General features: G+C 63.9%; 55 protein-coding genes and 1 tRNA gene (1 of these 56 only partly in view). 37 read left to right on the forward strand and 19 right to left on the reverse strand.

From position 1 onward, the window contains the following. Window positions 1–144: the 3' end of a cytochrome P450 gene (locus tag BM222_RS19160; protein WP_092230312.1), read on the forward strand. Its footprint begins 1,173 nt before the window's first position; 144 of the gene's 1,317 nt are visible here — the last part of the coding sequence; its start codon lies beyond the left edge, outside the window; its stop codon occupies window positions 142–144. Here BM222_RS19160 and BM222_RS19165 read toward each other — a convergent pair. Next, the gene (locus BM222_RS19165; RefSeq protein WP_092230314.1) at window positions 45–1,295 is read right to left on the reverse strand and encodes a DUF763 domain-containing protein; all 1,251 of its coding nucleotides are present in this window, start codon (window positions 1,293–1,295) and stop codon (window positions 45–47) included. The genes BM222_RS19160 and BM222_RS19165 overlap by 100 nt on opposite strands. Window positions 1,296–1,419: 124 nt before the next feature. On the opposite strand from BM222_RS19165, the gene BM222_RS19170 reads away from it, so the two are divergent. From BM222_RS19170 to BM222_RS19200, 7 genes are all read left to right on the forward strand, one after another. Further along, complete coding sequence (locus BM222_RS19170; RefSeq protein WP_092230316.1) at window positions 1,420–2,565, forward strand: mechanosensitive ion channel family protein; 1,146 nt, start codon at window positions 1,420–1,422, stop codon at window positions 2,563–2,565. A gap of 155 nt (window positions 2,566–2,720) precedes the next feature. Further along, window positions 2,721–3,431: a TetR/AcrR family transcriptional regulator gene (locus tag BM222_RS19175; protein ID WP_092230318.1), complete on the forward strand. Its 711-nt coding sequence runs from the start codon at window positions 2,721–2,723 to the stop codon at window positions 3,429–3,431. Window positions 3,432–3,460: 29 nt separating this feature from the next. Next, window positions 3,461–4,345 carry an amidohydrolase family protein gene (locus BM222_RS19180; RefSeq protein WP_092230320.1) on the forward strand — a complete coding sequence of 295 codons (885 nt, stop codon included), beginning with the start codon at window positions 3,461–3,463 and terminating at the stop codon, window positions 4,343–4,345. A 50-nt stretch (window positions 4,346–4,395) separates the two neighbouring features. Beyond that, the gene (locus BM222_RS19185) at window positions 4,396–5,109 is read left to right on the forward strand and encodes a PIG-L deacetylase family protein (RefSeq protein WP_092230322.1); all 714 of its coding nucleotides are present in this window, start codon (window positions 4,396–4,398) and stop codon (window positions 5,107–5,109) included. Then, window positions 5,106–5,789 (forward strand): 4-carboxy-4-hydroxy-2-oxoadipate aldolase/oxaloacetate decarboxylase, encoded by a 684-nt coding sequence (locus tag BM222_RS19190; RefSeq protein WP_092230324.1) that lies wholly within the window; start codon window positions 5,106–5,108, stop codon window positions 5,787–5,789. The genes BM222_RS19185 and BM222_RS19190 overlap by 4 nt, the downstream gene beginning before the upstream one ends. Window positions 5,790–5,810: 21 nt before the next feature. Further along, entirely contained in the window at window positions 5,811–6,680 is an 870-nt protein-coding gene (locus BM222_RS19195) for a substrate-binding domain-containing protein (protein WP_092230326.1), read from the forward strand. Further along, window positions 6,680–7,594 (forward strand): DUF1932 domain-containing protein, encoded by a 915-nt coding sequence (locus BM222_RS19200; RefSeq protein WP_092230328.1) that lies wholly within the window; start codon window positions 6,680–6,682, stop codon window positions 7,592–7,594. The genes BM222_RS19195 and BM222_RS19200 overlap by 1 nt, the downstream gene beginning before the upstream one ends. A 10-nt stretch (window positions 7,595–7,604) precedes the next feature. On the opposite strand, the gene BM222_RS19205 is transcribed toward BM222_RS19200, so the two are convergent. From BM222_RS19205 to BM222_RS19215, 3 genes are all read right to left on the reverse strand, one after another. Next, complete coding sequence (locus BM222_RS19205; protein WP_092230525.1) at window positions 7,605–7,922, reverse strand: hypothetical protein; 318 nt, start codon at window positions 7,920–7,922, stop codon at window positions 7,605–7,607. 147 nt (window positions 7,923–8,069) lie between these two features. Continuing rightward, on the reverse strand, window positions 8,070–9,275 hold the full coding sequence (locus BM222_RS19210; RefSeq protein ID WP_092230330.1) for an amidohydrolase family protein: 1,206 nt from the start codon (window positions 9,273–9,275) through the stop codon (window positions 8,070–8,072). Between the two features lie 32 nt (window positions 9,276–9,307). Further along, window positions 9,308–10,564, reverse strand: coding sequence for an amidohydrolase family protein (locus BM222_RS19215; protein WP_092230332.1), 1,257 nt, complete (start codon window positions 10,562–10,564; stop codon window positions 9,308–9,310). A gap of 205 nt (window positions 10,565–10,769) precedes the next feature. On the opposite strand from BM222_RS19215, the gene BM222_RS19220 reads away from it, so the two are divergent. From BM222_RS19220 to BM222_RS19245, 6 genes are all read left to right on the forward strand, one after another. After that, entirely contained in the window at window positions 10,770–11,678 is a 909-nt protein-coding gene (locus BM222_RS19220) for an amino acid ABC transporter substrate-binding protein (RefSeq protein WP_092230528.1), read from the forward strand. A 112-nt stretch (window positions 11,679–11,790) separates the two neighbouring features. Then, window positions 11,791–12,264: a MarR family winged helix-turn-helix transcriptional regulator gene (locus BM222_RS19225; RefSeq protein WP_092230334.1), complete on the forward strand. Its 474-nt coding sequence runs from the start codon at window positions 11,791–11,793 to the stop codon at window positions 12,262–12,264. A gap of 2 nt (window positions 12,265–12,266) precedes the next feature. Then, window positions 12,267–14,318: an FUSC family protein gene (locus BM222_RS19230; RefSeq protein ID WP_092230336.1), complete on the forward strand. Its 2,052-nt coding sequence runs from the start codon at window positions 12,267–12,269 to the stop codon at window positions 14,316–14,318. Next, window positions 14,315–14,521: a DUF1656 domain-containing protein gene (locus BM222_RS19235; protein WP_092230338.1), complete on the forward strand. Its 207-nt coding sequence runs from the start codon at window positions 14,315–14,317 to the stop codon at window positions 14,519–14,521. Before BM222_RS19230 ends, BM222_RS19235 begins: the two co-directional genes overlap by 4 nt. After that, a complete protein-coding gene (locus tag BM222_RS19240; protein WP_092230341.1) occupies window positions 14,518–15,384 on the forward strand; it encodes an efflux RND transporter periplasmic adaptor subunit in 867 nt (288 codons plus the stop codon). Before BM222_RS19235 ends, BM222_RS19240 begins: the two co-directional genes overlap by 4 nt. 503 nt (window positions 15,385–15,887) lie before the next feature. Next, the gene (locus tag BM222_RS19245; RefSeq protein ID WP_092230343.1) at window positions 15,888–16,076 is read left to right on the forward strand and encodes a hypothetical protein; all 189 of its coding nucleotides are present in this window, start codon (window positions 15,888–15,890) and stop codon (window positions 16,074–16,076) included. 27 nt (window positions 16,077–16,103) lie between these two features. On the opposite strand, the gene BM222_RS19250 is transcribed toward BM222_RS19245, so the two are convergent. Next, window positions 16,104–17,729, reverse strand: coding sequence for a long-chain fatty acid--CoA ligase (locus BM222_RS19250; RefSeq protein ID WP_092230531.1), 1,626 nt, complete (start codon window positions 17,727–17,729; stop codon window positions 16,104–16,106). Between the two features lie 301 nt (window positions 17,730–18,030). On the opposite strand from BM222_RS19250, the gene BM222_RS19255 reads away from it, so the two are divergent. The 5 genes from BM222_RS19255 to BM222_RS19275 all read left to right on the forward strand — a co-directional run bounded on the left by BM222_RS19255 (window position 18,031) and on the right by BM222_RS19275 (window position 21,394). Further along, a complete protein-coding gene (locus BM222_RS19255) occupies window positions 18,031–18,837 on the forward strand; it encodes a shikimate dehydrogenase family protein (protein ID WP_092230536.1) in 807 nt (268 codons plus the stop codon). Between the two features lie 127 nt (window positions 18,838–18,964). Beyond that, entirely contained in the window at window positions 18,965–19,783 is an 819-nt protein-coding gene (locus tag BM222_RS19260; protein ID WP_092230345.1) for a lytic murein transglycosylase, read from the forward strand. A gap of 112 nt (window positions 19,784–19,895) precedes the next feature. Next, window positions 19,896–20,117 (forward strand): hypothetical protein, encoded by a 222-nt coding sequence (locus BM222_RS19265; RefSeq protein ID WP_092230347.1) that lies wholly within the window; start codon window positions 19,896–19,898, stop codon window positions 20,115–20,117. 12 nt (window positions 20,118–20,129) lie between these two features. Continuing rightward, window positions 20,130–20,552, forward strand: coding sequence for a hypothetical protein (locus BM222_RS19270; protein WP_092230348.1), 423 nt, complete (start codon window positions 20,130–20,132; stop codon window positions 20,550–20,552). A gap of 395 nt (window positions 20,553–20,947) precedes the next feature. Next, window positions 20,948–21,394: a MaoC family dehydratase gene (locus BM222_RS19275; protein WP_092230539.1), complete on the forward strand. Its 447-nt coding sequence runs from the start codon at window positions 20,948–20,950 to the stop codon at window positions 21,392–21,394. 110 nt (window positions 21,395–21,504) lie between these two features. Here BM222_RS19275 and BM222_RS19280 read toward each other — a convergent pair whose 3' ends face one another. Further along, a complete protein-coding gene (locus BM222_RS19280) occupies window positions 21,505–24,705 on the reverse strand; it encodes an efflux RND transporter permease subunit (protein ID WP_092230350.1) in 3,201 nt (1,066 codons plus the stop codon). 136 nt (window positions 24,706–24,841) lie between these two features. Next, entirely contained in the window at window positions 24,842–26,083 is a 1,242-nt protein-coding gene (locus tag BM222_RS19285; protein WP_092230351.1) for an efflux RND transporter periplasmic adaptor subunit, read from the reverse strand. Between the two features lie 200 nt (window positions 26,084–26,283). Between BM222_RS19285 and BM222_RS19290 the strand changes: the two genes are divergently transcribed. The 3 genes from BM222_RS19290 to BM222_RS19300 are packed head-to-tail and all read left to right on the forward strand — an operon-like array spanning window position 26,284 to window position 28,148. Continuing rightward, window positions 26,284–26,886: a TetR/AcrR family transcriptional regulator gene (locus BM222_RS19290; protein WP_092230353.1), complete on the forward strand. Its 603-nt coding sequence runs from the start codon at window positions 26,284–26,286 to the stop codon at window positions 26,884–26,886. Window positions 26,887–26,918: 32 nt separating this feature from the next. Beyond that, the gene (gene rnz, locus BM222_RS19295) at window positions 26,919–27,824 is read left to right on the forward strand and encodes a ribonuclease Z (protein WP_092230355.1); all 906 of its coding nucleotides are present in this window, start codon (window positions 26,919–26,921) and stop codon (window positions 27,822–27,824) included. A 48-nt stretch (window positions 27,825–27,872) separates the two neighbouring features. After that, window positions 27,873–28,148, forward strand: coding sequence for a hypothetical protein (locus tag BM222_RS19300; protein ID WP_244547185.1), 276 nt, complete (start codon window positions 27,873–27,875; stop codon window positions 28,146–28,148). 26 nt (window positions 28,149–28,174) lie between these two features. On the opposite strand, the gene BM222_RS19305 is transcribed toward BM222_RS19300, so the two are convergent. After that, complete coding sequence (locus BM222_RS19305; protein ID WP_092230359.1) at window positions 28,175–29,059, reverse strand: IclR family transcriptional regulator; 885 nt, start codon at window positions 29,057–29,059, stop codon at window positions 28,175–28,177. Between the two features lie 126 nt (window positions 29,060–29,185). On the opposite strand from BM222_RS19305, the gene BM222_RS19310 reads away from it, so the two are divergent. The 6 genes from BM222_RS19310 (at window position 29,186) to BM222_RS19335 (ending at window position 34,182) form a co-directional block, all read left to right on the forward strand. Continuing rightward, window positions 29,186–30,124, forward strand: a complete 939-nt coding sequence (locus BM222_RS19310; protein WP_177243320.1) for a dihydrodipicolinate synthase family protein — start codon at window positions 29,186–29,188, stop codon at window positions 30,122–30,124. Window positions 30,125–30,142: 18 nt separating this feature from the next. Then, window positions 30,143–31,249 (forward strand): four-carbon acid sugar kinase family protein, encoded by a 1,107-nt coding sequence (locus BM222_RS19315; RefSeq protein ID WP_092230542.1) that lies wholly within the window; start codon window positions 30,143–30,145, stop codon window positions 31,247–31,249. Then, a complete protein-coding gene (gene pdxA, locus BM222_RS19320) occupies window positions 31,246–32,289 on the forward strand; it encodes a 4-hydroxythreonine-4-phosphate dehydrogenase PdxA (RefSeq protein ID WP_092230363.1) in 1,044 nt (347 codons plus the stop codon). Before BM222_RS19315 ends, pdxA begins: the two co-directional genes overlap by 4 nt. A 1-nt stretch (window position 32,290) precedes the next feature. Next, on the forward strand, window positions 32,291–33,421 hold the full coding sequence (locus BM222_RS19325; RefSeq protein WP_244547186.1) for an iron-containing alcohol dehydrogenase: 1,131 nt from the start codon (window positions 32,291–32,293) through the stop codon (window positions 33,419–33,421). A gap of 176 nt (window positions 33,422–33,597) precedes the next feature. After that, window positions 33,598–33,671, forward strand: a tRNA-Gln gene (locus tag BM222_RS19330). A 151-nt stretch (window positions 33,672–33,822) separates the two neighbouring features. Next, the gene (locus tag BM222_RS19335; RefSeq protein ID WP_092230367.1) at window positions 33,823–34,182 is read left to right on the forward strand and encodes a DUF1428 domain-containing protein; all 360 of its coding nucleotides are present in this window, start codon (window positions 33,823–33,825) and stop codon (window positions 34,180–34,182) included. Here BM222_RS19335 and BM222_RS19340 read toward each other — a convergent pair. The 4 genes from BM222_RS19340 to BM222_RS19355 all read right to left on the reverse strand — a co-directional run bounded on the left by BM222_RS19340 (window position 34,148) and on the right by BM222_RS19355 (window position 39,543). Then, a complete protein-coding gene (locus tag BM222_RS19340) occupies window positions 34,148–34,501 on the reverse strand; it encodes a hypothetical protein (protein ID WP_092230369.1) in 354 nt (117 codons plus the stop codon). The two genes, BM222_RS19335 and BM222_RS19340, sit on opposite strands and share 35 nt — an antisense overlap. 95 nt (window positions 34,502–34,596) lie before the next feature. After that, window positions 34,597–35,166, reverse strand: coding sequence for an invasion associated locus B family protein (locus BM222_RS19345; protein WP_177243321.1), 570 nt, complete (start codon window positions 35,164–35,166; stop codon window positions 34,597–34,599). Between the two features lie 64 nt (window positions 35,167–35,230). Beyond that, window positions 35,231–38,371, reverse strand: coding sequence for a multidrug efflux RND transporter permease subunit (locus BM222_RS19350; protein WP_092230373.1), 3,141 nt, complete (start codon window positions 38,369–38,371; stop codon window positions 35,231–35,233). Then, window positions 38,368–39,543, reverse strand: coding sequence for an efflux RND transporter periplasmic adaptor subunit (locus tag BM222_RS19355; protein WP_092230375.1), 1,176 nt, complete (start codon window positions 39,541–39,543; stop codon window positions 38,368–38,370). Before BM222_RS19355 ends, BM222_RS19350 begins: the two co-directional genes overlap by 4 nt. A 387-nt stretch (window positions 39,544–39,930) precedes the next feature. On the opposite strand from BM222_RS19355, the gene BM222_RS19360 reads away from it, so the two are divergent. The 6 genes from BM222_RS19360 (at window position 39,931) to BM222_RS19385 (ending at window position 45,975) form a co-directional block, all read left to right on the forward strand. Then, the gene (locus BM222_RS19360) at window positions 39,931–40,170 is read left to right on the forward strand and encodes a hypothetical protein (protein ID WP_092230377.1); all 240 of its coding nucleotides are present in this window, start codon (window positions 39,931–39,933) and stop codon (window positions 40,168–40,170) included. Between the two features lie 236 nt (window positions 40,171–40,406). Further along, window positions 40,407–42,977, forward strand: coding sequence for a TonB-dependent receptor (locus BM222_RS19365; RefSeq protein ID WP_092230379.1), 2,571 nt, complete (start codon window positions 40,407–40,409; stop codon window positions 42,975–42,977). A 21-nt stretch (window positions 42,978–42,998) separates the two neighbouring features. Continuing rightward, complete coding sequence (locus BM222_RS19370) at window positions 42,999–43,688, forward strand: Fe2+-dependent dioxygenase (protein ID WP_092230381.1); 690 nt, start codon at window positions 42,999–43,001, stop codon at window positions 43,686–43,688. Then, entirely contained in the window at window positions 43,685–44,674 is a 990-nt protein-coding gene (gene exbB, locus BM222_RS19375) for a tonB-system energizer ExbB (protein WP_092230383.1), read from the forward strand. Before BM222_RS19370 ends, exbB begins: the two co-directional genes overlap by 4 nt. A gap of 3 nt (window positions 44,675–44,677) precedes the next feature. After that, the gene (exbD, locus tag BM222_RS19380; RefSeq protein WP_092230384.1) at window positions 44,678–45,142 is read left to right on the forward strand and encodes a TonB system transport protein ExbD; all 465 of its coding nucleotides are present in this window, start codon (window positions 44,678–44,680) and stop codon (window positions 45,140–45,142) included. Window positions 45,143–45,150: 8 nt separating this feature from the next. Then, window positions 45,151–45,975 carry a TonB family protein gene (locus tag BM222_RS19385; protein WP_092230386.1) on the forward strand — a complete coding sequence of 275 codons (825 nt, stop codon included), beginning with the start codon at window positions 45,151–45,153 and terminating at the stop codon, window positions 45,973–45,975. On the opposite strand, the gene BM222_RS19390 is transcribed toward BM222_RS19385, so the two are convergent. Both BM222_RS19390 and BM222_RS19395 read right to left on the reverse strand, forming a co-directional pair. After that, window positions 45,963–46,385: a hypothetical protein gene (locus tag BM222_RS19390; RefSeq protein ID WP_092230545.1), complete on the reverse strand. Its 423-nt coding sequence runs from the start codon at window positions 46,383–46,385 to the stop codon at window positions 45,963–45,965. The two genes, BM222_RS19385 and BM222_RS19390, sit on opposite strands and share 13 nt — an antisense overlap. Before the next feature lie 80 nt (window positions 46,386–46,465). Continuing rightward, a complete protein-coding gene (locus BM222_RS19395) occupies window positions 46,466–47,146 on the reverse strand; it encodes a site-2 protease family protein (protein ID WP_092230388.1) in 681 nt (226 codons plus the stop codon). Between the two features lie 603 nt (window positions 47,147–47,749). Here BM222_RS19395 and BM222_RS19405 point away from each other — a divergent pair. Beyond that, window positions 47,750–48,139: a hypothetical protein gene (locus tag BM222_RS19405; protein WP_244547187.1), complete on the forward strand. Its 390-nt coding sequence runs from the start codon at window positions 47,750–47,752 to the stop codon at window positions 48,137–48,139. Here BM222_RS19405 and BM222_RS19410 read toward each other — a convergent pair. From BM222_RS19410 to gntR, 5 genes are all read right to left on the reverse strand, one after another. Further along, window positions 48,118–48,510 (reverse strand): GFA family protein, encoded by a 393-nt coding sequence (locus BM222_RS19410; RefSeq protein WP_092230390.1) that lies wholly within the window; start codon window positions 48,508–48,510, stop codon window positions 48,118–48,120. The two genes, BM222_RS19405 and BM222_RS19410, sit on opposite strands and share 22 nt — an antisense overlap. 7 nt (window positions 48,511–48,517) lie before the next feature. Then, entirely contained in the window at window positions 48,518–49,264 is a 747-nt protein-coding gene (locus BM222_RS19415; RefSeq protein ID WP_092230392.1) for an SDR family NAD(P)-dependent oxidoreductase, read from the reverse strand. A gap of 21 nt (window positions 49,265–49,285) precedes the next feature. Next, a complete protein-coding gene (locus BM222_RS19420; RefSeq protein WP_177243322.1) occupies window positions 49,286–50,017 on the reverse strand; it encodes an SDR family oxidoreductase in 732 nt (243 codons plus the stop codon). Between the two features lie 134 nt (window positions 50,018–50,151). After that, window positions 50,152–51,981, reverse strand: a complete 1,830-nt coding sequence (locus tag BM222_RS19425; RefSeq protein WP_092230396.1) for an IlvD/Edd family dehydratase — start codon at window positions 51,979–51,981, stop codon at window positions 50,152–50,154. A gap of 126 nt (window positions 51,982–52,107) precedes the next feature. After that, window positions 52,108–53,205 carry an HTH-type transcriptional regulator GntR gene (gntR, locus tag BM222_RS19430; protein ID WP_143105997.1) on the reverse strand — a complete coding sequence of 366 codons (1,098 nt, stop codon included), beginning with the start codon at window positions 53,203–53,205 and terminating at the stop codon, window positions 52,108–52,110. A 205-nt stretch (window positions 53,206–53,410) separates the two neighbouring features. Here gntR and BM222_RS19435 point away from each other — a divergent pair, with 205 nt between their 5' ends. Beyond that, window positions 53,411–54,472, forward strand: coding sequence for an ABC transporter ATP-binding protein (locus BM222_RS19435; RefSeq protein WP_092230398.1), 1,062 nt, complete (start codon window positions 53,411–53,413; stop codon window positions 54,470–54,472). A 48-nt stretch (window positions 54,473–54,520) separates the two neighbouring features. Further along, window positions 54,521–55,834 (forward strand): ABC transporter substrate-binding protein, encoded by a 1,314-nt coding sequence (locus tag BM222_RS19440; protein ID WP_092230400.1) that lies wholly within the window; start codon window positions 54,521–54,523, stop codon window positions 55,832–55,834. The last annotated feature ends 20 nt before the right edge of the window (window positions 55,835–55,854 follow it).

The raw sequence follows: 55,854 nt of genomic DNA on the forward strand, positions 1-55,854 counted from the left end.
GCGATCGCGAAGTTGCCCGTTGTGGCCGATTCCGGCGAGCGGCGTCAGGCCGTCGATTTGCGCGACGCGACCAGATCTCGTTCCCAGCCGAACACGGAGCGGCCGTCGAGATCGGGCGAGGCTGCACGTTCGCCCTCGATGTAGGCCCCGACCGACGGGCCGTCTGCAGTGCGTTCAAGCCGCCGCGCCTGGTCGTCGAGGCGCTTGATCGCCTGCATCTCTTCCTCGCGTCCGAGCTTGGCGCTCTGGATCGCGCCCTTCAGCACGCGGATGGTCTCGTCATAGACCTTGATCGGGACGGGGTAGGGATGCCGGTCCTTGCCGCCATGAGCGAGCGAGAAGCGCGCTGGATCCCTGAAGCGATAGGGCGCGCCGTGCACGACCTCGGCGACCATCGCCAGCGAGCGCACGGTACGCGCGCCGACGCCGGGCGTCAGCAGCAGTTCGGGGAAGTCGACCGGGCCGCGCTCGGCAGCCGCCGCAAGCGTGCCGTGCAGGCGGCGCGCGAACACGTCCTTCGGCCTGACATCGTGATGCGCCGGCATGATCAGATGCGGCAGCATGGCCTGCGCGGGCTCGGGCGCCGTCCCGGAGAGTCGTTCGAATTCGGCGAGGATGCGATCGGGGCCGAACTCGGCGAGCAGCTCGAGTTGCGCGCTGCGCGAGACGTCGGCGCGATGGTCGGTCAGATTGACGATCTCGCCCTGCTGCGGGCCGTCGATCGCGCTGTGAGGCGCATCGACAAAACTCTTCAGTGCCTCGGAATGCCAATGATAGCGCCGGGCCTGGCGCTTGTCGCCATTCATACCCTGCTGCACGACCGTCCACTTGCCATCGGCGGTCACGAAGAAGCCGTGCAGATAAAGATCAAAACCGTCCTGCACGGCGGCGCTGTCGACTTTCGCCACGAGCCGCGAGGCCCGCGTGAGCTTCGCGCCATCGAAGCCGACGCGCTCACCGAGCTGCAACAGCTCGTCCGGCGTCCTGCGCGAATGCTGGCCGCGGCCGCCGCAGACATAGATCCCGAGCTCATCCTGGAGCGGGCCAAGCCCACGCTTCAGTGCACCGATCACCGATGTCGTGATGCCCGAGGAGTGCCAATCCATCCCCATCACGGCGCCGAACGACTGGAACCAGAACGGATGCGACAGCCGCTGCATGAACGCATCGCGGCCGTAATGATGCACGATCGCCTGCGTGACGATCGCACCCAGCGAGGCCATGCGATTCGCGAGCCACGGCGGAACCCGCCCGGTGTGGAGAGGAAGATCGGCGCTGCCGGTACGTCTGGTCATGGTTGCCTCAAACTAGCGCAGTTCGGCGACGGTTGCACCAGAGGGATGCTGCATTGCACGCAGCGGGCGGAGCGAAACAGGGCAGAATGCGTTGGCGAGGGCAAGTGCAATACCGGGGACATGAATGAACTGGCAGGCCCTCACGGCCGACATCGACAAGATGTTCGGGTGGATACCATCATGGTTTATCGGTCTCGGTCTGGTCGCCGGAGCGATGCTGCTTGCGCTGTCGTTCTATCGGCTCGCCGTCTGGCTGCTCAACCGCGCCTTCGGAACCCGGATTCCGCTCCTGAGCGTCTTCATCGAGCGCACCTCAGGGCCGGCGCAGCTCGCCGTGTGCCTTGCCGCCGTCGCGCTGGTTCTGCCGCTTGCGCCGCTCGACGACGCGTTCCGCACCCCTTTGACCCGTCTGTTCGTCGTTGCCGTCATCGCGCTGATCGGCTGGATATCGATTCGCGTCGTGGACATGAGCGCGGCGCGGTATCTGCAGAACTTTCGCGACGTCACCGAGAACTTCGTCGCGCGCAAGCACGTGACGCAAGTGCGCGTGTTCAAGCGCGTCACCGACATCATCATCGTCGTCATCACGGTCTCGACCGCGCTGATGACGTTCGATTCGGTCAGGCAATATGGCGTCAGCCTGTTCGCCTCCGCTGGTGCTGCCGGTCTCATCGTCGGTCTTGCCGCGCGACCATTGCTCAGCAATCTGATCGCGGGCCTGCAGATCGCGATCACCCAGCCGATCCGGATCGAGGATGCCGTCATCATCGAGAACGAGTGGGGCTGGGTCGAGGATATCGCCGCGACCTATGTCGTGATCCGGCTGTGGGACTGGCGCCGCATGGTGGTGCCACTGTCCTATTTCATCGAAAAGCCGTTTCAGAACTGGACCCGCGATACCGCATCCCTGATCGGCGTCATCGCGCTTCATGTCGACTATCGCGCGGACGTCCCGCGTATCCGCCGCTGGCTCGAGGGAGCCGTGAAAGAGTCGAAACTCTGGGATGGCGCAGTGGTCAATCTCCAGGTGATCGACGCGGATTCCCGCACCATCGAGTTGCGTGCGCTGGTCAGCGCACGCAATGCGCCGCAATCCTGGGACCTGCGCTGCGAAATGCGCGAGAAGCTGATCGCTTTCATCCGCGACGAGATGCCGGAAGCCCTGCCGCGCGAACGCGCCATCCTGATCCCGCAGGGCGGGGGCGACGATGATGAATTCCTGCGACGTGCTGCGTCGTCGGAGAGAACGAGGGCGCGTGCGCACAATTGACCGGCGAGCGAGGCATCTCATTGCTCAATACGCCTGATTGAGCGACGGTCGGCACGGCGGCAGCGCCTTGGAGCGCTCGGCCGAGCGTCTTGAGGGGCAACGGTGCCTCGTTTTTGTTGACGAGACCTGATCTTTTGTACGATAGTACAAATCACATGTCACGCAAACCCACCAGCAAGGACACGGCCCGCAAGCCGAACATGCGCGAGGCGATCCTCGCCGCGGCGGAGGAGTTGTTCGCCACCAACGGCTTCAACGCCGTCTCGGTCCGCGATATCGCTCACGCAGCAGGGGCCAATCCCGGCAGCGTGACCTATCATTTCAAGACCAAGGACGGGCTGCTGCTGGAGATCTACCGGCGCCATTGCGCGCCGATGAACCTGCGCCGCTCCGAGCTGCTCGCGGCCGCCAAGCGCGTGCGCGATCTCCAGGACCGGCTGGAAGCGATCGTGCGGGCCTATGTGGTGCCGGCCTTCACCTCGGGCAGCGATCTCGCCGGCGGCGGGGCGCGTTTCACGCGGCTGCGCGCCGTGATGTCGGCCGAGGGCAACGAAGTCGCGCGGAAAATCATCGCGCAGACGTTTGACGACACCAGCCATGCCTTCATCGACGCGATTCATGAGAGCCTGCCGCACATTCCGCGCACCGACGTCGTCTGGCGCAGCCACTTCCTGCTCGGCGCACTCTATTACTCGCTGGTGACGCCGGATCGCGTCTCGCGGCTGTCGCGCGGCGAGGCCGACGGCAGCGATCCCGCCAATGCCATCGAGCAGTTGGTGCAGGCCACCGTCGCCGCGTTTCAGGCGCCGGCGCTGGATCAGGCCGCTCCGGCACGGCGGCGGGCTGTCGCAAGCAGCAAGGTTTGAAGAAGCATTCTCGTCCGGCGGTTGAAGTGATGACGATGTTGTACACGCCGACCATTCCGCCGCCCGATCCCGACACGCGGACACCCAGATTCAAGCTGCCGAAACTGTCCTGCGATGCGCATTGCCACATCTTCGGGCCCGGCGCGAAATATCCATATTCGCCGGACCGATCCTACACGCCGCCGGATGCCCCGCTGGAAGACTTCACGGTGTTGCATGCCAAGCTCGGCGTGGAACGTGCGGTCATCGTCAATGCCAGCGTCCACGGCACCGACAATACGGTGGCGCGCGACGCCATCGCGCAGAGTAACGGGGCCTATCGCGCGGTCGCCAATATCGACGACACCATCACCGAGCGGGGCTTGCGTGTGCTGCACGACGGCGGCTTCCGCGGCTGTCGCTTCAATTTCGTGCGCCATCTCGGCGGCGTTCCCGACAAGCGCGTGTTCAACCGTATCATCGCGATGGTCGCACCGCTCGGCTGGCACATCGATCTGCATTTCGACGCGATCGATCTACCCGAATATGCGGGCATGCTGACGAGGCTGCCGCTGAGCTACACCATCGACCATATGGGACGGGTGACGGCCGCCGAAGGGCTCGACCAGCTTCCGTTCAAGATTTTGATCGAGCTGATGCAGCGCGATGAGAAGTGCTGGGTCAAGATTTGCGGCTCTGAGCGGGTGTCCTCGGCCGGCCCGCCGTTCGCCGACGCGGTGCCGTTCGCACGAAAAATAGTCGAGACAGCCCCTGACCGCGTCATCTGGGGCACCGACTGGCCGCACCCCAACGTGAAGATGATGCCGAACGACGGTGACCTCGTCGATCTCATTCCGCTGTTCGCACCGGAGGCGGAATATCAGCAGAAGATCCTGGTCGACAATCCCGCGCGTCTGTTTGGGTTCGACCGATGATCGCGATGGCGGTCGACAGAATGTCTACTCAAGAAGAGGGGAGTTCTCCCATGAAAACAGGTCTCGTGATCACCGCCCATCCTGGCGATTTCGTCTGGCGCGCCGGGGGCGCCATCGCGCTGCATGCGAAGAAGGGCTACCGCATGAAGATCGTCTGCATGTCCTTCGGCGAACGCGGCGAGAGCCAGTTTGCCTGGAAGGAAAAGGGCGCAACGCTGGAGTCGGTCAAGGCCGGTCGCAAAGACGAGGCGGAGCGGGCGGCCAAGCTATTGGGTGCAGAGATCGAGTTCTTCGATTGCGGCGACTATCCGCTGAAACTCACCGAGGCGCATTTCGACCGCATGGTCGACATCTACCGTGAGCTCAATCCGAGCTTCGTGCTGACGCACGCGCTGGAAGACCCCTATAATTTCGATCACCCGAATGCGGCGCATTTCGCGCAGGAGACCCGCGTGGTCGCACAGGCGATGGGTCACAAGCCGGGCGCGCAGTATAAATATTCGGCGCCGCCGGTGTTCCTGTTCGAGCCGCACCAGCCCGAGCAGTGCAATTACAAGCCGGACCTGCTGCTCAAAATCGACGAGGTCTGGAAGCAAAAATACGAGGCATTCCAGATCCTGGCCGCACAAAAGCATCTCTGGGGCTATTATGAGCGCGTCGCGCTCAACCGCGGCATCCAGGGCAGCCGCAACACCGGCGTGCCGATGACTTATGGCGAAGCCTATCAGCGCCTGTTCCCGACCGTGGCGGAGGAATTGGCATGAGGCCGGTCGTCGTTCGCAACATTGAGCGAGCCGATCCCGCCGGGATAGCCGAGTACGGCGTCTCGACCGTGCACGAGGCCTATGGCCGCCTCGGCCTGATGAAGCCATACTTGCGGCCTGTTTGGGCGGGGGCATCGATCGCCGGTCCCGCGGTGACCGTGCTGGCGCAGCCCGGCGACAACTGGATGATCCATGTCGCGGTCGAGCAGTGCCGGGAGGGCGATATCCTCGTCGTCGGCTGCACCACCGACAATACCGACGGCATGTTCGGCGAGCTGCTTGCAACCTCGCTCCAGGCGCGCGGCGTGCAGGGGCTGGTCATCGACGCCGGCTGCCGCGACGTCAAGGCGCTGCTCGAGATGAATTTTCCGGTGTGGTCGCGCGCCGTCTCGGCCAAGGGCACGGTGAAGGCCACGCTCGGTTCGGTCAACGTTCCCGTGGTTTGCGCCGGCGTCAATGTCGATCCGGGTGACATCATCGTTGCCGATGACGACGGCGTCGTCGTGGTGCCGAAGCGTTATGCCGCTGAAGTCGCCGAGAAGGCGAAAAAGCGCAACGCGGACGAGAGCGGCAAGCGCGCGCGCCTCGCCTCGGGCGAGCTTGGCCTCGACATGTACAGCATGCGCGAGGCACTGGCGAAGGCCGGGCTGGTCTACGTCGATCGTTTCGAGGACGTCTGAAGAAAAAAGCGGAGCGAGCGGATGGATTGTCTCAAGCTGAAGGCCGTGCTCGGCAATCACCCCCACGTCAAGGCGGTGAAGAGCGGTGAGCTCCGCTCCGATCTGTTCGATCTCGACTTCATCGAGTACACACCGACCAACACCGCGTTCAAGCCGATGGTGCGCGAGCAGGCCTTCGACGTCTGCGAGATGGCGATCGTGACCTATCTGATGGCCAAAGGTCATGGCAAGCCGCTGGTGCTGCTGCCGGCGACCGTGCTCGGCCGCTTTCAGCATTCCTACGCGCTCTACAATCCGGCGCACGGAATGCTCGGGCCATCCGATCTCGAAGGCAAGCGGGTTGGTATCCGCTCGTTCACCACGACGACGGGCGCCTGGATCCGCGGCATTCTCGCCAACGACTACGGCGTCAACCTCGACAGGATCAAATGGGTGACGTTCGAGGACCCGCACGTCGCCGAATATGTCGACACCACCGAGCGTGCGCCGAAGGACAAGAAGGTATTGCAGATGCTGCTCGACGGCGATGTGGATGCCGTGCTCGGCGAGACCTCGGACAATCACAGCCTGAAGTCGCTGTTTCCCGATCCGGCCGCGGAGGCCGCCAAATGGTATGCGCGCCGTGGCGTCGTGCCGGTCAACCATCTCGTGGTCGTGACGGAGCAGCTTGCAAGATCACGCCCTGACGTGGTCGCGGGCCTCTATGATCTGCTCAAGCGGAACAAGGAGCAGGTGGGACCTGCGGGGGCGCCCGACCTTTTGCCCTTCGGGATTGAAGCGAACAGGAAGCCGTTGGAGCTCATCGTCGACTACGCATTCCAGCAGGCGCTGATCCCGCGCCGCTATGCGGTCGGGGAACTGTTCGACGCGACCACACGAGGACTGGACTGATGGCGGATCCGAAGCGCTGGCAGATCGGGCTGGTTGGCTATGGTGAGGTCGGCCGGATCCTGGCCGAGGATTTGCGCCAGCAGGACATCAAGGTCGCGGCTTACGATATCAAGCTTGGCGGCGAGCAGGGCGCTGCGCTGAGGGAGCACGCGGCCAAATTTGGCGTGACGCTCGCCGCCTCTCATGCCGAGCTGACGGCGAGATCCGACTTCATCATCTCAGCCGTGACGGCGAGCCAGGCCGTGCCAGTCGCAAAGGCTTGCGCGGCTGCAATCAACCAGGGCACCTGGTTCCTGGATTTCAATTCGGCTTCGCCCGGCGCCAAACAACGCGCGGCAGCGCTGATCGATGGTGCCGCGGGACGCTATGTCGAGGGCGCTGTGATGACCTCGGTGCCGCCTTACCGGATCAAGGTGCCGCTGCTGCTCGGCGGTCCGGGCGCGAGGGAGCTCGAGCCGCTGCTCAACGCGATCGGTTTTGCGGCGAAGGTCGCGAGCGACAAGCTCGGCGTGTCTTCGGCGGTGAAGATGTGCCGCAGCATCATGATCAAGGGTCTCGAGGCCATGGTGATCGAAAGTTTTACGACCGCACGCGCCTATGGCGTCGAGGATGCCGTGCTGGCATCGCTTGCGGAAACCTTTCCCGCCATCAATTGGGAGAAGCAGGGCGCCTATTTCTTTCAGCGCGTGATCGAGCACGGCCGCCGCCGCGCCGAGGAGGTCCGCGAAGTCGCCGAAACCGTGCGCGAGGCCGGGCTGACGCCGTGGTCAGCGCAGGGTACGGCCGAGCGTCAGGCCTGGGTCGCCGATCTCGCCGATGAAGGCTTGTTTGGGATGAAGGGTACCAAGGAATTTGCCCGGAGCGCCGATTGGCGCATCGAGGCAGATCGTATTCTGGCGAAGATCAAACATTGAACGCGCGGGCTCAGCCCAGGATTTTGCCGCTGTCGAGGTAGCCGGAGATCTCGTCGCGCGCGGTCTGGATCAAATCGATCAGGCTCTTGGCCCCACGGACAACGTCCTTGGTGCGCTCGGTGCGGAATTCGGTCAGGATCATGCGAATGCACTTGTCGGCGGTATCGAGCGTGCGGAGCGCACGAGCCATGTCGTCCTGCGTGTGGATCGCCGCTATATCGAGGCCCGACAAAACTTCGCCGATGCCGTTCAATCGCTTGACGGCGGTCTCCGCAGGCGTGCTGGCCCGGATGGATCGATAATCAATGCTGCTGAATGCGCTGAACATATCCATAACTTCCCCAGAGAACGCAGCCGGTCGGGGCGCACGTCCTAGTATGGTTAGTGCGGCCCTTCCCGCAACGCGGGGAGCTACGGTCCGGGATTTTACTGGACTCGGATTTGGAGAAGGATTGCCGGTGAATTGGTCCGGCGATCAGCGAGCTTTCCCGATCATCCTACCATTTTCCGCGACGAGCATGCCTGCCTTGTACACGGCGCGGCCCTGTGGCACCGCGACCACGGCCTCAGGCACATGTTCCGCAGCCAGCGTCACGAAGTCGGCCTTGGCGCCGACACGCAAACCGTAGCCTTCGAGCCGCAGAGCCTTGGCGCCTGATTCGGTGACGACATCGAATGCAACCCGTAGTTCCTCGTCGGTGTTGAAGCCCGAACGATAGCCGAGCGTCGTCGCCCGGCGCAGCATGTCGCCATCGCCATAAGGCCACCATGAATCGCGGATGTTGTCGTTGCCGCTGAACACGGTCACGCCGGCATCGCGCAGGACGAGGATCGGCGGGAATGCCCGGGCGCCCGGCGCATTGGTCATGATCGCGACGCCGGAGCGGGCGAGGGTTTCGGCGACAGTCTTGAGGTGATCCGCCGCGATATCGCCCAGGCCGTAAGCGTGGCTGATGGCGACATGGCCCTCCATGCCGAGCGCGCGCGTGCGCGCCGCGATCTGCTCGATCTCGAAGGCGCCCAACGAGCCCATGTCGTGCAGGTGGATATCGACATCGACGCCGTGCTTCCCGGCGACGCCAAACACCACATCCAGATGCTTCTCGACGTCCCGGTCAAAGCTCGCAGGATCGAGGCCGCCGACGAGGTTCGCGCCGAGGCCGATGGCCTCATCCAGCAATTGCGGTGTGCCCGGGCTCGCCAGAATGCCGCTCTGGGGAAACGCGACGAGCTGGATATCGATCAGGTCCCGATACTCCTCGCGCACACGCAAGATCGTCTCGAGCGATTTCAGCCCGACCGAGCCATCGACCATGACGTGGCTGCGCATTTGCGTTGAGCCATTGATGATGCACAGATCGAGCTGGTTGCGGGCTCGCACGTCCATCGGCGCTGACAGGGCCATGTTCTGCGCCTGGAAGGCCACGCGTTCGCTTACGTCGAAGCCATCGGTGCACGGCTTGTGGGGACGCCAGGCGTCACCATAGAAGCTGGTGTCGAGATGGATGTGGCCCTCGACGAAACCGGGAACGACGAGAGCGTTGCCGAGATCCACAGTCGCGGCGTCGCCTGCGGGCGCATCAGCGGGCAGGAGCGCGGCGATACGACCGTCCTTGACCGCGATGTGGTGGCGCGCTCCGCCGTCGAAGCGTGCGTTCATGAAGAGTTTGTCGAAGGCCATCCGGTCGCTCCCCTTGGGTCGATGTGTAGCGCTCATTGTGGGCGCCGTTCAATTCGCGGGTGAAGCAGCTTGGCCGGCAGCCGCTCAAAGGTCTGCCGTCCGTCCTTGAAACCCATCAGGATATCGGGCAGCTCCGCGATGGCGAAACGGCTGTCCTTGATGTCGAGTACGACGAGATCGGCGCGCTTTCCGACCGCGATCCCGTAATCCCCGAGGTTCATGAGCCGCGCCGGCAGCTCGGTGACAAGATCGAGGCAGGTGTCGAAGTCGCCGACGGAGGCGTGGGCGACGTTGGCGTAAAAGTTCGCCATGCGCAGCAGCGATGCATCCCCGAACGGCGTGAAGGGATTGAGCACGTTGTTGGTCGCGACCGAGCAGACGATGCCGCCGTCCGCGAGCTTGTGCGCGAGCGTCAATCCACGCGGCGCGTTGTGGGTGGCCTCACGCCCCATCAGATAGAGATCGGTGGCGGGTAGCACGGTGACGGCGATTCCGGCCCTCGCCAATTGCGCCGTGGCCGCCTTCAGCCGATCCGGCGGCATGGCCGAAAGTTTGGTCACATGCCCGATCGCCACGCATCCCTGATAATTGCGCTGCTCGGTCTGCCTGACGACTTCGTCGAGATGCGACCAGGAGGGATCGAGATCGAAGTCGAGATGGAGGTCGATGTCGAGGTCGAATTGCTCGGCGAGCTCGAAGATGCGTGCGAGATGCGCGTTCGGGTCGGGGTCGGTATAGGGGCAGCCGCCGATCGCGTCGGCGCCCTGGCGCAAGGCCTGGATCAGCAGCTCCTCCGCGCCAGGATCATTGGTCAGGCCTTCTTGTGGAAAAACGCAGAGCGAGAGATCGATCGCCCAGGCGTAGTCGCGCTTGAGCGCCTTGACCGCCTCGAAGCTGCGCAGGCCGATGCGCGGGTCAATTTCGACATGGGTGCGCATCCGGGTCGTGCCGTGCACGATGGCGCGTTCGAGCACTTTTGCGCCGCGGGCATAGACATCGTCGATGCCGAAATCCCGCTTCATCGCCGAGACGGCACGGATGGCATCGCCGAGCGTGCCGTGGATGTGCCCGCAGCGTTCGAGCAGGCAGGCCTTGTCGAGATGGATGTGGGTGTCGACGAAGCCGGGGAGTGCGAGCCGCCCTCCGACGTCGATCTCGATGGCCTCGCAGGCGAGCCGGGATTCGATCGCGGTGATGCGTCCGCCTTTCACTCCGAGATCGACAGGTGTCACGGATGATCGCAACAGGGCGTTGCGGAAGATCAGGTCAAAGGCGGTCTGGGCGGTCATGGCGGAGAATCTTGGTGGTGGGCTCGTGAGGCTCGGCGAGGGGGCGCCTGCGCAGCAATGTAACTGACATGGAGGGCCAGCCGCCACATCGAAAGCGGCGACAGCTGATGAACGGAGGCTGGTCTGGCGCTTGGCGCGCGCCTGCGCTATCAACCGATCGATGGCGCCCGGCATGGAGGCGCAGCCGCTTTTCAGGAGCCCGCCGATGCGTTTTTCCGCCGTCCTCTTGGCCGTCACATGTCTTGCCGGCGCAGCGTCTGCCGAAGATCTGTCGGGCACGCTTCAGAAGGTCAAGGACACCGGGAAGATCACGCTCGGCTACCAGGAAGCCTCGGTGCCCTTCAGCTATCTCGACGGCAACCAGAAGCCGGTCGGGTTCGCCATGGACATCTGCCTCAGGATCGTCGACGCCGTGAAGAAGCAGCTCGGCATGCCCGACATTGCCGTCGAGACTGTCGCCGTGACCTCGTCGAACCGCATCCCGCTGATGGTCAACGGCACGCTCGATCTCCACTGCTCGGCGACCACCAACAATGCCGACCGCCAGAAGCAGGTCGCCTTCACCAACACGCATTTCCTGAGCGCGACGCGGTTTGCCGCCAAGAAGGCTTCCAAGATCAACACCATCGACGACCTCAAGGGCAAGGCCGTCACCGCTGTGGCAGGCTCGGTTAATTTGAACCAGCTCGCCAAGGTCAATACCGAGCGCAATCTCGGCATTAAAATCATGCCGGCCGTGGACCAGGCCGAGGCGTTCCTGCTGCTGGAGACCGACCGTGCTCAAGCCTATGCGCTCGACGATGTCCAGCTTGCGGTCGCAATTGCGCGCTCGAAGGAGCCGGCGCTGTTCATGATCAGCGAGGAGACGTTCTCCAAGCCTGAGCCTTACGGGATCATGCTGCGTCGGGACGATGCGGCGTTCAAGGCGCTCGCCGATCGCGCCACGGCCGAGCTCTATGCGAGCCCGGAGATCGAGGTGCTCTACAAGAAATGGCTGGAATCGCCGACTCCGCCGAACGGCCTCAACTACAACGTTCCGATGTCGGCAGCCTTGCGCAACGCTTTCAAGAATCCGAGCTCGAGCGCCGATCCGGATGCGTATCTGGTGAAGTGAGGCGAGGGGCTGGCGGCGCCACTGGAGTTCCTGAACTCCGCGTGCGCGTCAGCCGCGATTCCGTCACTGGATCGTGATTGCACGCTAATAGATAGTTTCCTATCTATTTTGCATGGCGCCCTCGCAGGCTCACATCCACGGCGAAATCGGCCGGCTGGTCACGCGTCTGGCCCGCCTCTGGCGGCGCGAGTCGGATCAGGCGCTGTCCGACCGCGGCCTGTCCTATGCGACCGCGATTCCGCTCCTGGTGCTGTCGCGGCAGGGCGAGAACGTCCGCCAAGGCGTGCTGGCCGACGAACTCGGCATCGAAGGGCCGTCGCTGGTGCGACTGATTGATCTGCTCCAGGCCGAGGGTCTGGTGGAGCGACGCGAAGACCGCAACGATCGCCGTGCCAAAACGCTCCATCTGACCAGCGCGGGCGAAGCCAAGGTCGAGGAGACCAACCGGATCTTGCGGCGCGTGCGGGCGCGCCTGCTCAAGGATATCGCGGCCGAGGAACTTGCGATAACGTTCGAGACCCTTCAGCGCATCGAACAGAGGGCCAGCCGGCTGCAGGACGCCAGGACCGGTCCAGAGGCGAAGTAGCTATGCGTCCAGATGAGCCGTTCCTGGTCCGCCATGCGGACCTCATCTTTGCTTTGAAGACGTTCGCCGCGTCGATGCTCGCGCTCGTCATTGCGCTCGCCATGGATCTGCCGCGGCCCTATTGGGCGATGGCGACCGTCTACATCACCTCACAGCCGCTCGCAGGTGCGACCAGTTCAAAGGCCTTCTTCCGTGTCATGGGGACGCTGGTCGGCGCGATCATGACAGTGGCGCTGGTCCCAAACCTGGTCAATGCGCCGGAACTGTTGTGCCTCGCGATCGCACTCTGGGTCGGGCTCTGCCTCTATCTGTCGCTGCTCGACGGCACGCCGCGCAGCTATGTCTTCATGCTGGCCGGCTACACGGTCGCGCTGATCGGCTTTCCCTCGGTGTCCGACCCCGGTGCGATCTTCGACACGGCTGTTGCGCGTCTGGAAGAAATTTCCCTCGGCATCATCTGCGCCAGCCTGGTCTCCACCATCGTGTTTCCCCGCAGTGTCGCCCCGGCAGTCGCAGGCCGTGTCGACAGCTGGCTGTTCGACGCACGCCGCCTCAGCCAGGTCGTCCTGCTGCGCGAGGGTACCGTTGAGACCCGCCGCGGCAAGCGCCTCAAGCTTGCCACCGATATCGTCGAGATCGACACGCTCTCCACCCATCTCGCCTATGACCGGCTGACCGATCGCAGCGCGGTGACCGGCCTCGGCGAGATCCGGCTGCGGATGCTGATGCTGCTGCCCGTGATCGCCTCGCTCGAAGACCGTCTGGCGGCGTTAGGGGAGGACGCTCTGCGGCGGCAGCCCGAGCTGAAGCGACTGCTGGAGGATCTTGCCCAATGGATCGTCAGCGAGGTCAGCACACGGCAACCGGCTGAGCGGATCCGCGCCATGATCGCGGAACGGCAGGCGGTGCTCGATGACAGCGCGTCCTGGGAGCGGATCATCATCACCAGCCTGCTGGCGCGGTTGCGCGAGCTGGTCGACCTCTCGCGCGATTGCCGGGAATTGACCGAGGCGATCGCCGACAACCGCAATGTCTCGACGCTCGATCTGGCGTTCCACTCCGAAGCCGGCGCTGCGCCCGTCCGCCACCGCGATCGCGGCATGGCCCTTTGGTCAGCTGCCGGCGCGGCCGTGGCCATCCTGATCTGCTGCGCGTTCTGGATCGGCACAGGCTGGCCGGATGGCGCATCGGCGCCGATGATGGCGGCGGTCGCTTGCTCGTTCTTTGCTGCGCAGGACGAGCCCGCGCGCTTCATCCGCAGCTTCGGCCTGTGGTCGCTGGTCGCCATCGTGGTCGTCGCGATCTATCTGTTCCCGCTGGTGCCCGCGATCTCGGACATCGAGCTTCTGGTCGTCGCGCTGGCGCCGACCTTCCTGCTCTATGGCTTCCTGATCGCGCGGCCGGCCACGGCGGGCACCGGCATGGCGCTCGCGGCCAACACCGCAACGCTGCTCGCGTTGCAATCGACCTATATCGCGGATTTCGTCTCCTACGCCAATTCCGCCGTCGCCTTCTTCGTCGGCGTCCTCATCGCCGAGCTGGTGACGCGGATCGCGCGCGGAGTGGGGGCGGAATGGATTGCCAATCGCCTGGTGTTGTCGAGCTGGATCACGATCGCGGTTGCGGCCGAACGGCGGGGAAAACGCGACCGCGCGGAGTTCGCAGGGCTCATGCTGCACCGTCTCGGGCTACTGGTGCAGCGCATCGCGTTCCTCTCCGAGAGCGACCGGCGCGACGCCGACAGCCTCGTGCAGCTCCGCATCGGGATCAACATCATCGATCTGCGCCGCGCGCGTTACGGGCTTGCGGCATCGACCATCGCCGTCATCGACGACATGCTCGATCAGCTCGCCATCGCCTGCCGCAACTATGCGGGCGGCGGAATGCCGCGCGAGCTTCTGGTCAGCGTCGACCGGGCGTTGGCGCAGGCGGTGAAAGATCCCAATGACAGCCCACGCGAAGACGCCTTGATCGGCCTCGTCGGCATCCGACGGGGCTTATTCCCGGACGCGCCGGCCTATCGGCCGCGTGCAGATGCGAGTGTGGCGGCATGAGATATGTCATCGACATCTATGGCGTGCTGGTGCCGGCGCTGCTGCTCTGGATCATCGTCGCCTATCTGCTGAGCGCGCTTCTGCGCCGGCTCATGCAACGCTTCGACCTGTACCGGCTGGTCTGGCACCGCGCGCTGTTCGATTTCGCCGTTTTCGTCTGCCTTCTCGGCGGCGTCGTCTATCTCTCGGAGTACCTCTCATGAAGGGAAGTTTTGCCTGGATCGGCCGGCTTGCAGTGACCATCATCGTGGTCATCGCTGCGGTCGGGGTCGGCCGCGAGCTGTGGGCCTATTACATGGAGTCGCCCTGGACGCGTGACGGCCGTGTGCGCGCGGACGTGGTCCAAGTCGCGCCTGATGTCTCCGGCTTCGTCACCGATGTGCTCGTCAAGGACAACCAGAAAGTCCATCGCGGCGATGTGCTGTTCAGGATCGATCGCGAGCGGTTTGCCCTGGCGCTGCGGCAGGCCGATGCGTCGGTCGCCGGGCATCAAGCGACGCTCGATCAGGCCAATGCTGATCTGAAGCGCTACAGTGCGCTGACGACCGATGCCGTGTCGCAGCAGAAGCAGGAACAGGTGCTTGCGACCCAGCTTCAGGCCAAGGCGGCCTTCGACCAGGCCGTCGCCGACCGCGCGGTTACCCAGCTCAATCTCGATCGCAGCGAGGTCAAGGCTTCCGTCAACGGCGTGATCACCAATATGGATCTGCGCCCCGGCGCGTACGTTTCTGCCGGCAAGGGCGTGATGGCGCTGGTCGACAGCGACACGTTGCATGTCGAAGGCTATTTCGAGGAGACGAAACTTGCGCGCATTCGTACCGGCGACAAGGCGGTGGTCCGCCTGATGGGCGAGAAGGCAACGCTGACAGGCCGCGTCGAGAGCATCGCTGCCGGGATCGAGGACCGCGACCGCGCCGAGGGCGCCAGCCTGCTCGCAAACGTCAATCCGACCTTCAGCTGGGTGAGGCTTGCCCAGCGCGTGCCCGTGCGCATTGCGCTGGATCCGGTGCCGGAGGGAATGTCGCTGGTTGCCGGTCGCTCGGCGACCGTGGAGGTATTGGACTAACGCAGCGACCAGATGATCACGCTTGGCTTGGGGAAAACCGGTACCGAACGTTTCAAAGCCAAATCGTAAGGCTAATCCTGACTCGCGCGTGTGTGAGTCGGGGGACTGTATGAGCGTTTGGTTTTTAGTCCTAGCAGCCTGCGTCGTCGGCGCGTTGCTCCTTCTGGCGTTCTGCCGGTAGGACCGACAGCAGATGTATTTGTTGCTGCGACGCATCAGCGAGCCGCGGAATAGCGGTTCCAAGCGGATCGTTTTTGACTGTGCACAGATGAACGCGTTCACTTCCGGCATCGGAGGCGGACGTGAGCTGGTTGTTTGTGTTTCTCATTGCCGCGAGCGCAGTCGTTCTGATCGCCCATGCGATTGACGCGATGCGTTCTTGAAGTTGGCCGTGACTCGGTTTCGTCGGTAGCTCGGTAAGCGCCGACAATGTTCCGAGGCGTGAGACTGTCATTTGAGGAGCTGGCCCTGCGGCCCAAGCTTGTCACGGGAGGAATACGATCATGCTTGCGTTCTATCTGCCGATCATCATTTTCGGAGCGATGCTCGAAGCGTTTTCGATTCGCAATGTATCGCCGCCAAGCGTCGACCAGATGCCGACCACAGCACTGGCTCCGTCAGGCACCTCGGCGACGGGCAGCGGGCGTGCAGCGGCTTCAGCTGAGCGCGCCTTGTCCTTGTCCGTGTCGTAGCGCGGGTTTGGAGGTCGCGAGCCGGGCTCAGCCGACGCGATAACCTCGAAACTTCTCGCGCAGCGCTGATTTGAGCACCTTGCCGGTACCGGTCATCGGGAATTCGTCGAGGAATTCGACCGCATCAGGCATCCACCAGCTCGCGATCTTGGGACGCATGTGATCGAGCAGTGTCTTGCCGTCGATGGTCGCGCCCTTCTTCCGGACGACGAGCAGAAGAGGGCGCTCCTGCCATTTTTCGTGCGGGATTGCGACCACGGCGGCTTGCAGCACATCAGGGTGGGACAGCGCGATGTCCTCGAGCTGGATCGAGGAGATCCACTCGCCGCCCGACTTGATCACGTCCTTGGAGCGGTCGGTGAGCGTGACGTGGCCGTGGGCGTCGATCGCGGCCATGTCGCCGGTGATGAGCCAGCCATCGCGATCGAGGCCCTCGTCCAGCTTCATGTAGCCGGAGGCGACCCAGGGGCCGCGGGCGCGCAAATGGCCGACGGTCCTGCCGTCGCGCGGCAACACGTGGCCGCCATCGTCGACGATGCGCAAGGTGGTGCCGAAGCAGGCGCGGCCCGAGATCTGGCGCCGGTCGAAGATCTCGGTTTCGCTGAGATGCTCCGAGCCCGGCCGCAACCCCGGCATCGAGCAGCCCAGTGCTTCGGTCATGCCCCAAGCCTGAATGTAGTCGACACCATAGTCGCGCTTGAGCTTCTCGACCATCGCGCGTGGCGGTGCCGATCCCGACGACAGCGTTGCGCGCAGCGCCGAGAATTTGTTGCCGGTACGGCCGAGCCAGTCGAGCAGGATCAGCCAGAAGCTCGGCACGCCAGCTGACAGTGTCACCTTTTCGCCTTCCAGCAGCTCATAGAGCTTGTCGGGCTCGTAATTGCGGCCGGGCAGCACCAGCTTCGATCCGGTATAGGGTGCAGTGAACGGCATGTTCCAGCCATTGCCGTGGAACAGCGGCGCCATCGGCATCATCACTTCGCGCACGCCTTCGCGATGCCCGGCAATGAAGTCGAAACTGGAGCTCGTCATGGTCTGCAAGATCGCGGCGCGATGCGAATAGATTACGCCTTTGGGATTGCCTGTCGTGCCCGAGGTGTAGCAGATGGTGGAGGCGGATTTCTCGTCGAACTCCGGCCAGGCGAAGCCTGCGTCGCTCTCCTTGTCCAGCAGCTCCTCATAGCAATGTACGTTCGCAAGTTTCGTCTCCGGCATGCGTTCGCGCGATGACATGATCACATAAGCTTCAACCGCCGTCAGCTGCGGCGCGATTGCCTCGACGATCGGCAGAGTGGCGCGGTCGACGAACAGGATGCGGTCTTCGGCGTGGTTGATGATGTAGACGAGTTGTTCGGGGAACAGTCGCGGATTGACGGTGTGCAGCACATAGCCCATGCCGGGCGCTGCGTAGAACATCTCGAAATGGCGGTGCGTGTTCCAGGCCAGCGTGCCGACGCGGTCGCCTTGCTTCATGCCGAGCCGCTTGAGCGCCAGCGCCATGCGCTTGATCCGCGGATGGGCCTCGGCATAGGTGTAACGATGGATGTCACCCTCGATCTCGCACGCGACGATCTCCGCCTCTCCGTGATAGTCGGCGGCATATTGGATCAGGCCGCTGATCAACAGCGGCATGTCCATCATCAATCCCAGCATCGTCCCCTCCGAAAAATGCCGTGCACCTTCAATGATGCGTTCGCGCTTGCTGGCAAGGTAGCGGAACGTCGCGCGACGTCCACGCAAAAAGCGGTGGACGCGATTGCCTGCGCCACTTTATCAGGGCTAACTGGCGCAGATTGCAGGCCGAAGCAGTGCCGCCGTGAAGGAGATTGATGTCAGCGGAAAGACACATGACCGGTGCAGCCGGCAGAGTTGGTGACGGCGACCTGGAGGGGTTGGAATTGACCTATGGGGCTGACGCGACGAGCGACAGCTATCCGGTTCAGGCATGAGCGGCATGATCCCGGCCCCTACGGGGGCGACGCGGCTCTACGTCATCATCGGCGATCCCATTGCGCAGGTGCGCTCGCCCGCCGGTGTTTCCGCGGAGTTCTTAGCCCGCGGCCATGATGGCATTCTGGTGCCTGTTCAGGTCGCGACCAGCGATCTGACCGGTTTCCTCCCGGTCGCGACGCGCTTGAAGAATCTCGACGGCATCGTGGTGACGATCCCGCACAAATTCGCCTGCTACCAGGCCTGCGCCAGTGCGACCGACCGCGCGCACTTCCTGCGCACCGTCAACCTGATGCGCCGGCGCGCCGATGGGGCGTGGCATGGCGACATGGTGGATGGCCTTGGTTTCGTCGGTGCCGCGCGGGCGAAGGGGATCGATCCAAAGGGGATGCGGGCGCTTCTCGTCGGTGCGGGCGGGGCGGGCTCGGCCATCGCGCTCGCCCTGGTCGAGGCCGGGGTGAGTGAGCTTGCCATTCATGACAGTTCGGCCGAGCGGCGGGATGCCCTCGTCGATCGGCTCAATGAGCTCGGCAAGGCGCGCGTGCGGGCAGGCACCATCGATCCCTCCGGCTTCGATTTCGTCGCCAATGCGACGCCGGCCGGAATGAGGGATGGCGATCCGCTGCCGGTCGATACCTCGCGGCTGGCGACGTCGGCCTATTGCGGCTGCGTCATCACGAGGCCAGAAATTTCGCCCTTCATCGCAGCAGCCCGCAAGCTGGGCTGCGTCACCGCGACCGGCACCGACATGTACGGGCAGCACCAAGGCATCATGGTGGATTTCCTGCTCGGGACCGATGGCGGACGCTAAGGTTTGATCATGTCAAGTGCATTGCTTGCATTGATTGCACTCATCGGGGCTTGAGCTGATACGCCTGACGTAGGATCATGCCCGCGCGCGGGCCGGGCGCGCAAAGTCGAGGGAAGGGAACGCAGGAATGACTGAGGGCAAGACCGTTGCGACGGCGATGATCGGCGCGGCCGCGCTGCTGTTGTCCCTGATGCCCGCCGCTCAGGCCGCGCAATGCGGCAACGGGCCCGGCGGCTTCGAGGCCTGGAAGCGTGAGTTCAGCGCTGAGGCGCGGGGCAAGGGCATCGGCCAGACCGCGATCTCGGCCCTGATGCAGACCAATTACGCCAGCGCCACCATCAATGCTGATCGCAGCCAGCACAGTTTTTCACTCTCCCTCGAGCAGTTTCTGGCCAAGCGCGGCGCCACCACCATCGTGGCGCGCGGCCGGTCGCTGAAGCAGTCGCAGGCGGCGATGTTCGCCTCGATCGAGCAGCGCTACGGCGTGCCGCCGGGACCGTTGATCGCGATCTGGGGCATGGAGACCGGATTCGGCAGCCAGCGGGGCAACCAGAACATGCTCTCGTCGATTGCGACACTCGCCTATGACTGCCGTCGTCCTGAGTTCTTCACCGAGCAGCTCTATGCGGCGCTGAAGCTGGTCGACCGCGGCGTGCTGTCCGGGGCGACCCGCGGCTCCATGCATGGCGAAGTCGGCCAGACCCAGTTCATGCCCAAGAACATCCTGGCCTACGGCACCGGCAATCTCGACGTCGCCGCCAACGCGCTGAGCTCGACCGCGAATTTCCTGAAAGCCAATGGCTGGCGCGCGGGAGCCGGTTACCAGCCGGGCGAACCGAATTTTGCCGCCATCCAGGCCTGGAATGCGGCCGGCGTCTACCAGAAGGCCATCGCGCTGATGGGCCGGCAGATCGACGGGGGTGGCGGAGCGGCAGCAGCCCGTTGAGGGTACTCCGCAAGGCGTGACCTGCTTGAGAGAGAAAGTTGTTGCTTTCAGGAACCGACAGCACGAGGTTTGCTTAGATCAAGTTCAGGGCTGGGCATGAGGAGAACTCAACATGGCTACCCAGATCGTGATGGACCAGACCGGCGATACACGCCACGAGTTTGATCCCGAAAATGCTGAAGCGTTGGCGCGGGCCGAACAGCGCTTTCGGGAGTTGACCGGCGCGGGCTTTACCGCGGCGTATCGGACCGGGCCGGGCGAAGTCACGCGTATCAAATCGTTCGACCCGACCGCGCAGGAAACGCTGTTCTATCCCCGCCTGGTCGGCGGTTGATCTGAACGGCCGATGATCGCGGTCTTCAGGCTCGGCGCGCCCGCGCGAGCGCGTCTGCACGCGCTCCGCGAGCTCTACCGCCGCTTCTTTGGCGAGAACACGCCTGAGGCGCGGGGAAGGCGGCTATTGTCCGAATGGCTGTCCGAAGAGCAGCGTGCCCAATTCGAGCAGCACCGGCATTTTGACGTGATCGGCTCCGACAGCGGCAAGCGCTATCGCATTCACTACGGCACCGCCGCCAACGTCCACGAGGTCGATGAGGCCGGGATTGCGACGATGGGGTGGTGCTTCGTGCCGTCAGGCTTCCTCGTGCCGGGCGATGTGATGCTGGCCCAGAAGATCGCGCTCGAGACCGACGAGAAGGGAGCGCTGGCGCTCGCCAACCGGTTCCCACCGGCAACGCATTCAGAGCACTTTTACCGGCGGCCGTTCTAGTGGTCGGAGCTGCCGGCGCGGTCGATCAGAGGTGCGTGGTGCGGTAGGCGTCCAGCGCGTGCGCCGCAAATACGCCGATGCTGCACAGGGCGAGGAGGGCTGAGATCAGTTCGATCATAGCTCGTCGCTCCTGAGTGGCTGGGCGACGAGATGCTGGCAACAAGCATATTCCCTGATCAGGTCGAGGATGAACTGCATGACGCACGTCCCTGTATGATTTTGACGATCACTTAAGCGGGCATCTGTTTCAGGCGTGTTTCGTCGGTTTGGGAAAGAGGTTTCGCGAGGAAGCAGGTCTGGCCCCGGAGCGGCGGCCAAACCGCTACATCCGGGCCACCAACCCCTATTTTCGCTGCGCCTATCGCGCGCGGCGCATCGCATTTCGAGGCAAAATCATGGCACAGGTCGCTTGGTTCGACGATCTCACCATCGGCATGCGTTTCAAATCCCCGGAGGTCGAGGTCAGTGAAGCCGACATCAAGCGGTTTGCGGCCGAGTTCGACCCGCAACCGATGCATCTCGATGACGAAGCCGCCAAGGCGACCCTGTTCAAGGGCCTGGCTGCATCAGGATGGCACACCGCGGCGATCGCCATGAACCTCGCGGTCCAGACCCGTCCCTTCGGGCCACACCCCCTGATCGGTGCCGGCGTTGATGGGTTGCGCTGGACCATCCCGGTACGGCCGAATGACCGGCTGCATCTGGTCGGCGAGGTCATGAGCCTGACGCCATCGAAGTCGAAGCCGCAGGGCATCGCCTTGGTGAAATGGACGATGTTCAACCAGAACGGCGAGGAGGTTTACACGTTCACTCCGATCGCGATCGTGCCGCGGCGCGCCTAGGGCACTTCGCATTGTTGACGTTGACTCTGGGGAAGCCGAGCGCCTGACGTTTGATCTTGCGGATGACAACGACGACGGCATCGAGATGCAGATTCCGCGCGCGCCGCCATCTAGTGGCCGCGACTGGTGATCGAACCCTGGGCCGCCGCCGCGCTGATGTCGCTGCTGTGATGGACCAGCGGCTTCATGCCCGTGATCGTCCGCAGCAGCACATAAAATACCGGCGTCAGGAACAGGCCGAACACGGTGACGCCGATCATGCCCGAGAACACGGCGACGCCCATCGCACGGCGCATCTCGGAGCCGGCGCCGGTCGAGAGCACCAGCGGCAGGACGCCCATGATGAAGGCCATCGACGTCATCAGGATCGGGCGCAGCCGCAGCCGGCTCGCCTCGATCGCAGCCCGGATCGGGGTGCGCCCGGCGAATTCGAGCTCGCGCGCGAATTCGACGATCAGGATCGCGTTCTTGGCGGAGAGGCCGACAAGCACGATCAAGCCGATCTGGGTGAAGACGTTGTTGTCACCCTTCGAGAGCCACACGCCGAACATGGCGGCCAGCAGCCCCATCGGCACGATCATGATGATCGAGAGCGGGAGCGTCAGGCTCTCATAGAGCGCGGCCAACACCAGGAACACCAGCAGGATCGCGAGCGGGAACACCCAGAGGCCGGAATTGCCGGCGATGAACTCCTGATAGGTCAGGTCGGTCCATTCGAAGGCAAAGCCTGGAGGCAGCACCTCTGCCGCGATCCGCGTCGCCGCTTCCTGCGCCTGGCCGGACGAGTAGCCCGGCGCGGCCGCCGCGTTGATGTCGGACGACAGAAAACCGTTGTAGCGGATCGCGCGCTCCGGACCCGCGCTCTGGCGGATCGTGAGCAATGCCGATAGCGGCACCATGTCGCCGGAGGATGAGCGCACTTTCAACTGCCTGATGTCGTCGGCACGGGCGCGGAACGGCGCATCGGCCTGGACATAGACTGAGTAGGTCCGGCCAAACTTGTTGAAGTCGTTGACGTAGTAGGAGCCGAGGTAGATCTGGAGCGTGTTGAAGACTTCGGTCACGGGTACGCCGAGCTGAAGCGCCTTGGTGCGGTCGATGTCGGCGAACAACTGCGGCACGTTGACCTGGAAGCTCGAGAACACGCCGGCGATCTCCGGCGCCTTCTGCATCGCCGCCATGAACGCCTTCGTCGCGTCGTTGAGGGCCTCGTAGCCGAGACCGGCGCGATCCTCGATCTGCAGCTTGAAGCCACCGATGGTGCCGAGGCCGTTGACCGGCGGCGGCGGGAACATGGCGATGAAGGCTTCCTGAATGCCGGCGTACTTCTTGTTGAGATCGGCGGCGATTGCATTGCCGCTCAGGGCCGGGCCCTTGCGCTCATCGAACGGCTTCAGGGTCGAGAACACGATGCCGGCGTTGGACGAGTTGGTGAAGCCGGAGATGGACAGGCCGGGGAACGCGACCGAGCTTTCGACACCGGGTTGGGTCAGTGCGATGTCGCTCATCTTACGGATCACTTGTTCCGTGCGATCCAGCGTGGCGCCGTCGGGCAGGCGAGCGAATCCCACAAGATATTGCTTGTCCTGGCCGGGCACGAATCCACCAGGCACCTGCTGGAACAGGAAGGCGGTGAGGCCGACCAGCGCTACGTAGAGGCCCATCACGGCAGCCTTGCCCGAGATCACCTTGGTGACCGTGCCGCTGTAGCTGTTGGAGGAGTAGGTGAAGGCACGGTTGAAGCGGCGGAAGAACCAGCCGAGGCTCTTCTCCATGACGATCGTCGGCCGGTCCTTCGGCTCGTTGTGGCCCTTGAGCAGCAGCGCCGACAGGGCCGGCGACAGTGTCAGCGAGTTGACGGCCGAGATCACGGTCGAGATCGCGATGGTCAACGCGAACTGCTTGTAGAACTGACCGGTAAGACCGGAAATGAAGGCGAGCGGCACGAATACCGCGATCAGCACCATGGCGATCGCGATGATCGGCCCGGACACCTCGCGCATGGCCTGATAGGTCGCGTCGCGGGGCGACAGCCCGCCCTCGATGTTGCGCTCGACGTTCTCGACCACGACGATGGCGTCGTCGACCACGATGCCGATGGCGAGCACCAGGCCGAACAGGCTGAGCGCGTTGATGGAAAAGCCAAACAGATGCATCACCGCGAAGGTGCCGACGATCGACACGGGGACAGCGAGCAGGGGGATGATCGAAGCGCGCCAGGTCTGGAGGAACAGGATCACCACCAGAACCACCAGCGCGATCGCCTCCAGCAGGGTGTGGATCACGGCCTCGATCGAGGAGCGAACGAACTGGGTGGGATCGTAGACGATCTGGTAGGACACGCCCTCCGGCATGTTCTTCTTGATCTCGGCCATGGTGGCGCGGACGTGATCGGAAATTTCGAGCGCGTTGGAGCCCGGTGCCTGGAAGATCGGGATCGCCACCGCCTGCTTGTTGTCGAGCAGCGAGCGCAGGCCATATTCGGATGCGCCGAGCTCGATACGCGCGACGTCGCGCAAGCGCACGACTTCGCCCTTCGAGCCCGTCTTGACCACGATGTCGCCGAACTGCTCTTCGTTGCCGAGCCGTCCCTCGGCATTGACGGACAGTTGTAGATCGATCCCTTTGACGTTCGGCGACGAGCCGACCACGCCGGCCGCAGCCTCGACGTTCTGCGCCTGGATCGCCCTGACGATGTCGCTTGCCGTCAGGCCGTGCTCGGCCGCCTTCTGCGGATCGACCCAGACCCGCATCGAATAGTCGCCGGCGCCGTAGAGCTGAACGTCGCCGACGCCGTCGATCCGCGCGAGACGGTCCTTGACGTTGAGCACCGCGTAGTTGCGCAAGTAAGTCATGTCGTAGCGGTTGTTCGGCGACAACAGATGCACCACCATGGTGAGGTCGGGCGACGATTTCTTGGTGATGATGCCGAGCTGACGCACCACGGCCGGAAGACGCGGCTCGGCCTGTTGCACGCGGTTCTGCACCAGCTGCGTCGCCTTGTCGGGGTCGGTGCCGAGCCGGAACGTCACCGTCAGCGTCATCGCGCCATCGGTCGTCGCCTGGCTCGACATGTACAGCATGTTCTCGACACCGTTGATCTGCTCCTCGATTGGAGTAGCCACGGTCTCCGCGATGACCTTGGGATTGGCCCCGGGATAGGTCGCGCGCACCACGACGGAGGGCGGCACCACGTCGGGATATTCCGAGATCGGCATCGCGAACAGCGAGATCAGCCCTGCGAGGAAGATCAGGACCGACAGCACGCCGGCGAAAATCGGACGATCGATGAAGAACTTCGAGAGATTCATGGTTTTGCGCCTGCGCGAGAGATAGCTCTCCCGTTGACCGGGACGCGGGCTTTGCCCGCGAACCCGGAATCGAGATGCGATGTCTTGGTCGTTAAGTCGTCGTTCCGGGCGCGTGTTGCGTGTCCCGGCAACGTAACTAGCGTTGCACCACGTCCTGGTTACTGTGGTTGGAGGCCTGCTGTCCGCGCGCGCCCATTGCCGCCACCTCCGTCTTGAGGAGGGCTCCGGGCCGCACGCGCTGCAGTCCATTGACGACGATGCGGTCGCCGGTCTTCAGGCCCGCCGTCACGATGCGAAGGCCGTCGACCGAGCCACCGAGCGTGATCGGCCGATAGACCGCGCGACTGTCGTCGCCGACGGCCATCACGAACTTCTTGTCCTGGTCGGTGCCGATCGCGCGCTCGTCGATCATCACGAGCGTCTGCTGCTTCGGCTGGCCCATGCGCACGCGAGCGAACTGGCCGGGAATGAGACGCCCGTCGTCGTTGGGGAATACCGCGCGCACACGGATGGTGCCGCTCTGGCCGTTGACCTGGTTGTCGATCAGCTGGATGTGGCCCTTGGCGGAGAGACCGCCTGATGTCGCCATCTCCACGGGGATCTGGTCGAGATTGCCGCGCTTGCCGGTGCCGTCTGCGATCGCGTTCAGCGCCCGCAGCACGACCTCCTCGTCAGCATCGAACGACGCGTAGATCGGATTGACCGACACCAGCGACGTGAGCACTGGCGAAGCAGTGCCTGCGGCGACGAGATTGCCGACGGTGACCTCGATCTTGCCGACGCGGCCGTCCACGGGCGCGCGCACCTCCGTGTAGTCCAGATTGAGCTTTGCGGTCTGGAGCGTCGCTTCCGCCGCCTTGACGTTGGCGATGGCTTCGCGATTGGCGTTGTCGCGCTGGTCGTAGTCGCGCCGCGTGACCACGGCATTGCCGACCAGCTGCGCGCCGCGGTCGAGCTCGCTCTGCGTGAACACCACGCGCGCCTTCGCGGCTTCGAGCTGCGCGTTGGCCTTGTCGACCTCGGCCTCGTAGGGCGCTGGATCGATCTTGAACAGGACGTCGCCCGCCTTCACCAGCGCGCCCTCCGTGAAGTTGGTGGAGAGGATCGCGCCCGCCACACGCGGACGTAGCTCGACGCGCTCGATGGCCTCTAACCGGCCGGAAAAATCATCCCACAGTACCGTCTGCTTCGGCTCGATCATCGCGACGGTCACGGAGACGGCCTGCTCAGCCGCGGCCGCCGTTGCGGTCGCTTGCGCTGAACGGAGGTAGTGCCCGGTCGCGATCGTGCCGGCTACGGCGAGGGCGCCCACGACAGCAACGCCGCCGAGCAGGCTGCGAATACGGCCGGGGTGAGAGGTGCTTGGGGAGGGGGGCATTTGCGCGCTCCAGATATGTAATGTTCACTACAGATGTGGAGCTGGATATCGCAGCGCAAGATACTTATGTATCATTCACTAAGAAAATTGTAGCCGCTTGCCGCAAATCTCGGAAGGCGGAAGAGAAAAGAAAGCTAGAACAACCAGATAGAATGTGGCGTTAGGTTGGGGCGAGCCGCCGATTCCGAGGAGAGAGGCACATGGGCATGGGACGCCCCCGCGAATTCGACGCCGACATCGCGTTGGACCAGGCTATGGAAGTGTTTTGGCGCCATGGCTATGAGGGCGCCACGATTGCCCAGCTCACGGAGGCCATGGGCATCAACCCGCCAAGCCTCTACGCCTGTTTCGGCAACAAGGAGGGCCTGCTGAAGGCTGCCCTCGACCGCTACACCAAACTGCGCGCTGCGTGGATGGACGAAGTCGTCGCGGCGCCCACCGCCCGCGAGGTCGCCGCGCGAATGCTGAAGGGCATCGCCGAAAAGCAGACCGATCCCGCCAATCCGCCCGGCTGCCTGCTCGTGCAAGGCGGCATCGCCTGCGGCACCGGGTCCGAAAACGTCCCCTTCGAGCTCGCCACCCGCCGTGCCCAGAACGAAGACCAGCTCCGCGACCGCTTTGTGCGCGCCAAGGCCGAAGGTGATCTCAAGCCGACGTCGGATCCCGCCGCGCTCGCGCGCTACATTTCAGCGGTCTCGGTCGGCATGGGCGTGATGGCCTCGTCAGGCTCGGATCGCGAAGCGTTGCGGCAGGTTGCCGATGTCGCGGTGCAGGCCGTCGAGGCGCAGTCGGAGCAAGGCTAGGGCTCAGCGGCCTCCTCGAAAACGAGTCACGCATGTTCGCCCTGACATTTCTCGGCACGTCAGCCAGCGTTCCCTCGGCAGAGCGCAACCATCCAGCACTCCTCCTGGAGGTCGCGGGCAAACGCATGCTGATCGATTGCGGCGAGGGTACGCAGCGCCAGCTGCTGCGGAGTGGCGCCGGCTTTCGGCGGCTTGATCGCATTTTGCTCACGCATGGTCATCTCGATCACGTGCTCGGTATCCCCGGCCTGTTCTCGACCCTGGGGCTGCGGCAGACTTCCGAATTGATGACCATTCATGGCGGGCCTGAAACGCTCGACGTCGTCATCCGCTTGCTTGCAGGCCTTTGGGGCGCGGGCCGGGCGCCGATCGCGATCGAGTTCGCGCCGCTGTCCGAAGGACAGGTCGCCGATGCCGGCGACTTCACCATCGACTGTTTTCCGGTTCGCCATCGCGACACCGACAGTTTTGGCTTCTCATTCCAGAGTCGCGCGCGGCGCCATCTTCTGTCCGATCGACTGTCCGCACTCGGCGTGCCCGATGGCCCCATGCGCGGAGAACTGGCCGCGGGTCGGCCGGTCACGATTGAAGGCGGCCGAACGATCGATCCCGAGGAGGTCCTCGGCGCTCCCAGCGGCGGCAGGAAGCTGGTCGTCATCGGCGATACCGAGACCACCGAAGGACTCTCGAAGCACGTGACGGATGCCGATCTGCTGGTGATCGAGGCGACGTTTCTGGATCGGGACGCGCCGATGGCACGAGACTACGGCCATCTCACCGCGGCCGAGGCGGCGCGGTTCGCGGCTGGCAATGATGTCAAGCAGCTTGTGCTGACGCATCTGTCGGGTCGCTATGAGGATGACGAGATCCTGGCGGAAGCAGCCGGGATATTTCCGAACGTCCGGATTGCCGCCGACTTCGATCGCATCGCTGTTTAATCAATGCGTTGCACGGCCGTTAATCTTACCTGTCAAGGTTTACGCGACTTGATTCCCGCAGTCGCACGCCAGCGCGATATTTTCGACCGATCAGAAAACGGCTTTGTAATTGTGAGTGCCATGTCTCGTTCCGTCGAATTGATCGTTGAGGGCTATGTGAGGCTGAACGATCGCGATGCGCTGGAGAATATTCTGACGCATCGCCGGGAGCTGTTGCGGCAATTGGTGGCCGTGACTGGCGTCGATCCCAAGCAGACGGTCGCGCAAGTGAGCCAGGAAATCACCATCATCGAATCGGGACTTGCTACGCTCGTCCCGGAATAGCCGACGTCGGGACCAGGCTCGAGCGCTCAGCTCGACATGCCCGACTTGATCGTGATGTCCTGCACCTTGCGCGTCAGCTGCGTCAGCCTTGGCAGGGCCTGGTCGCGAAAAGTCGGCATATCCATACGTGTTGCATCGACCGTGACGCTCAGCCCCGCGATCACGGATCCCTGCGCGTCGAGGATCGGCGTCGCCAGTGTACGCAGGCCATAGGCGTTCTCGCCGTCGGAGACGGCGTGGCCTTTCTTCTTCACCTGATCGAGCCGGGTCAGCAAGGCATCGAGATCGGTCAGCGTCCGCTCCGAGAGCTTGACGCGGGGGCGCGACTCCAGCCGCTGGATCTGCTCGTCGCGCTCAAGATGCGCCAGCATGGCATGGCCGAGCGCGGCGCTGTAGGCGGGGATGCGCGTGCCCGGCCGGCGATCCATCTTGTAGCGGTCGAGGCCCGCGCTGACACGCGCGAGATAGATGACATCGCCGCCATCGAGGATGCCGAGCGAGGCCGCATCACCGACATCAGGCACCAGGTCGCGCAACATCGGCTCGACGATGGTGCGCAAGGATCCGTGCGACAGCACGGTATAACCGAGGTCGAGGCAGGCGACACCGAGACGGAACCGGCGGCTCTGCGGCACGGCCTGCAGATAGCCGAGCTCGATCAGGGTCTGGATCAGCCGGAACGCGGTGCCGCGATCGAGATCGGCGCGGACGGCAACTTCACTGAGCGTCAGCTCGAACGCCTCGCTGGTGAAACTCTTGAGCACGGCAAAGGCCTTGCCGACCGAAGCGACATAGTTCTTGGGATTGTTCCTGGGATTGTTCCTGGGATTGTTCCTGGGATTTTTAGTATCCGATGTCTTTGGGGCCGCGTCGGATGCGCGCTTTGCCGCCTTCTTTTCGACCTTGGCCATGCCTGAATGCCCTGCCTGACAGCCACAGCCCTTGACGCGGCGGCAGCCTGATCCTACCAACGGGACAGATTGTAACAAATGTTCGCATTCCGAACAATATCGATCTGACCGATCGGAGGAAGCTTTATGCTGCATCCCCAGTCCTTGCACCCACAGTCCGTGCACCCCCTTGGCGTGTTCTCCGCCGCGCTGACACCGCTCGACGCCGAGCTCGCGCCCGATCATGCGCGCTTCATCGCGCACTGCCGCTATCTCCTGGACGAAGGTTGCGATGCCATCGCGATGCTCGGCACCACCGGCGAAGCGAACTCCTTCTCGGTTGCCGAACGCACCGCGCTGCTCGAGGCCGTGGTCGCCGGCGGCATCAGGCCGAACCAGCTGCTGCCGGGCACCGGCGTAGCTGCGTTCACCGACACCATCGCGTTGACCCGCCACGCGCTCTCCCTCGGGGTCGACACCGTGGTGATGCTGCCGCCGTTCTACTACAAGAACGTCAGCGACGACGGCGTCTATGCCGCCTACAGCGAGATCATCCAGCGCATCGGTGATGCCAAGCTCAAGATCGTGCTCTATCACATCCCGCAAATGTCGATGCAGCCGATCTCGCATGCGCTGATCGAACGGTTGCGGGCGGCCTATCCGTCGACCATCGTCGGCATCAAGGACTCCTCTGGCGACTTCGCCAACATGACCGCGATGGTCGAGCGCTTCCCCGGCTTCTCGGTGCTGACGGGCGCCGACCCGCTGCTACTGCCGTTGCTGCGCAAGGGCGGCGGCGGCTGCATCACCGCGACCTCGAACCTCGTCGCGCGCGATCTCGCCTATGTCTTCAAGCATTTCCGCGACAGCGACGACGATGCGGCGCTGAAGGCGGCGCAGGCGCGCATCGTGAAGGCGCGCGAGCTGGTCTCGCGCTTCGCACAGATGCCGTCCCTGAAGGCGCTGATGGCCGAGCGCACCGGTCACGCCGGCTGGCAGCGCCTGCGGCCGCCGCTCGAAACATTGCCGGCGGAGCAACGGAAAGAGCTGCTCGCGAGTGCCGCTGCATTCGCTTCAGCCGCTTAAAGCGGAATCGGCATGTCGATGACACGCGTCCGCATGATCGCCGACGATCTCACCGGTGCGCTCGACACCGCGGCGGAGTTCGTCGGTCTGTGCGGGCCGTTCGACGTGATCTGGGCAGATGCGCCTGCGCCGTCCGGCTCTGCAAGCCTCGCGGTCGACAGCGGCACCCGGGAGCGTTCGAAAACCGAAAGCGTCGGGATCGTCGGGCGATTGGTGCCGCTGCTTCGCGACGGAGAGATCGCCTATAAAAAAGTCGACAGCCTGCTTCGCGGCGCCTGGGCGGCCGAGCTCGGCGCCTGCCTGAGCACCGGGCATTGGACGTCGTGCGTGGTCGCGCCTGCCTTCAACTATCAGGGCCGCCGCACCGTCGATGCCCAGCAATATGCGCGCACCGTGGCGGGCGCCTGGCATCGCGTCGGCGACAATCTGCTGGATCAATTGAAGCGGGGCGGCATCGAGGCGCGGCCGGGCAGTTCCGAGACGTCGTCGCAGGGCGGCGTTCAGGTGTTCGATGCCGAGAGCGACCTCGACCTCGATCGCGTCGTCGAGATGGCGCGGCAGATGCCGGGGCCGGTGCTGTGGTGCGGCAGCGGCGGGCTTGCCGGCGCGCTCGCGCGCGGCCACCGGTCGGACGCGCATTCGAAGTTGAAGCTGCCGGTGCTGGGCCTGTTTGGCTCGGACCAGGCCGCCACCGCGGCACAGCTGGATGCCTGTGGCAAGGCCACTGTCGCGCTCGCCGAGGGTGAGGGCAGCGCAACCGTTCGACGCAGATTGGCCGAAGACGATGTGGCGCTGGTGAAGTTCTCGCTTGCCGAAGGACTGTCGCGCGCGGAGGCTGCGCAACGGATCACGCACGAACTGACCAAACTGATCGCAGCGCTCGATCCTCCGGGAACCCTGATCGTTGCCGGGGGCGAGACCCTGAAGGCCGCATGCCTTGCACTCGGCGCGCATGCGCTTCAGGTGACAGGGCGCATCGTGCCGGGCCTTCCGCGCTCGGTGCTGCAAGGTGGCCGCTGGGCCGGCGTCGACGTCATCTCGAAATCCGGAGCCTTCGGCGCGCGCGAGCTGTGGCGCGATCTGCTTCGAGACAATCAATTGCTCAACATGGAGGGTCCATCATGACCTCTCGTCATCTTGCCATCACCATGGGCGATCCCGCCGGGATCGGGCCGGAGATCATCGTCAAGGCCTGCCTCGCCTTGAAGGAGCGGATCGCGAAAGACGATCTTCGCCTGCTGATCATCGGCAGCGGCGCGGCGCTGCACGGCGCGAAGGCCGCGCTCGGCGCGGACGTTGCAATCCCGCAAGTCACGGCCGACGACCGCGATTGGCCCAACCTGTGCTATCTGCAGGCCGACGCCGAGGGTGATCCGATCAAGCCGGGCGTGCTGAGCGCCGACGGCGGCCGCTTCGCCTACAAGGCGATCGAGCAGGGGGTACGCCTGACACAGGCCGGCCGCACCGCGGCGATCGTCACCGCGCCGCTCAACAAGGAAGCGCTCAACAAGGCCGGCTATCATTTCCCTGGACATACCGAGATGCTGGCGCATCTCACCGGCGTGCGCGGCTCGGTGATGCTGCTCGCCCACGGCAATATGCGCGTCAGCCATGTCTCGACCCACGTCGCGCTGGAGGACGTGCCCAAGCGACTGACACCGGAGCGGCTGCGCCTGGTGATCGATCTCACCAACGACGCGCTTCTGCGGCTCGGGATCGCCAAGCCGAAGATCGCGATCGCCGCGCTCAACCCGCATGCCGGGGAGGGCGGTCTGTTCGGACGGCAGGATATCGACGTCTCTGCGCCGACGATTGCCGAGGCCGTCGCCGACGGCCTCGACGTGGTCGGTCCCGTGCCGGGCGACACCATCTTCGTCAAGCTGCGCGCCGGCCAGTTCGATGCGGCGGTCGCGATGTATCACGATCAGGGGCACATTCCGGTCAAGCTGCTCGGCTTCCAGGTCGATCCCGCCACCGGCCGCTGGCAGGAGCTCTCCGGCGTCAACATCACGCTGGGCCTGCCGATCATCCGCACCTCCGTCGATCACGGCACCGCCTTCGACATCGCCGGCAAGGGCATCGCCAACGAGCACAGCCTGATCGAGGCCATCGACTATGCCGAGCGGCTCGCCACCGGCGTTTCCAACTCACGGGATCGAGCCTGAGATGACCAACGCCTTCACGCCCATCGAAATTCTCCGCCCCACCATCCTGGAGTTCGGCAACGGCACGATCACGGCGGCTGCGCGCTTTGCCGAACGGATCGGCGCCAAGCGTCCGCTGGTGATCTCCGACCCGTTCAATGCGCGCCGCGTCGACAAGCTGGCGCTGCCGGGCGCCGTGAAAGTCTTCGGCGAGGTCAAGCCCGAGCCCGATCTGCCCAATCTCGAGAAAGCGGTGGCGATGGCGAAAGAAGCCAGGCCCGATCTCGTGGTCGGCTTCGGTGGCGGCAGCGCGATGGATCTCGCCAAGCTGGTTGCGGTGATGTGCACGGGTGATGTCGCCTTTGCCGACATCGTCGGGCCAGAAAAGGTCGCGGGCCGCAGCGTCGCGCTGATGCAGATCCCGACCACCTCGGGCACCGGCAGCGAAGCCGGCACCCGTGCGCTGGTCACTGATCCCGTCAGCCAGAACAAGCAGGCGGTGCAGAGCCGCTTCATGCTGGCCGACATCGCCATCATCGACCCTGACCTGACGATGAGCGTGCCGAAGGAAATCACAGCGGCCACCGGCGTCGATGCGCTGGCGCATTGCGTCGAGGCCTACACCAGCCGCAAGGCGCATCCGACGATCGACCTCTACGCGCTCGAGGGGGCGCGGCTGGTCGGGCGTTATCTGAAGCGCGCGGTGGCCGATGGCGGCGATCGCGAGGCCCGCGCGGGCCTGTCGCTCGCCTCGCTCTATGGCGGCTATTGCCTGGGCCCGGTGAACACCACCGCTGGTCATGCGGTGGCCTATCCGCTCGGCACGCGTCATCACATCGCCCATGGTCTCGCCTGCGCGATGATCTTCCCGCACACGCTGGCGTTCAACATGCCCGCGGTCGAGGTGAAGACGCTTGCGGTGCTGGGGGCACTCGGCCTGCCGGAGCAGAAAGATGCCAAGCTTGCGTTCGAGGCGACCTACGCATTCTGCAACAATCTCGGCGTCGAGATGCGGCTATCGGCACTCGGCGTGCCCAAGGCCGATCTCGGCGTGATGGCGGACGAGGCGTATGCCATCAGGCGCCTGCTCGACAACAACCCGCGCGATCTGAGCCGGGATGCGATCCTTGGGATGTACGAGGTCGCGTTCTAGCCGTCTGCGCCGCGGCAGGTGATCGAGGAGGAGGCTGTGATCCATCCACCGCAGCGCTTGCCAGCCCGGGGACGAGCAGGTAGAAGGCTGCACGCCTGAGCCGTGATTTGCGCCATAGCGCTTCCGGCCGCAGTCGGACAAGTCGGTAAGATATTGAATTTGTTCGACTATTCCGTTGGGGAATGGTGTAACGGTAGCACAACAGACTCTGACTCTGTTTGTCTTGGTTCGAATCCAGGTTCCCCAGCCAGTTCCAGGCGCTTTCCGAACTCCTGAAATACCTGATATCGGGCCGCTTGCCGCGGGATCGCGGCGGCTTGCCTCACCGGAATATCGCCATCGCCAGTCGGATCGCCGCTCCGCCGATCGTCCTAGGGACACACAATCCTGGGAGATCCGTAATGCCCTATGTCGATGGTTTCGTGCTCGCCGTGCCGAAGGACAGGATCGAGGCCTACAAGGCGCTGGCACGGACGGCCTGCGCGGTGTGGATGGAGCATGGCGCGCTCGATTATGTCGAATGCATCGGCGACGACGTGCCCCATGGCAAGCTCACGTCTTTTCCGCGGGCGGTGATGGCGAGTGAGGACGAGATCGTGGTGTTCTCCTGGATCGTTTACCGCGACCGGGAGACCCGCGATGCCGTCAACAAGAAGGTGATGGCCGATCCGAGGCTCAAGGGCTCGGACATGCCGTTCGACGGCAAGCGCATGATCTATGGTGGCTTCACCACGCTGCTGCGGGCGAGCGACGCAGGCTGAACCGCCTTACGGCTTCGCTGGCGGCGGTTGCAGTGGCGCGACCGCGGGGGGGCGCGGAGCCATCGGTGATGCGTTCGCGCGTCGTGCGAATGCGCTTCACGTCTGACGTGGACGTCGAGGCGCCGGAATCTGGCGTCTGCGAGAATTTGCCGTCGGTGAGGTCGTCGCGGGGCCGCACCTTTGCGTCATGCACCGTGGGCTCAACCGCCGGCGCAGTCAGCGGCTGCAGTTGGGTCTGCGCGCTCGCGGCGGCGCCGAGCATCCCAAACAGGATGGCCGGGAGACCAAGCCGATTGAGACGTGACTTCTCGAGCCCCATGTTCCACCTTCAGGTCTGGCCCCGCCGACGGCAGGATAGCCCCGCCCGCGCGGCTCGGAAAGCCGCCCCGCTGCGAGCAACCGGCACGTGCGGAACTACTTGATCTTGTCGTAGGCGGCCGCGAAATCATTCAGCGGCATCGGGATTGCGATCGTTTCCTTCGCCATGTTCTGGAACGAGACCTTCAATTGCTTGCCTGACTTCAGGCTTGCAAGCAGGTCCGGCGCGATCGGGGTCGAGGCGTAGCAACCGCGATTCTCGCAGGTCTGGATCTGGAGGTCGATGGTCTTGCCCTCGTCGACCTGGAGCTTCGCGCCGACCGGGATGTTGAGGCCGAGCGGCAGCTGGAGCAGCGCGACCGGCGTGCGGGTGTCGGGCGCGATGCGGATGTTGATCAGCACGATGGTCTGGCCGGTCTTGGTGAGAACGGCGTTCTGCTCGATCGGGCATTCGAGAGGAGCATCGCGGCTCGCGCTGGTGCAGCGCGCGATCCAGCCGGGCTGCGGCGGCGCGCCTTCGGCCTGCGGCTGGTTCGGCGCGGCCGCAGGCTGTGCGGCCGCGGCAGGCGGAGCAGCGTTCTTCTTGGCGGCTTGCTGGGCATACACGGCGCCCGTCGACATCAGGGCAGCGGCGGTGAGGGCGGCAAGTCTGGACTGCATGGGCATGGCAAGACCGCGTTGGCGTGAACCGAGGATTTGGCTGTAGCGTCGGGCCGGACCCGACGCAAGCTTACTCGGCGGCTTCCTTGACGGTGCCGTGCGCGGCCGCGTCGTGGCCTTCATCCTCGGCCGAGTTGCCCTTGAACAGGTTCGAGAACTTGTCGAGGTAGAGATAAACGACCGGCGTGGTGAACAGCGTCAGCGCCTGGCTGACGATCAGGCCGCCGACCATGGCATAGCCGAGCGGCTGGCGAATTTCGGCGCCGGTGCCGTGGCCGAGCATCAGCGGCACGCCGCCGAGCAGTGCTGCCATCGTCGTCATCATGATCGGTCGGAAGCGCAGCAGCGCGGCCTGGCGGATCGATTCCTCCGGCGTCTTGTGCTCGTCGCGTTCGGCGGCGATGGCGAAATCGACCATCATGATGCCGTTCTTCTTCACGATGCCGATCAGCAGAATGATTCCGATCAAGGCAATGAGGCTGAAGTCGAATCCAGCTGCCATCAGGATCAGCAGCGCGCCGACGCCGGCTGAGGGTAGGGTCGACAGGATCGTGATCGGATGGATGTAGCTCTCGTAGAGAATGCCGAGGATCAGATAGACCACGACCAGTGCCGCGAGAATCAGGAGCGGCACGGTGCCCAGCGACTGCTGGAATGCCTGCGCCGTGCCCTGGAAGCTGGAGTTCAGCGTCGCCGGCGCGCCGAGATCGGCCATCGCCTTCTGCACAGCGACGGTGGCCTGTCCAAGCGCGACGTCCGGCGCGAGGTTGAAGCTGATGGTGATCGCCGGAAACTGGCCCTGATGGCTGATCGAGAGCGGGCGGACCGGATCGGTGGTCCAGCTCGCGAAGGTCGACAGCGGCACTTGGTCGCCGGTCAAGGGCGACTTCAGATAGAGCTTGTTCAGCGACTCGAGGCTGCCCTGCATCTCCGGCAGGATTTCCAGGATCACATGGTAGCTGTTGAGCTGGGTGAAATACTGCGCGACCTGACGCTGGCCGAATGCGTCGTAGAGCGTGTCGTCGATCAGCTGCGGCTGGATGCCGTAGCGCGAGGCGGTGTCGCGGTTGATGTTGAGCTGGACCGTGGTGCCCTGGGTCTGCTGGTCGGTCGCGACGTCGCGCAGCTGCGGCAGCGTCTGCATCTTGGCGAGGATTTTCGGCGCCCACGAATTGAGCTCGCCGAGATCGGCGTCCTGCAGGGTGAACTCGAACTGCGTGCGCGTCGGTCGGCCGCCGAGCCGGACGTCCTGCGCCGCCTGCATGTAGAGGCGGGCGCCTTGCACCTTGTCGAACTTGGGACGCAGCCGCGCGATGATCTCTTGCGCAGATGCGTTCCGCTCGTCGCGGGGCTTCAAGGTGATGAACAGATTGCCGTTATTGCCGGCACGACCGCTGCCGCCGATCGCCATCGCGACGCTGGCGACGTCGGGATCGGCCATGATGATCTTTCCGAGTTCCTGCTGGCGGTTGACCATTTCCCTGAAGGAAATGTCCTGCGACGCCTCGGAGGTCGCGGTGATCAGGCCGACGTCCTGCTGCGGGAAGAAGCCTTTCGGGATCAGGACGAACAGGTAAATCGACAGCGCCAGCGTCGCGAAGAAGATCGTGAGCGTGGTGCGGCGCCAAGCCAGCGCATGGTCGAGCCCGTATTCATAGCCGCGCAGCAGCGCGTCGAAGGCGCGTTCGCTCCATTGGTAAAATCTGCCATGGGTCACCTCCCCATGTGCGCGCAGGAAGCGCGAGGCCATCATCGGCGTCAGCGTCAGCGACACGAACATCGAGACGAAGATCGTCATCGCCAGCACGACCGCGAATTCGCGGAACAGGCGGCCGATGATGCCGCCCATCAGCAGCAGCGGAATGAGCACCGCGACCAGCGAGATGCTGATCGACATGATGGTGAAGCCGATCTCCTTGGAGCCCCTGAAGGCGGCGGCGAGCGGCTTTTCGCCTTCCTCGATGTAGCGCGTGATGTTCTCGAGCATCACGATGGCGTCGTCGACGACGAAGCCGACCGCGATCGTGAGCGCCATCAGCGACAGATTGTCGAGCGAATAGCCGAACACCCACATCAGCGCGCAGGCGCCCAGCAGCGCCAGCGGCACCGTGATGGCCGGAATCACGGTCGCCCAGAAGCTGCGCAGGAAGACGAAGATCACCATGACCACGAGGAAAATGGTCAGCAGCAGCGTGAACTGGACGTCCTCGACTGCGGCGCGGATCGTCGTGGTGCGGTCGCTGATCAGCTCGATCTTGATCGCGGGCGGGATCGCCGCGACCAGCCGGGGCAGCGTCGCCTTGATCCGGTCGACGGTCTCGATGACGTTGGCGCCGGGCTGCTTGAACACGACCAGGAACACGCCGCGCTTGCCGTTGGCCCATGCCGCCTGTTTGGCGTCCTCAGGACCGGTGACCGCCTGGCCGATGTCCTTGATCCGCAATGGACCACCGTTGCGATAGGCGATGATGACGTCGTTCCAGTCCTTGGACTGCAGCAATTGATCGTTGGCGTAGATCGTATAGGCGCGCTTCTCGCCGTCGATATTGCCCTTGGGACTGTCGACCGTGGTGATGCCGATCGCGCTGCGAACGTCTTCCAGCGACAGACCCTTGGCAACGAGCTTGCCCGGATCGACCTGGACGCGCACGGACGGCTTCTGCTGGCCGCCGATGAAGACCTGGGCCACACCGGAGAGCTGGCTGATCTGCTGGGCGAGCTGGGCGTCGACCGCGTCGCTGACGCTGGTCAGCGGCAGCGTGTCCGATGTCGCCGAGAGCAGCAGGATCGGCGCGTCGGCGGGGTTGACCTTGCGATAGGTCGGCGGCGAGGGCAGGTTCTTCGGCAACTGGCCGCTGGCGGCGTTGATCGCGCCCTGCACGTCGTTCGCCGCACCGTCGATGCTGCGGTTGAGGTCGAACTGGATGGTGATCGAGGCGGTGCCCAGATAGCTCGTCGAGGTCATCTGCGCGATGCCGGGAATCTGGGCGAATTGGCGCTCCAGCGGCTGCGCGACCGACGAGGCCATCGTCTCCGGGCTGCCGCCCGGCAAATTGGCCGTGATCTGGATGGTCGGGAAGTCCACCTGCGGCAGCGGCGCGACCGGCAGCAGTGGATAGGCCACGAGGCCGACAAACAGGATGCCGGCCATCAGCAGCGACGTGCCGATGGGATAACGGATGAAGGGTGCCGAAATCCCGCCTTCGGTCATTCCTGCTGAACCTTGTTTTTCTGGACCGGATCCGAACTCGCCACGGTCGTCGAAACGACGCTTCCGGGCTGGACTTTGTACTGACCGCCGGTGATCACCTGCTGGCCGGGGCTCAATCCTTCATCGACGACCGAACGCCCGTCGATGGCGTAGCTGACCTTGATCTTGTGAACCTCGGCCTTGTTGTCCTGACCGACGGTATAAGCGTAGAGGCCGTTGGTCGAATGCTGAACCGCGTCATCGGGGACGATGGTCGCGTCTTTCAGCGTCCGCACCAGAAGGCGTGTCGATACCGATTGTCCCGGCCACAGCGTGTGTTCCTTGTTGTCGAACACCGCCTTGAGCCTGATAGTCCCGCTGGTCGTGTCGACCTGGTTGTTGATGACTGCGAGCTTGCCTTCCGCCAGCGTCTTCTTGCCGTCGGTGGTGAACGCGATCACCTTGAGGTCGCCGGACTTCTGGCCCTCGCTGATATAAGGCAGTTGATCTTCAGGCGCGGTGAAGATCACCGTGATCGGCTCGACCTGAGCGATGGTGACGATGCCGGTCTGGCTCGAGGCATTGACGATGTTGCCGATGTCGACCTGGCGCAGGCCGGCGACGCCGGTGATCGGCGATTTGACCTGGGTGTAGTCGAGCTGGGTCTGGGCGTTGGCGATCGCGGCTTCGTCGGCTGCGATCTGGGCGGTCAGCTGGGCGACAGTCGAGCGTTGCGTATCGGTCTGCTGCCGCGTCGCGAATTCGCCGAGCTTGGTATAGCGCTGAAGATCGAGATTGGCGTTGGCGAGGTTGGCCTCGTCCTGCGACTTCTTGGCCTTGGCCTGATCGAGGGCGGCCTGGAACGGGCGCGGGTCGATCTCCACCAGGAGATCGCCCTGGTTGACCATTTGGCCTTCGGTGAAGGCGATCTTGTCGATCTGGCCATCGACCCGGGTCCGGACTTGTACGGTGTTGAAGCCCTGCACGGTGCCGAGGCCGGTCAGGTAGACCGGGAAGTCGGCCTTCTGGACCGGCGCAATGCTGACGGGCACGGCGGCGACCCGCGGCGCACCCTTTTGCGCGGCCTGGGCTTTCGCTGCCTCAGCGGCCGAGAAGCGCTGCCAGCCGTAATAGCCGCCGCCGGCCACGGCTGCGATGATGACAATCCACAGGATCGGCCGTGACTTTTTCATATGTGAGCGTATCGGCTTGTATGCCCAAAACAACGAATTGCGGGGCTATCAAAGGGTTCCAGAACGGCTTGTATAATACACGCCAAGTTCCAGTGTAAACAGCACTATCAGGCGAGAATCCTAAACAATTGGAAAGCTTTGCACCCCGTAGGCAAACGGATGCCGACGCAGCGTGCAGCGCTGCATTTCGTGTCGCAAGCGAGGAGCGTGCAAGGGACGGGAAATGCTCGCGCGCGGTGTGAGGCGCAGTGCGCGGTGCGAGTGATGCGTTCTGTGCAGGAGAAGGGCTGACCGTGGCGAGAACGGTTCTAAACGGGCTACGCGGTGTTTCGGTTGTCAGTAAAATCAGCGTCGTTCATATCAGCGCCGCCACAACAGGAGTGCGGGATGGACGAGCTGAACGGCAAGCTGATCGCGTGTCAGATTCTGATCACGGGATTGATCGCGCGTGTCGCCAATGAGCAGCGCGATCCGTTGCGCTTCCTCACCGACTTCCGCGACGAGATCAAAGCCGTCGTCAAAGGCGTCAACATCGCAGGCATGGAGAACTCCGATCATGTGCGCGCGACGGCGCAGCGCACCGTCGATGAATTGTTCTCGCTGATGAAGCCGCCGATCAGCGACTGACGCCGATCGCGACGCACGAGACCGGCATCGCGAGAGCAAACATTGGCTTCAGCTTTAGAACGCTTGCAAACCTGAGTTTAGAACGGTTTCAAACTCAAGTTTAGAATCGTTTTGATCTGGATGGATTCAAGGTTGCAGATGGGGTGATTGCGTTGACCCTCATTGCCCCGCTCGATACCACCAGCCTGTCGCATGGTTGCAATGCGACACGTTGCAGAATTGGAATGGGGCACAGGATGGGTATGGCGAGGGCTCCGCGGTCGTTGCGTTCGACTGCGGCACGGACTTCATTGGGCAGCAGTTTCGATGCCGCAACCGGCAAGACTGTTTCCGCGGTCGCAAGCTTGATCGCGGTCGCGTCCGTATCGAGCGGAGCGCAGGCACAGCAATCGACACTGCCGCCCGTGAATGTCGACGCGCCGAAGGAGCGGCCGCGCTCCACCACGGCGAAGCCGACGCCCGATCAGGTCCGCGCCCGCAACGCACTGCGCCGTGCCGCACAACAACGTCAGCAGGCAGCAGTGGCCCCGGTCGTCGATACGGCCGCACCGGCGGCCGATCGCAATCCCTTTGCCGATCAGGCAGCGCCCTACAAGGTCGATCACGTCCAGGCCGGCGGAAAGTTTCCAGAGAAGCTGGTCGATACGCCGAAGTCGATCACGGTGCTCAGCAAGGAAGTGCTTGCGGACAAGAACGCCACCAATTTGAAGCAGGCTATTCTCAGCACCGCCGGCGTGACGCTCGGCACGGGCGAGGGCGGCAATGCCTTTGGCGACCGATTCTTCATCCGCGGCTTCGACGCCCGCAACGACATCTTCATTGATGGCGTGCGCGATCCCGGCGTCAGCGTCCGTGAAAACTTCTTCACCGAGCAGGTCGAGATCCTGCGCGGCCCCGGCTCTACATTCTCCGGCCGCGGTGTCGCCGGTGGGGCGATCAACATCGTCACCAAGCAGGCGAACACGGAGAAGAGCTTCTACAACATGGACACCTCGTTCGGCACCGACAAGACCAAACGCGTGACGCTCGATGTCAACCAGGTTATCAATCCGGCCTTTGCGGTGCGCGCCGGCGGCCTGCTCCAGGATGCGGGCGTTGCCGGTCGCGACTTCGTCACGGATGACCGCAGCGGAGCTTTCGTTGCGACCATTTGGAAGCCTGTCGACGCGGTCAAGGTGACGACGGATTACATCCATACGTATCAGCATGGTATCCCGGATTTTGGCGTGCCGTACTACCGGCCGGGGTCTCCGGCACCGGGCAATGTCTACAGCTCGACTGCAGGCGGTCCGTTCCCGGATTTCGGTTCGAACCGCAATAATTTCTACGGCTTCGTCAACCGCGACTTCTTCAAGGTCAAGCAGGACATCGGAACGGTCGGTGCCGAAGTTTACGTGACGCCCGATCTCGTCTTCACCGACAAGATCCGCGCATCGCGCTCGGTCAACGACTACGTCGGAACGCTGGCGGAATCTCCCATCGCCACGTCTCCATTGTCAGCTTCGACCGTGACCCTCAATCCGCAAAGCCGCTACCAGGTGACCAGTGTCTTGGCTAACCAGAGCGAGGCGACCTACAAGTTCGACACGGGTGGCTTCAGGCACACGGCGCTCGGAGGCGTCGAGATCTCGCGCGAGACGTCGTTCATCGACAAATATGCTGGGCTCGACTCGGAAGTGACGAGCGGGCCGTCGTTCACATCAGGCGGCTCGACCTCGGGCGTCAGTGTGTTCGCGCCGCAATACACCTTCCTCGACACGTTCACTCCACCACGGATGCTGAGAGCGCCGACCAACCTCTCGATCGACACCAAGAGTGCCTATGCGATGGATAGCGCGAACTACCGCGATTTCGTCATCCTCAATGGCGGCGTTCGCTACGACGATTACACCATCAACAGCAATGGTTACGGCACGATCGGCGGAAAGCAGACCTTCGGAACGCAGAGTGCCGAGTTCGGGCTGCCGAACTTCAACCTCGGTATCACGCTGAAGCCACTGCCGAACGGCAGCGTCTATGCAGCCTATGCGACCTCGTCCAATCCGGTCGGCGCCGAGTTCGATGGCACCAGCACGGCCTATGGTGGCCTCTCGCCGGTTCTCAACGGCAGCTCGAACCAGATCTTCGGGCCCGAGAAGAACACGGCGATCGAGCTCGGCACCAAATGGGAGCTGTTCGATCGCCATCTGTTGCTGACCGCCGCGCTGTTCCAGACCGAGAAGGAAAACGCACGCGAGTCGCAGAACGTCACCGCGGCAACCGCAAGCGCGACTTGTCCGTATCCTGCTGCGACGACGGGCGCCGTGTCCTGCATCACGGCCGGCGCAGCCTATCGCATCCGCGGCATCGACCTCGGCGTCGGCGGCAAGATCACGGACAAATGGAGCGTGTTCGGCGGTCTCGTGCTGATGCAGTCCGAGGTCACCAAGTCGCTGGCGCCGTCGCCGCAGCCCTTGCTCTATCCGACCAATGTCGGGCGTCCGCTCGCCAACATCGCGCATCAGTCGTTTAGTCTGCTCACGAAGTACCAGCTCACCGATGTCTGGGAGCTCGGCGGACAGGCGGTGTACCGCTCTCAGATCTACGGCGGCACCTTGCTCGCGGCGAACCAGGGCACGTCGATCCCCGGCTACTGGCGGTTCGATGCCTTCGCGGAAGCCAAGATCAACAAGAATTGGCAGGTGAAGCTGTTCGTCAACAACATCTTCGACAAGCGCTACTACGACGCGCTGTACCAGAGCGCGACGCCGTTCGTGCTGGAGGCGCCCGGGCGCGCCGCCTATCTGGTGCTGTCCGCGCGCTACTGAATGGAAACATGACGAGGTGCCATGCTGACATGCATAGAAGGCGTCCTGAGCAAGGATGATGTGGCGGAGTTCCGCCGCATCATGGACGCCAGCGAATGGGAAGACGGCCGTTCCACCGCGGGCGCGCAGTCGGCGATGGTCAAGCGCAACGAGCAGTTGCCGCCGGATGGCGAGGTCGCGCGCAAGCTCGGCAACCGGATCATCTCGGCGCTGACGTCGAGCCCGCGCTTCCTGGCGGCGGCGATCCCGCTCCAGATCTTCCCGCCGCTGTTCAACCGCTATACGGCGGACAGCGGCCACCATTTCGGCCTGCATGTCGATAACGCGATCCGCGGCGACCGCCTGACCGGCCTTCGCATCCGCACGGATCTGTCGGTCACGCTGTTCCTCAGCGAGCCCGAGGATTACGACGGTGGCGAACTTGTGATCGAGGACACCTACGGTTCGCACGAAGTCAAGTTGCCAGCCGGGGACTGCGTGCTCTATCCCTCGACCAGCCTGCATCTGGTCACACCGGTCACAAGGGGGGCGCGGGTTGCATCTTTCTTCTGGCTCCAGAGCATGATACGGGACGATCAAGCCCGCAGCATGATCTTCGACCTTGACACCGCCATTCAGGCGTTGGTGGCACGGCTCGGGCGTGACGATCCCGAAACGGTCAAATTGACGGGTATCTATCACAATCTCATTCGCACCTGGGCCGAAGTATGAAGATCACAACTTTCCAAGCCAGCCTCGCTGCAGCCGTGCTGCTCACGGCCACCTGGCTCGCAGTTCCTGCGTCTGCCCAGACACAAACCCAGCCGGCGGCACCGGTGCGGCCGGTTGCGGCACCGGCACCCGTCGCGGCTCAGCCGCTGCCGGCCGCTCCCGCGATTGCTGCAACCGGGCCATCGACTGTGGCCCCCGCCGCTGCCGCGCCTGCGGCGACGCCCGGCGTGCCTGCGACCGAGGCTGCCGTCGCCCGGCCAGCCGAGGCCACGCCGAAAGCCGGCATCGCGCCGGCCATGAAGGAATTGTCGCCCTGGGTGATGTTCATGTCGGCCGACATCATCGTGAAGGCGGTGATGATCGGGCTTGCCTTCGCCTCGCTCGTGACCTGGACCGTCTTCATCGCCAAATCGATCGAGCTGTCGGTCGCCTCCGCCAAACTGCGTTCGGCGTTGAAAAAGATCGCTGAAGTTCGCTCGCTTGCGGAAGCCCAGATGGCGCTCGGCACCAAGGAGGGCATGTTGTCGTCGTTCGTTACGGCCGCGCTACGTGAAGCGCGGATGTCTGCGGGGCTCTCCAGCGACGACGGCATCAAGGAGCGCGCGGCCTCGAGCTTTGCCGAAATCGTCCGCGCTGAAGCACGACGCATCCGCATCGGCACGGGTCTCCTCGCGACCATCGGTTCGACATCACCCTTCGTCGGCCTGTTCGGCACCGTGTGGGGCATCATGAACAGTTTTATCGGCATCTCGAAGTCGCAGACCACGAACCTCGCGGTGGTCGCGCCCGGCATCGCCGAGGCGCTGCTCGCGACTGCCATCGGCCTCGTGGCGGCGATCCCCGCCGTTATCATCTACAATCACTTCTCGCGCGTGACGAAAGGTTATCTCGAACTCGTCAGCCGCGCCTCGGGCGCGGCGGCACGTCTGTTGTCGCGCGATCTCGACCGCAGCCACGGCAGTGCCCATTCGCGCGCGGCGGAGTAAGCCATGGCAGTCTCGCTGACGGACAACGATGACGACGACGACTTCTCGGAAACGCATGACATCAACGTCACGCCCTTCATCGACGTCATCCTGGTCCTGCTGATCATCTTCATGGTCGCAGCCCCGCTGTCGACGGTCGATCTGCCGATCGACCTGCCTACCTCGAGCGCAACGCCGCAGAAGAAGCCGGACAAGCCGACCTATGTCAGCATCAAGCGCGATCTGGGGCTTGCGATCGGGGAGGACCCGGTGAGCCGGGCTAACCTGATTACGACCCTCGACGGCTTGTCAGACATGAGCAAGGACAAATACGTCTTTCTGCGTGCCGATCGTTCGGTGCCCTATGGCGAGCTGATGGGCGTCATGGAGCTGCTGCGCTCCGGCGGCTACACGCGGGTCAAGCTGGTTACGTTGGAGGCTGCTGGCGCGCCGGCGGCGCCAGCTGCGACAGGCCCCGCGCAGCCATAGGGGTCGCCATGTCGGTTGAGCTCGAACCCAAATCATCCAGGAGGCTTTGGATATTGGCGGCGGTCGCGGCGCTCGCGCTCCATTTGGGCGGGGCTGCGCTCGCGCTCGCCAGCTTGCGGACCGATGATAGCGATGAAGGCTTGGGCGCTGCGGGTGCCGAGTTCGCGGTCGAGATGGCTTCTCCGCCGATTCAAGATTCCAATCAGGCCCTTGGTCCGACGGATTCCGAAGAGCAGGAAGAGCGTCCGGAGCTTCAGCAGCAGAAGGCCGAGACGAAGGAAACGGATCTTCCGCAGGATCGACCGCAACAGCTCGAGGATGCTGATCGCCTTGTCTCTGAGAACAAGGCGAAGAAGGAGCAGGACGACGATCCGAAGGTCGCCGCCACCGAAACGCCCGCGATGGAAGCTCAGCAGAAGCAGGTTGCCATGGAGCGGCAAACCTTCGAGGACGCCACGCGCGAAGCTGACAGGGCCATGGCTCCGGTGCTCGGCATTGGTAAGGACGTGCTTAAAATCACGGCGGACTGGAACCGCAAAATCAGCGCGCACCTCGCGGCTCACAAGGTCAATCCGGAGGGCAAGCAGCCCAATAATCAGACGACCAAGGTGAGCTTTTCACTCAATCGACGAGGCAACGTGGTGTCGGTCGACGTGGTCGAATCCTCCGGAGACGCCGCTTTCGACGCGGCAGCGGTCGCCATGGTCCGCAAATCAGATCCTTTCCCGGTACCACCTGCCGCGTTGACCGAGGACCGGGTCGAGCGCACCGTCGATATCGTTTTCAAGCCGCCGGAAGACAAGAAAAAGAAGAAGACGGCTCAGCGCCAGTAGTACTTGATCCCGACATACACCACGACCAGGCAGGTGAAGATCAGCGCCACCGGGAGAGGACGCTTCTGGGTTCCACTGACCGCGGCTGCACCGAAGAAGCCAGTCTTCTTCGCTTTGGGCCCCGGCCGGCGGAAGGCGGTAACATTGTCCGTCACCGGCTCGGGCGCCCGGGTGCGGACGTCGGGCGGGTTCCCGCCGCCGCCCATCTCCAGATAGTAGGCTTTGTAGACCTCGGTGATGGTGGCCTCGGACGCTTCGTCCTCGCTCATCCGATCCAGCAGCTTCTTGTAGCCCTCGAGGAACCCCTGGGCGTCGGGAGGCAGCGCCGACAACCCATTCAGCTTGGCCATCATCTTCCAGGTGGCGAAATCGGCGCGGGCACGGGTATCGGCGCGTCGCGCGATCAGCATATCGGCAGCTTTGACCAAGTTGGCCTCTAGCCCTTCGGCTTTGTTTTAAAAGTGCAGGAACTCAAAACGTAGCGCTTCAACTATGCGTTGCCGGTAGCGAAGAGAACAGCTTGAATCACATAACCGGTCAACGTTCGCAGTATTGCTGAAATAACATCAAGATTTAGACCGAACTGGGAACCCGCCATCGGCAGCAGAATCAGCAGGGCGATCAGGATCAGCATGCCGAACGGCTCGAGCCGCGCCAGTGGCAGGGCGAGCGGGCGGGGCAACAGCCCGACCGCGACCCGCCCGCCGTCGAGCGGCGGGATCGGCATCATGTTGAAGACGGCCAGCACCGCGTTGATCAGCAGCGCGTTCTTGAGGTTGTCGAAGATCCATTGCGCTGAACCCGCGGGAGCCCAGGGCAGGGCGTGGAGGGCGAGGCCTGCTGCGAGCGCCAGCAGGATGTTGGTGATCGGACCGGCGAGGGCGACCCAGACCATATCCAGCTTCGGGTGGTTGAGCTTGCGGAAATTCACCGGCACCGGCTTGGCATAGCCGAACAGGAACGGCGAATGCGCAAACAGCAGCATCGCGGGCAGGATCAGGGTACCGAAAGGGTCGATGTGCCTGAAAGGATTGAAGCTGACGCGGCCGAGCTGCCAGGCGGTGTCGTCGCCGAGCCGGTGCGCGACGAAGCCGTGCGCGGCCTCGTGGAAGGTGATGGCCAGCACCAGCGGCAGCACCCACACCGAGAGATCATAGAAAGAAATGTTCACGTCGCATCTTGCCCGTTTGTGCCCGTCGCCTTGCAGACGACCAACCGGCGGTGCAGCAACGCTTCAGCTCAACATAGGGTCGCCGGTTCCGAAATGCCACGCTGCAAATGATCGGCGAGCAGCGCCGCCGGGTGCGGCAGGTTGCGCGCGCGGTGCAGGCGGATGTCCGCCGCGGGCAGCGACGGCAGGCCGTCGCGCGAGCCGAGCGGGCGCAGGCAACGCGGGCAGAGTGCCTGCCTTCACCACGGTGACCGCGAGGCCCTGCGCCACGATCGCTTCCACCGCCGTCAGCATTCGGCTGACAAAGACGAGCCGCCAGGGCCGACCGAACAGGCATCCGCGCGGGTAGAGCGCCACGGGCCGGCATGGTCGCGGTCAGTCCGGTCTCGACCTCGACCCTCACAGTCGGATGGCTTTTGGCAAAGCTCGCCAGCAGCGGTGGAATCACGATCGTGCCATAGTCGTCCATCACGCCGAGGCGGATCACGGCCTCCGGCTTGCGTGCGCGCAACGCGCCGATTGCTTCGGCATGAAGGGCAAGGATTCGCTGCGCATAGGCACGCAGCTCATCTCCCGCGGCGGTCGGCACGACGATTCGCGCCGTTGCTGTCGCTGGTGATCGGCGCCGCGCTCGACAGCGAAGCCCTGACCTGGCGCAAATCGATCGGTGTCGTGGTGGCGACATCAGGTGTCGCCATCGCGCTGCTCTCCGACTTGAGTTCGGCGCCATCATGGCCGCAGGCGCTGCCTGTCTCTTCGCGCTCTCGAGCCTGCGCGGCAGCTTCGCGCCCGTCGCAGATTTCGGCAGGTCGCAATGGCTCGCGGCGCTCTATGTCGGGCCTGCTACACGAGCCGCTGCGCTGGAATCTCGCAGCCGGCATCGTCGCGGTGTTCGCCGGCATTTGGTTGGCCACGACGAGCGGACGGCGCGTTGAGGCCGCCGGCCTGTCTGCTCAAGCCGACCCTGAGCGTCAAGCCGGGATCGTTCCCTGATATTGCATCAGACCATCGTCGAGCTTCACCCAGGCGAGCTTTTCCGAGACCCAGATGTGCTCGGTCGGCGCGAAGGCGTTGCGGTCGTCGAAGGTCGCGAGGGCGACGCCAGCCAGCGTGCCGTTGCGGCGCCAGGAGAACAGCCGCGTGCCGCAAGTCTTGCAGAACACGCGATCGATCGCTTCGGACGACTTATAGCGGCCGGTGTCTCCCTCGACCGTCAGCATTTTCTGGTCGAACTGGGCGCGGGCGAAATAGGGCGAGCCCATCGCCTTCTGGCACATGCGGCAGTGACAGATGCGCACGTTCAGCGGCTCGCCTTCCGCCTTGAACCGCACTGCGCCGCACAGGCATCCACCTTCTCGGATCATGGCTGTCTCAGTAGGTTGCACGTCCACCGGAAATGTCGAAAACTGCGCCGGTCGAGAAGGCGCAATCTTCGGACGCAAGCCAGCTCACCATCGCGGCAAGCTCTTCCACCAGCACGAAGCGGGCTTTGGGGATTTTCGACAGCATGAAATCGATATGCTGCTGCGTCATCTGGTCGAAGATCGCGGTCTTGGCCGCGGCCGGCGTTACCGCATTCACAAGAATGTCATGCGCAGCGAGCTCCTTGCCGAGCGACTTCGTCAGCGCGATCAGGCCGGCCTTGGAGGCCGAATAGTGCGAGGCGTTCGGATTGCCTTCCTTGCCGGCGATCGAGGCGATATTCACGATACGCCCGTATTTCTGCTTGAGCATCACGGGCACGATGGCCTTGCAGACGATGAAGGGACCGTCAAGGTTGATGCGCAGCACCTTGCGCCATTCCTCGAGATCGGTCTCCCAGACCGGCTTGTTGATGCCGGCGATGCCGGCATTGTTGACGAGGATGTCGATCCTGCCAAAAGCTGCCAGCGTCGCATCGCGCGCCTGATCGACGCCTGCCGTGTCGGTGACGTCGACCTTGAAGGCGCGGACGTTGTCGCCGATGTCCTTTGCGGTCTTCTCGGCGAGCGCAGCGTCGAAATCCCAGATCGCGACCTTGGCGCCGGAGGCGACGAAGCGCTCGGTGATGGCGCGGCCAAAGCCCTGCGCGCCGCCGGTGACGACGGCGACGCGGCTGTTGAGATCAATCTTGTTCATCAGATGTGATCCCGGTGGAGGTCAGAGCATGTAGCCGCCGTCAACAACCAGGTCGACGCCGGTGGTGAAGGCGCTCTCGTCGCTGCCGAGATAGACCGCCATGTTGGCGATTTCGTCGGCGGTGCCGAGCCGGCCCATCTTCTGCCGGGAGATGAACATCTCCTTGCCCTGCGGTCCCTGCGCGGCGGCGCGGTCCAGCATCGAGGGGGTCTCGACGGTGCCGGGGCAGATCGAGTTGCAACGGATGCCCTTGGTGATGAAGTCGAGCGCGACCGCGCGGGTCAGCAGCGACACCGCAGCTTTCGAGGAGCTGTAGACGTAGCGATTTGCCGGCGGCCGCAGCGCGGCGCAGGACGAGATGTTGACGATGCTGCCGCCCCCGCCGGCCAGCATATCCGGCAGGAACGCCCTGATGGTCCGGTGCATCGACTTGACGTTGAGGTCGAAGGAAAAATCAAAATCCTCTTCCGAACATTCCAGGATCGTGCCGTGATGCACGAAGCCGGCTGCATTGAGCAGGATGTCGATCCGGCCGGTCCGCTTGGCAAAGGCATTGACGTCGGCGGTGTTGCGGACGTCGAGTTTGGCGACCTCGGCGATGCCGTCCTTGGTCAGTTCAGCGATGCCTGCTTCGTTGATGTCGGTGGCGATGACGGTTGCGCCTTCACGCGCGAATGCGAGGGCGCATGCGCGCCCGATGCCTGCCGCTGCGGCCGTGATGACGGCGCGCTTCCCCTTGAGGCGGTTGGCCATGTTTTTGTTCTCCCTATTGTTCATTCCGGTGCCAACCCCACGTCATTGCGAGGAGCGAAGCGACGAAGCAAATCCAGGATATTCCATGGGGATCAACTGCATTGCTTCGCTTCGCCCGCATGACGGTGTGGCTGTCAGTGATTATCCCGGGGCACGCCGAACGCCGAGGCGACGTTCTGGTAGCGCGTGGCGAGTTCCACGCAGGCGCCGGTCTCGTGCTGGCCGACGGTATCGCGGTAGATCTGCTGCCACGGCGTCTGATTCGGCGGATGCTTGAAGCCGCCGGCGGCCTTGAGCTCGGCGTGGCGCTTCTTCAGCTCCTCGTCCGAGATCAGGATGTTGGCGCTGCCCTTGTTGAGGTCGATGCGAACCTTGTCACCGGTCCGGAGCACCGCGAGCCCGCCATTGGCGGCGGCTTCCGGCGAGGCGTTGAGGATCGATGGCGAGCCCGAGGTGCCGGACTGGCGGCCATCGCCGATGCAGGGCAGGGCGAGGATGCCGCGTTTGATCAGCGCGGCCGGCGGCTGCATGTTCACGACCTCGGCGCCACCAGGGTAGCCGATCGGGCCTGTGCCGCGGATGAACAGCACGCAGTGCTCGTCGATGCCGAGCGCGGGATCCTCAATCCGTTCATGATAATCCTCCGGCCCCTCGAACACGACCGCGCGTCCTTCGAACGCGTTCAGGTCCTTCGGGTTGCTCAGATAGCGCTCGCGGAACTCCTTTGAGATCACGCTGGTCTTCATGATCGCGGAATCGAAAAGATTACCGCGCAGCACCAGGAAGCCGGCATCCTTCACCATCGGCTTGTCGTAGGCCCAGATCACGTCCTGATCGGGCTTGGGCGCATGCGCGCAGTTCTCGCCGATGCCGCGGCCGTTGACGGTGAGCGCGTCCTCATGGATGCGCTTGTGCTTCATGAGTTCGCGGATCACGGTGGGCACGCCGCCGGAGCGATGGAATTCCTCGCCGAGATAGAAGCCGGCCGGCTGGAGGTTGACCAAGAGCGGCACGTCGTGGCCGAATTTCTGCCAGTCGTCGATCGAGAGCTCGACGCCGATGTGGCGCGCGAGCGCGTTGATGTGGATCGGTGCATTGGTCGAGCCGCCGATCGCCGAATTCACCACGATGCAGTTCTCGAACGCCTTGCGGGTCAGGAAATCCGAGGGCTTGAGATCCTCCCAGACCATGTCGACGATGCGCTTGCCGGTCTCGTAGGCGATCTGGCCGCGCTCGCGATAGGGCGCCGGGATCGCCGCGCAGCCCGGCAGCGAGAACCCGAGCGCTTCCGCGAGCGCGTTCATGGTCGAGGCCGTGCCCATGGTGTTGCAATGGCCGACCGAAGGCGCCGAGGACGCCACGATTTCCATGAACTCTTCATAGTCGATCTCGCCGGCGGCGAGCCTTTCGCGCGACTTCCAGACGATGGTGCCGGAGCCGGTGCGCTCACCCTCATGCCAGCCGTTCAGCATCGGGCCGCCCGACAGCACGATCGCGGGCAGGTTGACGGTCGCCGCCGCCATCATGCAGGCAGGCGTGGTCTTGTCGCAGCCGGTGGTCAGCACCACGCCGTCGAGCGGATAGCCGTAGAGGACCTCGACCAGGCCGAGATAAGCGAGGTTGCGGTCGAGCGCCGCGGTCGGGCGCTTGCCGGTCTCCTGGATTGGGTGGGTCGGGAATTCCATCGCAATGCCGCCGGCCTCGCGGATGCCCTCGCGGACGCGATGGGCGAGCTCGATATGATGGCGGTTGCAGGGGGAGAGGTCGTTGCCGGTCTGGGCGATGCCGATGATCGGCTTGCCGGACTGCAGCTCGGCGCGGGTGAGGCCAAAGTTGAGGTAGCGCTCCATATAGAGCGCGGTCATGCCCGGATTATGCGGGTTGTTGAACCAGTCCTGCGAGCGAAGGTGGCGGCGGCCCCCGTTACCGGCGGACGCATGCCCATTGGTTGGCTTTTTTGTCATTGGTTTCTCCTTCAATGCAAACGCAGCGGGCGACGTCGGGGGTGTCGATCGGTGCGATGCCCGGCAGCGCGAGCATGTAAAGACGGCCCGCCTGCTGGCGAACGTTTCTCATCGTTGCGATACTACTCACGGGTCGTTGGTAACGCTATCATTTTGTACGGCGGGCGCCCGCTCCGGCGGGCGGGGGCTGACGGCCGACCGCTGCGTCTGCGAACTCTGCCGCTCGATCACGGTAAAGCCGAGATCCAGCACGGGCTCGTCCGGCCGCCTGCCTTCGATCGCCTCGATCAGCATCGCAGCAGCCGTGCTGCCCATCTCGTAGCGGTTGGTTCGCACGCTGGTCAGCGTCGGCACCGAGGCGGCCATGAATTCGAGATCGTTGAAGCCGACGATCGCGATCTGATCGGGCACCGCGATCTCACGGCGTCGGCATTCAAAGAGAACGCCGAGCGCAAGGTCGTCATTGGCGCAGAACACCGAGTCGATGCCGGATTCGCGCGCGAGCAGATCGGCGAACAGCGCGCCCCCGAGCGTGACCGAGGTCGGCGTCGCCGTGGTCACGATCAGTCTTTGGTCGTAGAGGCCGGCATCCTTCATGGCCACGACGTAGCCATCGAGCCGGCGTTGAACCCGCGGGTCCATGCGCGCCCCAACGAAGCCGATCTTGCGATGGCCCTGCGCGAACAAATGGGCTATCGCCGCCCGCGCGGCGTCAAAATGCGAAAAGCCGATCATCATGTCGACGGGATCAGGGCCGATTTCCATGATCTGGATGATCGGGCAGTCGGCCGCCTCGAGCATCGCGCGCGATTCCGTGGTCTGGTCGATGCCTGTGACGATCAGCCCCGCCGGCTTCTGCGCCAGAAACAGGCGCAACAGCTTCTCCTCCTGGAGAATGCTGTAGCGCGTGTTGGACAATTGGATCGAGTAGCGGCTGCCTTCGGAGGCATCATAGATGCCGCGCAGCACGTCCGAGAATACGTTGTTGGTCAGTGATGGAATCAAGACACCGATCACTTCGGTGCGCTGGGAGGCCAGCGCGCGTGCCGCAAGGTTGGGCACGTAGCCCAGCTCGCGGGCCGCGCTTTCGACCCGCGTCCGTTTGGCGAGCGACAACGCCTCGGGATTGCGGAAGAAGCGGGAGGCTGTAATCGGGCTGACGCCGGCCAGCTCGGCCACTTCCGCCAACCGAATCTTGCCAGACTTGGTGCGCTTTCGACCCATTTGTTGCTCATAACACAGCCGCTTGCGCAAACAAAGGATCGTTGACAGCGCTACCAGCAGCGACTAACCAAAGACAAATTGCCAAACCCGCACAAACTGCCGACAATGCCACCTGTTAAGAGGGGCTTCGGTTCGGCGAAGTTCAGAAAAAACAAGACGGTGGCGGCGCGACAGTTGCGCCGTCTAAGTCGGAGGAGGGAGCTAGATGTCGTCTGTGCAAATCCGCGACGTGCGGAAATCGTTCGGCAATTTTGAAGTCCTGCACGGCGTCTCGATCCCGATCGAGGATGGCCAGTTCGTCGTCCTTGTTGGCCCCTCCGGCTGCGGCAAGTCGACGCTGCTGCGCATGCTCGCAGGCCTCGAAAACATCACCTCCGGCACGATCTCGATCGGCGACCGAGTCGTCAACAATGTCCAGCCCAAGGAGCGGGACATTGCGATGGTGTTCCAGAACTACGCGCTCTATCCGCACATGACCGTCGGCGAGAACATGGGCTTCTCGCTGAAGCTGCGGAACGCCAGCTCCGACGAGATCAGCAAGCGCGTCAAGCGCGCCGCTGAAATCCTCGCGCTGTCGCCGCTGCTCGATCGCTATCCCCGCCAGCTCTCCGGCGGCCAGCGCCAGCGCGTTGCCATGGGCCGTGCCATCGTGCGCGATCCCCAGGTGTTCCTGTTCGACGAACCCTTGTCGAACCTCGACGCCAAGTTGCGCGTCGCCATGCGCACCGAGATCAAGGAGCTGCATCAGCGGCTCAAGACCACGACCGTCTACGTGACCCACGACCAGATCGAGGCCATGACCATGGCCGACAAGATCGTCGTCATGCATGACGGCATCGTCGAGCAGATGGGTACGCCGCTCGAGCTCTACGACAAACCGGAAAACCAGTTCGTCGCCGGCTTCATCGGCTCGCCCGCGATGAACTTCCTCAAGGGCCACGTGCGGGTCAACGGCGTCGCCACATTCGAAGGTCCGAACGGTGTCAAGCTGCCGCTCAAGAGCGTGCCGGCCGGCTCCGACGGCAAGCCCGTCGTCTACGGCGTCCGCCCTGAGCATTTCACCATCGCCGACGACGGCGCCGATGCCGAGATCGTCGTCGTCGAGCCGACCGGGTCCGAAACGCAGGTGTTTGCAAAGCTCGGCGGCGAGCAGGTCGTGGCTGTGTTCCGCGAGCGTCATCAGTTCAACCCGGGCGACAAGGTCCGGCTGAAGCCCGATCCGTCCGTGGTTCACTTGTTCGACGAGGCGACCGGTAAGCGCATGTAGCGACATAAAAACCGACCAATACAAATATAAAAAACCAGGGAGAGAACGATGAGCGATTTCAACAGGCGTAGTGTGCTTAAAGCCAGCCTGGGCGGCGCAGCTTTGCTCGCCGGCCCAGGGATCGTCCCCGTCCGGGCTGCGGAGTGGACGAACACGCCGGAGCCGAATGCCTCCATTCGCGTGCTGCGCTGGAAGCAGTTCATCCAGGCCGAGTTCGACAAATTCGCCGAGCAAACCAAGAAGTTCTCCGAGAAGACCGGCGTCAAAGTGAAGCTCGAGGCCGAAAGCTGGGAGGACATTCGTCCGAAAGCCGCGGTCGCAGCCAATGTCGGCGCCGGCCCCGATCTCATCATCGGCACGCTCGATGATCCCCACAAATTCCCGGAAAAGCTGATCGACGTCACCGACGTCGCCGACTATCTCGGCGCCCAGTATGGCGGCTGGTATCCGGTCGCCCAGAAGTACGGCAAGAAGGGCAATGGCTGGATCGCGATTCCGCAAGGCGCCACCGGTGGCTGCCTCAACTACCGCATCAGCCACGTGAAGGCCGCGGGCTTCGAGGAATTCCCGAAGGACACCGATGGCTTCCTCAAGCTTTGTCAGGCGCTGAAGAAGAACAACACGCCGGCCGGCTTCGCGCTCGGCCATGCCACGGGCGATGCCAACGGCTGGTGCCAGTGGGCGCTGTGGGCGTTCGGCGGCAAGGTCGTCAACGAGAAGAACGAGGTCGTGCTCGATTCTCCGGAGACGATCGCGGCGCTCGAATACGTCAAGCAGCTCTATGCGACGTTCATTCCAGGCGTGCTGTCGTGGAACGACTCGAACAACAACAAGGCCTTTCTCAATGGCGAGATCAGCCTCACCCTGAATGGCATCTCGATCTGGACCGTCGGCAAGACCTCTCCTGATCCAAAGCAACAGGAGATCGCCAAGGACATGAACCACGCGCCGATGCCGGTCGGCCCCGTGGGCAAGCCGACCGAACAGCAAAACATCCTGGTCTACTACGGCTACAAGCACTCGAAGTATCCGAAAGCCGTCAAGGAATACATCAAGTTCATGATGGACAAGGAGAACTACGACGCCTGGGAGGTTGCCTCCAACGGCTACGTCTCGCCGCCGCTCCCGGCCTACAATGACAACCCGGTCTGGACCTCCGACCCCAAGATCACGCCGTACCGCGACTGCCTCAAGCGCTGCCTGGACAACGGCTATGCCGGCGATCTCGGCTACGCCTCGGCCGCCGTCATGGGCGACTTCGTCGTGGTCGACATGTTCGCGGAAGCCGCCTCCGGCTCGGCCACGCCGCAGGAAGCTGCGAAACGCGCTGCCGAGCGCGCCAAGCGCTACTACCAGGTCTGATCTGCTACGGCGGCGGCGTT

The sequence above is a fragment of the Bradyrhizobium sp. Gha genome (assembly GCF_900113735.1).
GTDB lineage: Bacteria > Pseudomonadota > Alphaproteobacteria > Rhizobiales > Xanthobacteraceae > Bradyrhizobium.

Bases quoted from the DNA above. Each gene is read 5' to 3' on its own strand.
- BM222_RS19215 (WP_092230332.1), bottom strand. From the start codon at position 10,564: ATGACCGCCCAGACCGCCTTTGACCTGATCTTCCGCAACGCCCTGTTG.
- BM222_RS19275 (WP_092230539.1), top strand. From the start codon at position 20,948: ATGGCACAGGTCGCTTGGTTCGACGATCTCACCATCGGCATGCGTTTC.
- exbD (WP_092230384.1), top strand. From the start codon at position 44,678: ATGGCAGTCTCGCTGACGGACAACGATGACGACGACGACTTCTCGGAA.
- BM222_RS19285 (WP_092230351.1), bottom strand. From the start codon at position 26,083: ATGCCCCCCTCCCCAAGCACCTCTCACCCCGGCCGTATTCGCAGCCTG.
- BM222_RS19180 (WP_092230320.1), top strand. From the start codon at position 3,461: ATGACGATGTTGTACACGCCGACCATTCCGCCGCCCGATCCCGACACG.
- BM222_RS19440 (WP_092230400.1), top strand. From the start codon at position 54,521: ATGAGCGATTTCAACAGGCGTAGTGTGCTTAAAGCCAGCCTGGGCGGC.
- BM222_RS19385 (WP_092230386.1), top strand. From the start codon at position 45,151: ATGTCGGTTGAGCTCGAACCCAAATCATCCAGGAGGCTTTGGATATTG.
- BM222_RS19350 (WP_092230373.1), bottom strand. From the start codon at position 38,371: ATGACCGAAGGCGGGATTTCGGCACCCTTCATCCGTTATCCCATCGGC.
- BM222_RS19220 (WP_092230528.1), top strand. From the start codon at position 10,770: ATGCGTTTTTCCGCCGTCCTCTTGGCCGTCACATGTCTTGCCGGCGCA.
- BM222_RS19365 (WP_092230379.1), top strand. From the start codon at position 40,407: ATGGGTATGGCGAGGGCTCCGCGGTCGTTGCGTTCGACTGCGGCACGG.
- BM222_RS19325 (WP_244547186.1), top strand. From the start codon at position 32,291: ATGACCAACGCCTTCACGCCCATCGAAATTCTCCGCCCCACCATCCTG.
- BM222_RS19415 (WP_092230392.1), bottom strand. From the start codon at position 49,264: ATGAACAAGATTGATCTCAACAGCCGCGTCGCCGTCGTCACCGGCGGC.
- BM222_RS19165 (WP_092230314.1), bottom strand. From the start codon at position 1,295: ATGACCAGACGTACCGGCAGCGCCGATCTTCCTCTCCACACCGGGCGG.
- BM222_RS19230 (WP_092230336.1), top strand. From the start codon at position 12,267: ATGCGTCCAGATGAGCCGTTCCTGGTCCGCCATGCGGACCTCATCTTT.
- BM222_RS19255 (WP_092230536.1), top strand. From the start codon at position 18,031: ATGATCCCGGCCCCTACGGGGGCGACGCGGCTCTACGTCATCATCGGC.
- BM222_RS19420 (WP_177243322.1), bottom strand. From the start codon at position 50,017: ATGGCCAACCGCCTCAAGGGGAAGCGCGCCGTCATCACGGCCGCAGCG.
- BM222_RS19225 (WP_092230334.1), top strand. From the start codon at position 11,791: ATGGCGCCCTCGCAGGCTCACATCCACGGCGAAATCGGCCGGCTGGTC.
- BM222_RS19410 (WP_092230390.1), bottom strand. From the start codon at position 48,510: ATGATCCGAGAAGGTGGATGCCTGTGCGGCGCAGTGCGGTTCAAGGCG.
- rnz (WP_092230355.1), top strand. From the start codon at position 26,919: ATGTTCGCCCTGACATTTCTCGGCACGTCAGCCAGCGTTCCCTCGGCA.
- BM222_RS19435 (WP_092230398.1), top strand. From the start codon at position 53,411: ATGTCGTCTGTGCAAATCCGCGACGTGCGGAAATCGTTCGGCAATTTT.
- BM222_RS19265 (WP_092230347.1), top strand. From the start codon at position 19,896: ATGGCTACCCAGATCGTGATGGACCAGACCGGCGATACACGCCACGAG.
- BM222_RS19245 (WP_092230343.1), top strand. From the start codon at position 15,888: ATGCTTGCGTTCTATCTGCCGATCATCATTTTCGGAGCGATGCTCGAA.
- BM222_RS19315 (WP_092230542.1), top strand. From the start codon at position 30,143: ATGACACGCGTCCGCATGATCGCCGACGATCTCACCGGTGCGCTCGAC.
- BM222_RS19335 (WP_092230367.1), top strand. From the start codon at position 33,823: ATGCCCTATGTCGATGGTTTCGTGCTCGCCGTGCCGAAGGACAGGATC.
- BM222_RS19175 (WP_092230318.1), top strand. From the start codon at position 2,721: ATGTCACGCAAACCCACCAGCAAGGACACGGCCCGCAAGCCGAACATG.
- BM222_RS19185 (WP_092230322.1), top strand. From the start codon at position 4,396: ATGAAAACAGGTCTCGTGATCACCGCCCATCCTGGCGATTTCGTCTGG.
- exbB (WP_092230383.1), top strand. From the start codon at position 43,685: ATGAAGATCACAACTTTCCAAGCCAGCCTCGCTGCAGCCGTGCTGCTC.
- BM222_RS19390 (WP_092230545.1), bottom strand. From the start codon at position 46,385: ATGCTGATCGCGCGACGCGCCGATACCCGTGCCCGCGCCGATTTCGCC.
- BM222_RS19200 (WP_092230328.1), top strand. From the start codon at position 6,680: ATGGCGGATCCGAAGCGCTGGCAGATCGGGCTGGTTGGCTATGGTGAG.
- BM222_RS19305 (WP_092230359.1), bottom strand. From the start codon at position 29,059: ATGGCCAAGGTCGAAAAGAAGGCGGCAAAGCGCGCATCCGACGCGGCC.
- BM222_RS19240 (WP_092230341.1), top strand. From the start codon at position 14,518: ATGAAGGGAAGTTTTGCCTGGATCGGCCGGCTTGCAGTGACCATCATC.
- BM222_RS19280 (WP_092230350.1), bottom strand. From the start codon at position 24,705: ATGAATCTCTCGAAGTTCTTCATCGATCGTCCGATTTTCGCCGGCGTG.
- BM222_RS19190 (WP_092230324.1), top strand. From the start codon at position 5,106: ATGAGGCCGGTCGTCGTTCGCAACATTGAGCGAGCCGATCCCGCCGGG.
- BM222_RS19260 (WP_092230345.1), top strand. From the start codon at position 18,965: ATGACTGAGGGCAAGACCGTTGCGACGGCGATGATCGGCGCGGCCGCG.
- BM222_RS19195 (WP_092230326.1), top strand. From the start codon at position 5,811: ATGGATTGTCTCAAGCTGAAGGCCGTGCTCGGCAATCACCCCCACGTC.
- BM222_RS19205 (WP_092230525.1), bottom strand. From the start codon at position 7,922: ATGTTCAGCGCATTCAGCAGCATTGATTATCGATCCATCCGGGCCAGC.
- BM222_RS19355 (WP_092230375.1), bottom strand. From the start codon at position 39,543: ATGAAAAAGTCACGGCCGATCCTGTGGATTGTCATCATCGCAGCCGTG.
- BM222_RS19345 (WP_177243321.1), bottom strand. From the start codon at position 35,166: ATGCCCATGCAGTCCAGACTTGCCGCCCTCACCGCCGCTGCCCTGATG.
- BM222_RS19425 (WP_092230396.1), bottom strand. From the start codon at position 51,981: ATGACAAAAAAGCCAACCAATGGGCATGCGTCCGCCGGTAACGGGGGC.
- pdxA (WP_092230363.1), top strand. From the start codon at position 31,246: ATGACCTCTCGTCATCTTGCCATCACCATGGGCGATCCCGCCGGGATC.
- BM222_RS19290 (WP_092230353.1), top strand. From the start codon at position 26,284: ATGGGCATGGGACGCCCCCGCGAATTCGACGCCGACATCGCGTTGGAC.
- BM222_RS19360 (WP_092230377.1), top strand. From the start codon at position 39,931: ATGGACGAGCTGAACGGCAAGCTGATCGCGTGTCAGATTCTGATCACG.
- BM222_RS19310 (WP_177243320.1), top strand. From the start codon at position 29,186: ATGCTGCATCCCCAGTCCTTGCACCCACAGTCCGTGCACCCCCTTGGC.
- BM222_RS19270 (WP_092230348.1), top strand. From the start codon at position 20,130: ATGATCGCGGTCTTCAGGCTCGGCGCGCCCGCGCGAGCGCGTCTGCAC.
- BM222_RS19210 (WP_092230330.1), bottom strand. From the start codon at position 9,275: ATGGCCTTCGACAAACTCTTCATGAACGCACGCTTCGACGGCGGAGCG.
- BM222_RS19170 (WP_092230316.1), top strand. From the start codon at position 1,420: ATGAACTGGCAGGCCCTCACGGCCGACATCGACAAGATGTTCGGGTGG.
- BM222_RS19250 (WP_092230531.1), bottom strand. From the start codon at position 17,729: ATGCTGGGATTGATGATGGACATGCCGCTGTTGATCAGCGGCCTGATC.
- BM222_RS19370 (WP_092230381.1), top strand. From the start codon at position 42,999: ATGCTGACATGCATAGAAGGCGTCCTGAGCAAGGATGATGTGGCGGAG.
- BM222_RS19340 (WP_092230369.1), bottom strand. From the start codon at position 34,501: ATGGGGCTCGAGAAGTCACGTCTCAATCGGCTTGGTCTCCCGGCCATC.
- gntR (WP_143105997.1), bottom strand. From the start codon at position 53,205: ATGGGTCGAAAGCGCACCAAGTCTGGCAAGATTCGGTTGGCGGAAGTG.
- BM222_RS19235 (WP_092230338.1), top strand. From the start codon at position 14,315: ATGAGATATGTCATCGACATCTATGGCGTGCTGGTGCCGGCGCTGCTG.